Annotated in this window: 41 protein-coding genes and 1 other RNA gene (2 of these 42 cut by a window edge); 27 read left to right on the forward strand and 15 right to left on the reverse strand. The window is 61.2% G+C overall.

Translation table 11 applies throughout. The features are described from left to right. Both J3U06_RS05695 and J3U06_RS05700 read left to right on the forward strand, forming a co-directional pair. On the forward strand, nt 1-44 hold the 3' portion of the coding sequence (locus J3U06_RS05695; protein WP_267444577.1) for a regulatory protein RecX. It extends 871 nt beyond the left edge of the window; only the last 44 of its 915 coding nucleotides appear in the window; its start codon lies off the left edge, out of view; its stop codon occupies nt 42-44. Between the two features lie 117 nt (nt 45-161). Beyond that, entirely contained in the window at nt 162-1,214 is a 1,053-nt protein-coding gene (locus J3U06_RS05700) for a DNA-processing protein DprA (RefSeq protein WP_267444578.1), read from the forward strand. A 50-nt stretch (nt 1,215-1,264) separates the two neighbouring features. Here J3U06_RS05700 and rnpB read toward each other — a convergent pair. The 6 genes from rnpB to J3U06_RS05730 all read right to left on the reverse strand — a co-directional run bounded on the left by rnpB (nt 1,265) and on the right by J3U06_RS05730 (nt 7,541). Continuing rightward, an RNA gene (gene rnpB, locus J3U06_RS05705) (RNase P RNA component class A) lies at nt 1,265-1,641 on the reverse strand. Between the two features lie 135 nt (nt 1,642-1,776). After that, nucleotides 1,777-2,853, reverse strand: a complete 1,077-nt coding sequence (locus tag J3U06_RS05710; RefSeq protein ID WP_267444579.1) for a LacI family DNA-binding transcriptional regulator — start codon at nt 2,851-2,853, stop codon at nt 1,777-1,779. Continuing rightward, nucleotides 2,850-3,737, reverse strand: coding sequence for a carbohydrate ABC transporter permease (locus J3U06_RS05715; RefSeq protein WP_267444580.1), 888 nt, complete (start codon nt 3,735-3,737; stop codon nt 2,850-2,852). Before J3U06_RS05715 ends, J3U06_RS05710 begins: the two co-directional genes overlap by 4 nt. Then, a complete protein-coding gene (locus J3U06_RS05720; RefSeq protein WP_267444581.1) occupies nt 3,734-4,606 on the reverse strand; it encodes a carbohydrate ABC transporter permease in 873 nt (290 codons plus the stop codon). The genes J3U06_RS05715 and J3U06_RS05720 overlap by 4 nt, the downstream gene beginning before the upstream one ends. Nucleotides 4,607-4,669: 63 nt before the next feature. After that, nucleotides 4,670-6,019, reverse strand: a complete 1,350-nt coding sequence (locus J3U06_RS05725; protein WP_267444582.1) for an ABC transporter substrate-binding protein — start codon at nt 6,017-6,019, stop codon at nt 4,670-4,672. Nucleotides 6,020-6,104: 85 nt separating this feature from the next. Then, complete coding sequence (locus J3U06_RS05730; RefSeq protein WP_267444583.1) at nt 6,105-7,541, reverse strand: hypothetical protein; 1,437 nt, start codon at nt 7,539-7,541, stop codon at nt 6,105-6,107. Between the two features lie 413 nt (nt 7,542-7,954). On the opposite strand from J3U06_RS05730, the gene hpf reads away from it, so the two are divergent. The 3 genes from hpf to trpD all read left to right on the forward strand — a co-directional run bounded on the left by hpf (nt 7,955) and on the right by trpD (nt 13,159). Next, the gene (hpf, locus tag J3U06_RS05735) at nt 7,955-8,629 is read left to right on the forward strand and encodes a ribosome hibernation-promoting factor, HPF/YfiA family (protein ID WP_267444584.1); all 675 of its coding nucleotides are present in this window, start codon (nt 7,955-7,957) and stop codon (nt 8,627-8,629) included. A gap of 226 nt (nt 8,630-8,855) precedes the next feature. Continuing rightward, nucleotides 8,856-11,828, forward strand: coding sequence for a preprotein translocase subunit SecA (gene secA / locus J3U06_RS05740; protein WP_267444585.1), 2,973 nt, complete (start codon nt 8,856-8,858; stop codon nt 11,826-11,828). Nucleotides 11,829-12,058: 230 nt separating this feature from the next. After that, a complete protein-coding gene (gene trpD, locus J3U06_RS05745; protein WP_267444586.1) occupies nt 12,059-13,159 on the forward strand; it encodes an anthranilate phosphoribosyltransferase in 1,101 nt (366 codons plus the stop codon). 81 nt (nt 13,160-13,240) lie between these two features. On the opposite strand, the gene J3U06_RS05750 is transcribed toward trpD, so the two are convergent. Further along, nucleotides 13,241-13,786 (reverse strand): hypothetical protein, encoded by a 546-nt coding sequence (locus tag J3U06_RS05750; RefSeq protein WP_267400136.1) that lies wholly within the window; start codon nt 13,784-13,786, stop codon nt 13,241-13,243. A gap of 48 nt (nt 13,787-13,834) precedes the next feature. Between J3U06_RS05750 and J3U06_RS05755 the strand changes: the two genes are divergently transcribed. Continuing rightward, nucleotides 13,835-14,533 (forward strand): lysophospholipid acyltransferase family protein, encoded by a 699-nt coding sequence (locus J3U06_RS05755; RefSeq protein ID WP_267400135.1) that lies wholly within the window; start codon nt 13,835-13,837, stop codon nt 14,531-14,533. Between the two features lie 12 nt (nt 14,534-14,545). Here the strand turns inward: J3U06_RS05755 and J3U06_RS05760 are convergent, their stop codons facing one another. Beyond that, entirely contained in the window at nt 14,546-16,699 is a 2,154-nt protein-coding gene (locus J3U06_RS05760) for a Stk1 family PASTA domain-containing Ser/Thr kinase (RefSeq protein WP_267444587.1), read from the reverse strand. A 19-nt stretch (nt 16,700-16,718) separates the two neighbouring features. Next, nucleotides 16,719-17,918 carry a polyprenyl synthetase family protein gene (locus J3U06_RS05765; protein WP_267444588.1) on the reverse strand — a complete coding sequence of 400 codons (1,200 nt, stop codon included), beginning with the start codon at nt 17,916-17,918 and terminating at the stop codon, nt 16,719-16,721. Between the two features lie 183 nt (nt 17,919-18,101). On the opposite strand from J3U06_RS05765, the gene J3U06_RS05770 reads away from it, so the two are divergent. From J3U06_RS05770 to J3U06_RS05785, 4 genes are all read left to right on the forward strand, one after another. After that, nucleotides 18,102-18,707, forward strand: a complete 606-nt coding sequence (locus J3U06_RS05770) for a hypothetical protein (RefSeq protein WP_267444589.1) — start codon at nt 18,102-18,104, stop codon at nt 18,705-18,707. 114 nt (nt 18,708-18,821) lie between these two features. Continuing rightward, entirely contained in the window at nt 18,822-20,222 is a 1,401-nt protein-coding gene (locus tag J3U06_RS05775; protein ID WP_373312900.1) for an RNA polymerase sigma factor, read from the forward strand. A 129-nt stretch (nt 20,223-20,351) separates the two neighbouring features. Beyond that, nucleotides 20,352-22,700: a DNA gyrase/topoisomerase IV subunit B gene (locus J3U06_RS05780; protein ID WP_267444590.1), complete on the forward strand. Its 2,349-nt coding sequence runs from the start codon at nt 20,352-20,354 to the stop codon at nt 22,698-22,700. A 47-nt stretch (nt 22,701-22,747) separates the two neighbouring features. Further along, on the forward strand, nt 22,748-27,655 hold the full coding sequence (locus J3U06_RS05785; RefSeq protein WP_267444591.1) for an ATP-dependent helicase: 4,908 nt from the start codon (nt 22,748-22,750) through the stop codon (nt 27,653-27,655). Between the two features lie 19 nt (nt 27,656-27,674). Here J3U06_RS05785 and J3U06_RS05790 read toward each other — a convergent pair whose 3' ends face one another. After that, on the reverse strand, nt 27,675-30,299 hold the full coding sequence (locus J3U06_RS05790) for a DNA gyrase/topoisomerase IV subunit A (RefSeq protein ID WP_267444592.1): 2,625 nt from the start codon (nt 30,297-30,299) through the stop codon (nt 27,675-27,677). A gap of 114 nt (nt 30,300-30,413) precedes the next feature. On the opposite strand from J3U06_RS05790, the gene J3U06_RS05795 reads away from it, so the two are divergent. Next, nucleotides 30,414-31,637: an alkaline phosphatase family protein gene (locus tag J3U06_RS05795; protein WP_267444593.1), complete on the forward strand. Its 1,224-nt coding sequence runs from the start codon at nt 30,414-30,416 to the stop codon at nt 31,635-31,637. On the opposite strand, the gene sepH is transcribed toward J3U06_RS05795, so the two are convergent. Further along, complete coding sequence (gene sepH, locus J3U06_RS05800; RefSeq protein ID WP_267431152.1) at nt 31,638-32,699, reverse strand: septation protein SepH; 1,062 nt, start codon at nt 32,697-32,699, stop codon at nt 31,638-31,640. A gap of 167 nt (nt 32,700-32,866) precedes the next feature. On the opposite strand from sepH, the gene J3U06_RS05805 reads away from it, so the two are divergent. The 3 genes from J3U06_RS05805 (at nt 32,867) to J3U06_RS05815 (ending at nt 36,068) form a co-directional block, all read left to right on the forward strand. Then, nucleotides 32,867-33,160, forward strand: a complete 294-nt coding sequence (locus J3U06_RS05805; protein WP_024627827.1) for a DUF4193 domain-containing protein — start codon at nt 32,867-32,869, stop codon at nt 33,158-33,160. Continuing rightward, a complete protein-coding gene (gene dut / locus J3U06_RS05810) occupies nt 33,160-33,624 on the forward strand; it encodes a dUTP diphosphatase (protein WP_267444594.1) in 465 nt (154 codons plus the stop codon). The genes J3U06_RS05805 and dut overlap by 1 nt, the downstream gene beginning before the upstream one ends. 83 nt (nt 33,625-33,707) lie before the next feature. Further along, complete coding sequence (locus J3U06_RS05815) at nt 33,708-36,068, forward strand: RelA/SpoT family protein (RefSeq protein ID WP_267444595.1); 2,361 nt, start codon at nt 33,708-33,710, stop codon at nt 36,066-36,068. A 164-nt stretch (nt 36,069-36,232) separates the two neighbouring features. Here J3U06_RS05815 and J3U06_RS05820 read toward each other — a convergent pair whose 3' ends face one another. Further along, nucleotides 36,233-37,705 (reverse strand): DUF349 domain-containing protein, encoded by a 1,473-nt coding sequence (locus tag J3U06_RS05820; protein ID WP_267444596.1) that lies wholly within the window; start codon nt 37,703-37,705, stop codon nt 36,233-36,235. Nucleotides 37,706-37,789: 84 nt separating this feature from the next. Here J3U06_RS05820 and hisS point away from each other — a divergent pair, with 84 nt between their 5' ends. The 7 genes from hisS (at nt 37,790) to J3U06_RS05855 (ending at nt 47,418) form a co-directional block, all read left to right on the forward strand. Next, entirely contained in the window at nt 37,790-39,175 is a 1,386-nt protein-coding gene (gene hisS / locus J3U06_RS05825; protein ID WP_267444597.1) for a histidine--tRNA ligase, read from the forward strand. A 39-nt stretch (nt 39,176-39,214) separates the two neighbouring features. Further along, complete coding sequence (aspS, locus tag J3U06_RS05830) at nt 39,215-41,017, forward strand: aspartate--tRNA ligase (RefSeq protein WP_267444626.1); 1,803 nt, start codon at nt 39,215-39,217, stop codon at nt 41,015-41,017. Nucleotides 41,018-41,201: 184 nt separating this feature from the next. Further along, nucleotides 41,202-42,017, forward strand: a complete 816-nt coding sequence (locus tag J3U06_RS05835) for an amino acid ABC transporter ATP-binding protein (RefSeq protein WP_302328139.1) — start codon at nt 41,202-41,204, stop codon at nt 42,015-42,017. 43 nt (nt 42,018-42,060) lie between these two features. After that, nucleotides 42,061-42,891 (forward strand): glutamate ABC transporter substrate-binding protein, encoded by an 831-nt coding sequence (locus tag J3U06_RS05840; RefSeq protein WP_254477180.1) that lies wholly within the window; start codon nt 42,061-42,063, stop codon nt 42,889-42,891. A gap of 1 nt (nt 42,892) precedes the next feature. Further along, nucleotides 42,893-43,570 carry an amino acid ABC transporter permease gene (locus J3U06_RS05845; protein ID WP_024627819.1) on the forward strand — a complete coding sequence of 226 codons (678 nt, stop codon included), beginning with the start codon at nt 42,893-42,895 and terminating at the stop codon, nt 43,568-43,570. Nucleotides 43,571-43,576: 6 nt separating this feature from the next. Then, nucleotides 43,577-44,740: an amino acid ABC transporter permease gene (locus tag J3U06_RS05850; protein ID WP_254477078.1), complete on the forward strand. Its 1,164-nt coding sequence runs from the start codon at nt 43,577-43,579 to the stop codon at nt 44,738-44,740. 74 nt (nt 44,741-44,814) lie between these two features. Then, on the forward strand, nt 44,815-47,418 hold the full coding sequence (locus J3U06_RS05855) for a DEAD/DEAH box helicase (RefSeq protein WP_254477079.1): 2,604 nt from the start codon (nt 44,815-44,817) through the stop codon (nt 47,416-47,418). A gap of 10 nt (nt 47,419-47,428) precedes the next feature. On the opposite strand, the gene J3U06_RS05860 is transcribed toward J3U06_RS05855, so the two are convergent. Both J3U06_RS05860 and J3U06_RS05865 read right to left on the reverse strand, forming a co-directional pair. Continuing rightward, nucleotides 47,429-48,154, reverse strand: coding sequence for an amino acid ABC transporter ATP-binding protein (locus J3U06_RS05860; protein WP_220237396.1), 726 nt, complete (start codon nt 48,152-48,154; stop codon nt 47,429-47,431). 86 nt (nt 48,155-48,240) lie between these two features. Next, on the reverse strand, nt 48,241-49,755 hold the full coding sequence (locus J3U06_RS05865; RefSeq protein WP_267444598.1) for an ABC transporter substrate-binding protein/permease: 1,515 nt from the start codon (nt 49,753-49,755) through the stop codon (nt 48,241-48,243). Between the two features lie 244 nt (nt 49,756-49,999). Here J3U06_RS05865 and J3U06_RS05870 point away from each other — a divergent pair, with 244 nt between their 5' ends. Together J3U06_RS05870 and J3U06_RS05875 are read left to right on the forward strand one after the other, a co-directional pair. Beyond that, nucleotides 50,000-51,394, forward strand: coding sequence for a replication-associated recombination protein A (locus tag J3U06_RS05870; RefSeq protein WP_267444599.1), 1,395 nt, complete (start codon nt 50,000-50,002; stop codon nt 51,392-51,394). A 181-nt stretch (nt 51,395-51,575) separates the two neighbouring features. After that, complete coding sequence (locus tag J3U06_RS05875; protein ID WP_267444600.1) at nt 51,576-52,973, forward strand: MFS transporter; 1,398 nt, start codon at nt 51,576-51,578, stop codon at nt 52,971-52,973. A 130-nt stretch (nt 52,974-53,103) separates the two neighbouring features. Here J3U06_RS05875 and J3U06_RS05880 read toward each other — a convergent pair whose 3' ends face one another. Further along, complete coding sequence (locus tag J3U06_RS05880; RefSeq protein WP_267444601.1) at nt 53,104-53,544, reverse strand: MarR family winged helix-turn-helix transcriptional regulator; 441 nt, start codon at nt 53,542-53,544, stop codon at nt 53,104-53,106. A 329-nt stretch (nt 53,545-53,873) separates the two neighbouring features. Between J3U06_RS05880 and J3U06_RS05885 the strand changes: the two genes are divergently transcribed. From J3U06_RS05885 to J3U06_RS05900, 4 genes are all read left to right on the forward strand, one after another. Next, nucleotides 53,874-54,452 (forward strand): haloacid dehalogenase-like hydrolase, encoded by a 579-nt coding sequence (locus tag J3U06_RS05885; protein ID WP_267400111.1) that lies wholly within the window; start codon nt 53,874-53,876, stop codon nt 54,450-54,452. Nucleotides 54,453-54,626: 174 nt separating this feature from the next. Further along, nucleotides 54,627-55,286: a response regulator transcription factor gene (locus J3U06_RS05890; protein ID WP_254477182.1), complete on the forward strand. Its 660-nt coding sequence runs from the start codon at nt 54,627-54,629 to the stop codon at nt 55,284-55,286. Then, a complete protein-coding gene (gene mtrB, locus J3U06_RS05895; protein ID WP_267444603.1) occupies nt 55,283-56,917 on the forward strand; it encodes an MtrAB system histidine kinase MtrB in 1,635 nt (544 codons plus the stop codon). The genes J3U06_RS05890 and mtrB overlap by 4 nt, the downstream gene beginning before the upstream one ends. Continuing rightward, nucleotides 56,914-57,671, forward strand: partial view of an LpqB family beta-propeller domain-containing protein gene (locus J3U06_RS05900; RefSeq protein WP_267444604.1) — the start only. It continues 991 nt past the right edge of the window; only the first 758 of its 1,749 coding nucleotides appear in the window; the start codon lies at nt 56,914-56,916; its stop codon lies beyond the right edge, outside the window. The genes mtrB and J3U06_RS05900 overlap by 4 nt, the downstream gene beginning before the upstream one ends.

Raw genomic sequence — 57,671 nt, forward strand, 5'->3', positions numbered from 1 at the left:
AGGTGGCAGCAGACCTTTTCGTCTCTGACGACCCTCTCGATTGAGATGCGCCATGGACCTATCGGTATCCAGAATGAAAGCTTGCAAGGCAATATGCGGCTATGGCCGTTTCCCTGAACTGCTGCTCTTGTTCTAGATCTGTTAGAAGGTGAAAGTGTCGGATGCTCAAAAAGAGTGAACTTCTGCAGGAAAATACAGCACTTGTAGCCCTTCTAAGAACCATTGACAAATCTCATGATACCTGGAGCTCCATCGCTGAGAAGGTTGTACGCCAGGGTAGCGCTATTCAAGTTTTTGAACATGAGCTTGACCCGCAGCACCATCGGCTGGATGACCCCGATGAGGATGACGAATATGACGACCGTATTCAGTCGACCCTGTTGGGAGAGGATGACATACCGATTACCGCACAACGTCGTGTACAGCTCCTGCAGGATCACAAAGAGGCAGAAGCCTTGGTTCACGATTGGGATAAGCAGGGTTTGGATATGGTGTCGGTCCTCGACGAACGGTATCCGTTGAGCCTGCGTGAAGTTGTCGATATGCCTCCGTTCCTGTTTTCCAAGGGGCGTTCCCTCAGCCCCAATCAACAGGATATGGGTGTCAGCGTGGTCGGTTCGCGCAATGCAGGGCCGGAGGCCTTGCACTTCGCTTCTGATGTCGCAACAATGCTCGTGAGTAAAGGCCTGACCGTTATCGCCGGCTTGGCCCTGGGTGTGGATGCTGAGGCCCATCATCGTGCCCTGCAGGAGCATGGCCGTACGGTGGCTTTCATCGGTACGGGCATAGGGAAGTACTACCCTGCAAAAAATCGCCAATTGCAGGATCTTATCGAACGTAAAGGGCAGGTGTTTTCGCAATTTTGGCCTTGGCAGGAGCCCGCAAAGTGGACCTTTCCTGCGCGTAATGCCACCATGAGCGGCTACGGGATCGCTACGGTCATTGTTGAAGCCCATGAATATTCCGGAACCCGTGTGCAGGCTCGGCAGGCTCAGCATCATGGCCGGCCGATCATAATTCGCGACGTTGTAGTTGACCATACGGAATGGGGCAATCGTTTGGCCCATAAGCCCAATGTTTACGTCGTATCCAATGTGGATGATGTGGCCAGGGCCATCAACTCGATACAGAGGGTCAATGGTGAGTTACAAGACGCAATCAACGGTCTAATTGCCCAAGCCAGTGCCTATGCCAAACGTGTCTTATTGGTCTGACTACAGCCGACCTTTAATGATCGCAAGTGTAAAAGTAGCTGAGGGGAAGAAGATGAGACCTCTCATATACCCCGGGTTCTGTCATCGACCGGATAAAATCCGGACGACGGGTGGCCATCCATCTCGACCTGACGTTGCCGCCAGGCTCTAGCGGCCTACCCGAAGGCGGGACGAGCAGCCCCTGAATGCCTTCTGCTTGGCCTTGCTCCCGATGAGGCTTGCCATGCGGTCGGCGTTACCGTCGACCCGGTGGTCTCTTACACCGCCGTTTCACCCTTGCCCGCCTTTAGAAGGCGAGCGGTCTATTCTCTGTTGCGCTATCTCTCAGGTCGCCCTGGGCGGACGTTATCCGCCATCGTGCTCTGTGGAGCCCGGAAGTTCCTCAGCCCTTCCCAGGAGGAGGGGCCGCGGCCATCCGAGAGGTCTCGTTTAGCATGATAGAGATTCACAAGGACCTTAGCAAAATTGGAACAACCTACTCAGCTATATTCAAAAATATCTTTGAACAATATACTGTGTAAGTTAAAAGCGAACATTTAACAATTTTGTAGTGATAAATAATTCATTGCCAGTTAGTAGCCACGGATGCCCTTATGACAGGTGGACAGACCACGAGCTGTTTACCAGTCATAGGTGCATCCTCATTGAGTATAGCTTTTACTCCTTCATAACCTAGTTGGTAATGGGGAAGGGCGACTGTGGTCAGTGGTGGTGAGAGGTGGGCTGCAATGATCTCTTGATCGTCAAAGCCGACGATTGAAATGTCATCAGGTATGCGGGATCCTCCACGTTGGAGTTCGTCATACAGGCCCATAGCCACTCGATCATTGTGACAAAAAACTCCTGTTGCACCACTATCTTTTACCCGCCTTGCAACGCTCCGACCTCCCTCCTGGTTGGGTTCCACTTCAAAGGTCAAAGATGGATCAAAAGTTATGCCAGACTCTTTTAGGGCTTGCTTGTATCCATCCAAGCGCCCAGTCTTTGCCGGAGATTCAGCTCTGGTATTGACAAAGGCGATTTTCGAATGTCCTCGTTCCAGCAAAAGCTGTGTTGCTGTTCGGCCTCCCTGAATTTCATCCGGAACAATTGCCAGGGGAGAATTTTTCTTATTCCCGAAGCAGTTCACTAGAACGGTTCGAACATTCTCGAGGGGTTTAGGTACTTCGATTGAATGGTGATACCAGGTCGAAAAAGCGATCCCCCTGACCTTGTATCGCAAAAACATTCGTATAGCCTCGTCTTCAAGGCCTCGGTTGCCTTCAGTGTTGGCAATCAGAAGAACATATCCTTGTTCCCATGCCGCATTCTGTGCCCCATGAATAATTTGCCCTGCGAATGGAGCGGTTGCAATGGAATCGGTAACCAAGCCTATGAATTGTGAGTAACCACGCACTAAATTTTGAGCCATAGCATTAGGCCGATAGCCTAATGCACGTATTGATTCCAGCACTTTCTCTCGAACTTCGGGACTAATCCGAGAGACCTTCTTGTTGTTCATGACTAAGGAAACTGTAGAGACTGACGTGTGCGCTCTTTGAGCCACGTCCTTGAGCGTCACCGGTTTGCTTTCATTCTTGATCGAATGGGGTTTGCTTGCCCCCTCTTCTTTCGCGTCTGTGGATTTTCGTTGGTTCATCCTTTAGAAGCCCCGCCTTCAATGCCCTGTATCATTGCCTTATTTAGTATAAGAAAGACCAGCATTAGAGGGGTAATCGTCACGCATACGGCAGCAAAAGTTGCAGTCCAATCAGTATTACCCATGGCTCCAATGTAATTTTGCAACCCGAGTGGAATAGTCTTCAGTCCATCAGTCAGGATGAACGTGTTGCCGAATATAAATTCATTCCATATGAAAATGCTGTTAACCAGGACTACGGTTACGACCGTATTCAGAGATAGAGGTAGTGTTATTTCCATAAAAATGCGGTATGGACCGGCACCATCTAAGGAAGCTGCTTCATAGTTTTCTCGAGGAATATAATGATAAAAGGAGCTGAAAAGAAAAACCGACATAGGTATTGAGAAACCCGCTAGTGGAATGATCATGGACAAACGTGTGTCAAGAAGGTTGATTTGAGAATAGTCAATGAATAGGGGTACCAAAGCAATCTGAGTGGGGACGATCATGCCCATCAGGAAAAGCATACGAATTATTTTGCTCCACTTAAAGCCTAAAACTTCGATAGCATATGCGGCCATCATGCCCATAATCACGATCAACAGATCAGCGCCAAATGTAACGATAAGGCTGTTGAAAATATACTGACCAAGATTGCCGGCTTGAAATGCTCTTGAGTAATTCTCCAAGGTGAAGCTGTGAGGTACTCCGAAAGCGTTGCCGGATGCAAAATCATGTTCGGTTCTTAGACTGGTGATAAAGAGCCAGAGCAGGGGATAAACCTGGATTATCACCATCAGGATTATGAACACCCTATTCAAAACCATATGGAAGTTTAGCTTGTTTCGGCGAGCAGATGGTTTGTTCTGTCCTTTCAGAGCTAACGTACTTGTTGCACTCATGCTTCTTCCTTTCTGAAAATGACCTTGAAGATCAAAGCAACTGCTATCAAGCACTCAATAACGATGAAAACCGAAATGGCACTTGCATATCCGTAGTTGGTATTTGAGAAAGCTGTCCGGTACATATAAGTCGTAACAAGTTGCCCATATCGTCCATTGTTCAGAAGGTAAGGTATATCGAATCCTTGTAGTCCATACGTGACTGCCATGATTACCGTCGTGATCCATACGGGTCGTATGTAGGGGAAACGAATCTTAGTGAAAAGTTGCCATCCATTAGCACCGTCCAGTCTTGCTGCTTCTTCTATTTCAGGTGGGACTGACATGAATGCTGCGTAGATAATCAGCATGTACAGACCGCTAAATCGCCATCCTTCCGGTATAGAGACAGCCGCAAGAACAGTATGAGGGTCTGATAACCAGGCATGGGTCCAGGAATGCAGCCCTATAGCATCCAAGGCCTGATTGAGCAGTCCTTTTGGATCAACCGAGTATATTCTCTGGAAAAGAAACGAGATAGCTACTGTTGAAATGACTGCTGGCAGGAGGTACAAGGTTTTGACCAAATCCCGACCTTTAGTCATTCCCGTGAGCAACGTAGCTACGAGCAGCGCGCCTCCCAGCTGAAGGACTAGGCAAATAACTAGGTAGACCATAGAGTTGCCAAAAGACTGCCAGAAGACGGAATCTCCAGTGAGCATTTTTATGTAATTGGCAAGTCCAGTAAATTTCATGTCAGAGATGCCATCCCAATCGAAGAAGCTGATGATCAAAGATTGGATGACAGGCAAAAGTACACCAGCTCCGTACAGGAGAAGGGGAGGAAGAATAAAAATCAAAACTGATTTCTTAGATCTATATGGAAGCATAATTTGTCCTTTTAAACGGGCAGAGCTCTGTAGGTGAGAGCCCTGCCCGAAGTTTGTCAAATATCAGTTCAAATCTTTGAAAGCTTTGGGCCCGTTTTCTTGGATGACCTTATCCATAGTGTTGATAAACTTATCAACGCTTATATCGCCCTGGACCAAGAGGGGCAGTTCTTGTTGCAACCGCGTATTAGAAGTTGAGTCAAGCTGTGTGTCCCAAGGCATCAGAGTCACTTTGCCGACTTTATCTGCATCATCGAAGTTGCGTTTGTACAGCGGCGTAGCGTCGGAAGGTATTTTTGCAGTACTTGATTTCATCGGGGTGATTTGGCCAGTATCGGCATAAATCTTCGAATATTTGGTTAAGGAATACTTGATGAAATCGCGAACTAGCGGATCATAGGTCTTAGCGTTGATTGCCATTCCTATTCCCGATGGAGCGGCATACTCATTCTCCGTGGTTTTGGAGCCGGGTGTTGTTGGCAATAGGAAATAATCAATATCGTCGCGGACTTCTGGATTTAGCTTAGATGTGGCTAATGCCGGTAGTTCCCAGCTCCCATCGTTGTAAACGGCTGCTTTGCCGGATGTAAAAAGTGCCTGAGCATCGGCGTATTCAGTTGATGAGAATCCTTGTTGGAAGCATTGTGATTTCCCTAGATTAGCCATCCACTCTACCGCTTTGCGTCCCTCGGCATTCGAAAGTTTAGCATTACCCTTTTTAAGGTTTTTAATAAACTCATTTCCAGATGCTCTAAAGGGATAAAAAGCCATGTAACGTTCCAGTGGCCACATGTCCTTACCGTTCAAGGCGATCGGCGTGCTGCCGCTTTTCTGTAGGGCCGTGCACATGGCAGGAAAGTCATCAAGGGTCTTCGGTATGTTGATGCCGGCTTTTTTGAATAAAACCTTATTGTAGAAGAACACTTCGATCTGTGACTCAAAAGGAACCATATACAAACTACCATCATCAAAGCGTTGATAGTCCAGAGCCGAAGTTCGGTAGTTGTCGTAGATTTTCATATCCTTCAACATCTTTTCAACATTGACCATGCTTCCCTTCTTGGCCAGTTTCTGTGCAAAGGGTGTTGCATCGATGTCGAAAAGATCTGGGAGTTTATTCGCGGCGGCCAGCGTTTCTAATTTTTGAATGTAAGAAGGCCGATCAGGCGTGGTAATTAGTTTCAGTGAAAACCCTGGGTGTTCTTTGGAATAGTCTTTAGAAATTTGCTTCATGGCCTTGATGACTCCCCCGTCAGCCGGTCTGGACAGCAGCCATGAAATTTCGCGGGGCTTGATGTCGCCCTTAGGGTTGACGCTCTCGGCCTTACCAGATCCTCCGCCACTGCCGCAACCTGTTACTAGTAATAATGCAGCTACCGTTGCTGCAATGGCAGCATACTTATTTTTTCTCATCCTGGTAATCTCCTTTGATTATTTGTATGGGTGGGGTGTCATTTTGCTGACAGATTTATTTTTTTTTTTTAATTGTTTGCCTGTCTCATTGTTGGGTTGTGGATATTGTGACTGCTGTGATTGTTGCTTCCCCGTCTGTCACGCAAATGCCGAAATAGCTACCAAGAGGATTTTCCAAACGCGAATGGAGGGTAGTTTTCCCGTCGACGTTGCAAAGGCAGATATCCTTATCCAAAAGAATGTCGACTTCATGTTTGCCTATCGACAGATTGCATGGACGCTCTAAATCCACGAAATGAGGAATATCGCCCGATATCTGCCACTGCTCTTTTCCTGTAATTGGCCTGGGCCAGCGGTCTAAGACCAGCCTTGAGTATCCGGGCTCTAATCGGAGCGAATATGCTTGGTCACCATCGGCTGAGCTTCTGATTAGAAAAGCAAGGTTGTCGGGTTCAGGCTCGTGAAGAATGAAATCAATGTGCACTAAGCATGTGGAAGGAAGCTCATCTGAACTCATCCTGACCACCATGCCGTCGTCTCTTTTCAGATTCACGTCGAATTCGAATTGATCCATGGATTGAGGGAGCCCAAATACCTCCTTAATTTCGTGGGGGATACGGAATGATAGGGATCCGTTCTTCTGCTGTATTGCTTCAAGCACCGACATGGTTCCTGCCCACTGCCAGGCACCATCATCTTTGTTGTCTGTGCGTGTTGGAATCCATCCGAAGAAAAAGCGTCTGTTATTCCACTCCACGCTCTTTGCGGCATAGAAGGCTCGTGCATCGATGCTGTCCGAATCGGGTGGCCTCAACCATGGCCCTTGAAGAGATCTGGCCATACGATAACGCGTGCAGAAACGTTCCGAGAATTCTGAATATACGAGATACCACCATTTCCCCCAATGGAAAAGGTCTGGGCACTCGTGGGTGATGAACCTGTCGGGTGTCCAAATGGGATCAACAGCACGCCACATGTGTAGATCTTCGGAGACGCATTGAGCAATCAAACCCCGTCTTCGAGATGGGCCGGCTTCGCGGCGTGCGGCTATGAGCATATGCCACAGTTGATCAGATTCGTTGAAGAAGACGAATGGATCTCTCCAATCCGATGTGTCATACCCCTGAGTGGCACAGAAAGTATCGGCAGGAATCTTGCTCCAGTCTGTGAGGGAGCCATTGCTTACGGCATGCATCACCCACTGAATGGGGTGGTTTCGCTGATCCTTGATCTCAGGATTGACTCCTGTATAGAAGAGGTGGGTAGTGCCCTTTGCGTCCTCTACAACGCTGCCAGTGTAGGCGTTAAAGTCTTTGTCTTCTAATGAACCGTTATGCAGAACAAGGCCGTAATCGTGGTAGTTTCGTAGATCTCTTGTGCCCACTAGCCGCCAGCCCATTCCTGTTTTAGGGCCCTTGCGCTGTTCATCAAGATAGAAGAGCATGAATTCGCCATCGCGAGTGAAAGGTATAACGTCACCGACCCAACCTCGGACCGGCTGATAGAAGATTTGTCTACTCATTGAGAACCTCGTCGTTTCAGCAGCGATTAATGACAAAATGCGCTGTTCGAACGTTTGAACAAACTGTATTTACAATACTATTGATTTATATCGATATTGTCAAAATAAGCGATTTCTGAGTTCTATACTGGTTGTTCAAACGTTGTAATCTCGGTGTTGTCCTTGTGCTATTTGGCAAGATCTAAAAATGTAACAATGGTGAAGTTTTGTATTGATCAATTGTTATAAAGCGTAGATCCGATTCAATGCGATGCATACGGTGTGTTTGTTGATTTAGCAAGCTTGAAGCAAGAAGTCGTTTGAGTCAGTGTCGGATTCAGAGGCTTTCGGCTAAAATCGGAAGCACAGTCGATGGTGACCAAGTCCGCCATCGCACCAGCGGTTCGTCCGCTCACAAGTGCAAGGAGATTCCCATGGAGATCGTCATTACCGGTCGACATACCCAAATCAAGCAGCGGTTCCGCGATGTTGTGGACAGCAAGATGAACAGGGTGACGGCCATCGCCCCCGATGCACAGCGCATCCAGGTCGTTCTGACGCATGAAGGCAATCCCCGCCAGGCTGACAGCGCCAAGAGGGTGGAGCTCACGGTCCAGGCCGGCAAGACCGTGATTCGGGCCGAGGCTTCCAGCGCCGACGAGTTCAGCGCGCTGGATATGGCCCTGGACAAGCTGACCCAGCGTCTGCGCCGGGTCCGCGACCGCCGCAAGGATCACCGCCGCGGACTGGAGCATCCACCTCTGCCCGTCGAACTGCCCGTGGACGACCAGGCAGGCGACCAGGGAGATCAGGGCCAGGAGTCCAATCCCGACAACAGCGCCCAGAGCGCCGTGGCCTCGGATCTGGCTCCGGGCCAGTCGGTCGAGGTGCAGGTGGGAGACACCCCCATCGTCATCCGCCGCAAGCTGCACATCGCGGAGCCCATGAGCATCGACGAGGCCCTCTACGAGATGGAGCTGATCGGCCATGACTTCTTCCTCTTCGTCAACAAGGAGACCCAGCGGCCGTCGGTGGTCTACCATCGGCATGGTTGGAGCTATGGCGTCTTCGAGATCGATACGCCTGAGCATGTAGGCCAGAAGAAGTAACGGTAAAACGGATATTGAACTGTGGGGCGATTCCCCGGCGGCAGGATGGCCTGGCCTCCGGAGAATCGCCCTTCTTCAATGCCCGGTCCGGCTGCCAGGGCCACAGTCGGGTTTGTGGAACCATCGGTTTCGAGAAAATCGGTGCATTCGCGTAAGATAATCAAGGTCTGGGCCTACGTCAGCTGAGGGCGTGCGAAGGCCATAAAAGAACGGTAGGGAGCGCAACGTGGTAGCAGTCTTGGACAAGGTCCTCCGTATGGGCGAGGGTCGTCAGATTCGCAAGCTTCAGGGGGTGGCCAAGGCGACCAACGCCTTCGAGGATCAGATCTCGGCCATGTCCGATGAAGAGCTCAAGGCGCAGACGCCCAAGTTCAAGCAGCGACTGGAGAACGGCGAATCCCTCGATTCCCTGATGCCCGAAGCCTTCGCCACGGTTCGCGAGGTTTCCAAGCGCACCCTGGGCCAGCGGCACTTCGATGTCCAGCTGATGGGCGGCGCGGCTCTGCACTGGGGCAACATCGCCGAGATGAAGACCGGCGAGGGCAAGACTTTGGTGGCCACCCTGCCCAGCTATCTGAACGCCTTGGAGGGCAAGGGCGTGCATGTGGTCACGGTCAACGACTACCTGGCCTCCTACCAGAGCGAGCTCATGGGACGCATCTTCCGCTTCCTGGGCATGAGCGTGGGCTGCATCATCACCGACCAGCGCCCCAACGAGCGTCGCAAGCAGTACCAGGCGGACATCACCTACGGCACTAACAACGAATTCGGCTTCGACTACCTGCGTGACAACATGGCCTGGGACAAGGACGAGCTGGTTCAGCGCGGCCACCACTTCGCCATCGTGGACGAGGTGGATTCCATTCTGATTGACGAGGCACGAACTCCTCTGATCATCTCCGGACCCGCCGAGGGCGACGTGACCCGATGGTATCGGCAGTTCGCCAAGCTGGTCCCCAAGCTCACCAGGGATGAGGACTACGAGGTCGACGAGAAGAAGAAGGTCGTCGGCATCCTGGATCCGGGCATCACCAAGGTGGAGGACTACCTGGGCATCGACAACCTTTACGAGCCCGCCAACACCGCCCTGATCGGATACCTGAACAACGCCATCAAGGCCAAGGAGCTCTTCCTGCGCGATCGCGACTATGTAGTTCAGAACGGCGAGGTCCTGATCGTGGACGAACACACGGGCCGTCTGCTCAAGGGCCGCCGCTACAACGAGGGCCTCCACCAGGCTATCGAGGCCAAGGAGGGCGTGGAGGTCAAGGCCGAGAACCAGACCTTCGCCACCATCACCCTGCAGAACTACTTCCGCATGTACGACAAGCTGGCGGGCATGACCGGAACGGCCGAGACCGAGGCCGCCGAGTTCATGAACACCTACAAGCTGGGCGTGCTGCCCATCCCCACCAACAAGCCCATGATCCGCAAGGACCAGGACGATCTGATCTACCGCTCCAAGAAGGAGAAGCTGGCCGCCATCGTCCGGGATGTAGCCAAGCGACATGCCAAGGGCCAGCCCATCCTGTTGGGCACCGCATCCGTGGAGTCCTCCGAGGTGGTCTCCTCCCTGCTGGACGTAGCCGGCATCGACCACCAGGTACTCAACGCCAAGCAGCATGCGCGCGAGGCTGCGGTCGTAGCCGTGGCAGGGCGCAAGGGCGCCGTGACCGTGGCCACCAACATGGCTGGGCGCGGCACCGACATCATGCTGGGTGGGAACGTGGAGTTCCTTGCCGATCAGAAGCTCAAGGAGCAGGGCTACTCGCCCGACGACACCCCCGAGGAGTATGAGAAGCGCTGGCCCAAGATGCTGGATTCCGTCAAGGAACAGGTTAAGGACGAGCATGAGGAGGTTGTCAAGCTGGGCGGCCTCTACGTGCTGGGCACCGAACGGCACGAGTCTCGCCGCATCGACAACCAGCTGCGCGGCCGTTCCGGCCGTCAGGGCGACCCCGGTGAGTCCAGGTTCTACCTGAGCCTGGAGGATGACCTGATGCGCCTGTTCAACACCCAGCTGGTGGCTCGCATGATGTCCTCCAAGAGTCTGCCCGAAGGTCAACCCATCGGCACCAAGAGTGTCTCCAAGGGTGTGCGCAATGCGCAGAAGTCCGTCGAATCCCGCAACTACGAGATCCGCAAGAACGTGCTCAAGTATGACGACGTGATGAACAAGCAGCGTCAGGTCATCTACGGCGAGCGTCAGGCCGTGCTCAAGGGCGAGGACATCCACCAGGACATCCTCCGCTTCATCCGTGAGACCGTGACTTCATACATCCGTGGGGCGCAGAACGGCTCGGACAAGCCTCAGGATTGGGATGCTGACGGGCTCTGGAAGGCGCTGGCCTCCGTCTATCCGATCAGTCTCGACCAGGATGAGAGCATGGACTCCCTGGAGGGTCTGAAGGGTGACAAGGCCGTCAAGGCCCTGGCGGACAAGATCGTTGAGGATGCCGAGTCCATCTACCAGAAGCGCGAGGATGAACTGGGCGAGAAGGGCTCCAGGCAGCTGGAGCGCCAGGTGGTCCTCTCCGTCCTGGACAGCAAGTGGCGTGAGCACCTCTATGAGATGGACTACCTCAAGGATGGCATCGGCCTGCGCGGTATGGGTCAGCGCGACCCCTTGGTCGAGTACCAGCGCGAGGGCTACCAGATGTACAACTCCATGATCGACGCCATCAAGGAGCAGACCGTGCAGCTGCTCTTCAACGTGGACCTCAAGCAGATCGCGGCCAGTCAGGAGAACGAGCGGCGGGCCCGCGAAGAGCGTGAAGAAAACGAGGGAAGCCAGTCCGAGGAAGTCAACTACCAGGCGCCTGAAGAGCCTGATGCCGAAGACGAGACCACCGACATCGACGAGACGGCCGAGGAGCGCGATGAGGATGCCCCGGCGGGCAGCGTCCAGGAGGACTCCGACGAGGATGAGTCAGAGGATGCCGCTGACGCGCAGTCGGGTCTGAGCACGTCCGCCGAGGACTCGGAGGCTTCCGACGATTCGGCCCCGGCCCCGGTTGGGCCTGCTCCCATCAGTCATGCCGAGGGGAAGGTTCCTGCCAATAAGCGGCCCAAGGCCGTAGAGGATCACTCGCCTTGGGCCGATGGCCGCACCTTCCCGGGCACACCCCGTAACGCTCCTTGCCCCTGCGGCTCTGGACGCAAGTACAAGATGTGCCACGGTCAGAACGAGAAGAAATGACAGGTAGGCTCACTGATTAGCGGCTTCTGCAGATAGGGTTGCCGATCTGTTTGACGGTCATCGCTCGCAAGGGCGGTGGCCGTTTCCATATATTGGATTGACTTCTTTCATATATTGGTAGATAAGTGACCAGAATATGGGATTACCTTGTGTAGGGGAGGGGCAGGGCAGTAAACCTAGAGCAAACAGCGGGGCATCCGGCCCCGCTTCTTCAAACGAAAAGAGTCATCATGCGGCCAGTTAGCTGGAAATCCGTCCTGAACTCCTTGGTGTCCGGTCGACACCTGAGCGCGGATGAGGCCGAGTGGTGCATGAACGACCTGATGGACGGGAATGCCGACCCGGTACAGGTGGGCGCCGCCCTGTCCATGCAGTCCACCCTGGGGCTGACCAGCCCGGAAGTCGAAGGGGCCGCCAAGGCCATGGTGGGTCATGCGGTGCCGCTGAAGGTCAGCGGTGATGTGACTGACATCGTCGGCACCGGCGGCGATGGGGCAGCGACCGTCAACCTGTCGACCATGGGCGCCATCGTGGCTGCCGCAGCAGGGGTCAGGATCGTCAAGCATGGCAACCGGGCCGCCTCCAGCAAGAGCGGCACCGCCGACTGCTTGGAGCAGCTGGGCCTGCCCTTGGATCTGCCGCCGCAGGAGGTGGCTGCCATGGCTGATCGCTACGGCATCACCTTCGTCTTTGCCAAGACCTTCCATCCGGCCATGCGGTTTGCCGGACCTGTTCGCTCCTCGCTGGGCATCCCGACCGTCTTCAACCTGCTGGGTCCCCTGACCAACCCGGTCAACCCGCGCTATGTGGCCATTGGATGCGCCCAGCGTCAGCTGAGTCCCATGATGGCCCAGGTCTATGCCTCACGCGGCCAGGAGGGCATGGTCTACACCTCGGTCGAGGGCCTTGACGAGATGGCCCCGACCGGGCCGGTTTCCATCTGGGAGATCCACCAGGGCAAGGTGGAGGAGCGCTCCTTCGACCCGACCCGTGAACTGGGCCTCGACCCGGTGGATTTGGATGACCTGCGCGGCGGCGATCCCGCCTTCAACGCCAGCGTCGTCAGGGACTTCCTGGCTGGAAAGTCGGTTCCCTCCGGTTCCACGGCCCTGCTCAATGCGGCCTCGGCCATCGTGGCTGACGGTACGCAGATCGATGCCGGTCCCGAGGCTGATCTGAACGTGCGGTTTGCCCAGGCCTATCAACTGGCTACCGAGGTTGTGGATCAAGGCATGGCCGCCGACCTCCTGACAGCCTGGATCCACGGAGCCCAGGAGGCGCAGTCCCATTACCGGCAAGAGGATCGGGCATCCCGTCCGGTCTTAGTCTAGGTTCGTTGCTGCTAGACCTGTTTGGGCCCCGCCGGCTGATATTCCAGCCAGTGGGGCCCGATTTTTTGGCGGCACACGGCATTATCGCCTGTAGTGTCGTTCGTCGTCATCGAAGAGCCCGCTTGAATCATCGCGGAAATTCTTCCGGTCGATGATCAGTCCTGCGATGCCTATCAGCAGGAGCAGGCCCGCCAGCAGGCCGGTCAAGCCGGACCAGCGGGGAATGAAGATGGTCAGGAAGAAGCAGACCAGGCCCAGCGCCGTCATGATCATGAACGCCACCCGCCTTCTGCCCAGATCGCTCAGGTCGGGGTTGGGCGGCACAAAGTTCGACGACTGATCCATGACCTCGTCGGTGTCCAGCCAGCTCCTACCCTGGAAATCGCGCGGTCCTGAGCCGCCGACGAAGGAGTCTCGCTTCAGGTCCTCGGCCCTCAGCGCCGCCTTCTTCTCGGACTTTCGAGCCTTCTTTTCAAATTCCTTGGCCGTCTTGGACGACTCCAGGGAACCCAGCTCGTCAGCGTGCGAGTTCAGGAAGTCCGCCCACTCTTCGTCCCCCTGTGGGGAGCCGGTTCCCGCCTCGCTGTTATACTGTTTCCCGGCGTCGTTATGCTTGTGCTCGGTCATAGAACCATCGTAACCTCGGCCGCACGCATTCGCTACCAAGGAGTCTCTGTGCTGTACTGGTTCTTCGTCAAACTGCTCGGTCCGTTGGCGCGTACCTGGTTCAAACCGACCGTTGAGGGCACGGGGAACATTCCCAAGCAGGGGGCTGCCATCATCGCCTCCAACCATCTGGCCGTCATCGACGATGCCCTCCTGCCCATCACCTGTCCTCGGATGATCCACTTCATGGGCAAGGCCGAGTATTTCAACGGCAAGGGGATCAAGGGCAGGTTCAAGAAGTGGTGGTTCAGCTCGGTCGGAGTCTTCCCCGTGGACAGGTCAGGCGGCTCCAAGTCGCTGGGAGCCATGGAAACGGCGCGTTCCATCCTTGAGCACGGGCACATCTTCGGCATCCATCCGGAGGGCACGCGCAGCCCTGACGGCAGGCTCTATAGGGGGCACACCGGGGCGGCGCGACTGGCCTTCGAGACCGGGACGACGGTGGTGCCAGCAGCCATCATCGGCACCAGGCAGCTTCAGGAGCCCGGCCATGTGATTCCTCATAAGGGCAGGACTAAGGTCATCTACGGCAAGCCCATCACGGTGCCCTATGTGCCGGTCAACAGCCTCACCCATGAGGAGATCCGCAACCTGACCGACCGGATCATGCAGGAGATCCAGGAGATGAGCGGGCAACGATACGTGGACGTGTATGCCCAGGTCATCAAGGCACATGAAAACCATGAGAACACTCAGGAGCTGGACTGACTTCCCAAGGGTTCAGACGACGGTCAAGGTCACGACGGCCGGCGAGCCGTCATCGCTGAGCACCTTGACCTGACTGCCGGGATTGGGGTCCTGGATGCGCACCGTATGGGTCAGGTTGCCCAGAGGAGCGGAAATGTTGACCTTGAGCCCGTATCCCTCCAGAATCCGGGTGGCCTCGTCCTGGCTCTTGCCTTTCACGTCGGGCATGGTGATGGACTGTGGACCCTTGGAGATCACCACGTTGACCGCATCGCCCCAATGGAGCTGTTCCTGGGCCTGGTGAGAGGCGGATATCACCTGGTTGCGTGGCACCTTGTCGGACCAGTCCTCACTGTAGCTGACCTTGAGCCGGAGGGCTTCCAGGGCCGCCTTGGCCTCATCCCTGGCCTTGCCGACGATATCGGGCATGGCCACAGGCATCCTACCCTTGGACAGGACCAGGCTGACCTTGGCATCGTGACGGGTCTTGGTCCCTGGGGCCGGGTCCACTGAAATGGCCGCTCCTTCGGGGATGTCCATGGAGTATTGGTCCTTGGACGTGTCGTGGTCGATCCTGTCGAACCCGGCTGCCTTCAGAGCCTGCACCGGATCCTTGCCGTTGGATGTTTCCGGCATGAGGAGGTCCTTGGGTACCGTGGCCTGGCGCACTCCCTTGGAGACGGTCAATTTGAGCCTGCCGCCCCTCTTGCTGATATGGGCTCCGACAGTATCGGGATCGGCGGCCATGACGGCTCCCTTGGCCACCTGGTCGCTGAAGTCGTAGGCGGTGTCGACCTCGATGCCGGCGACCTTGAGTGTGCGGGCGTATTTGGCGAAGTCGGCGCCGACGACCTTGCACTCCTGGTTCTCGGAGCAGGAGACGTCATCCGGCTTGGGCAGGGCGACATAGCTGCCCGGACCCAGGAAGTACCACCAGGCGCCACCGCCGCCTCCGGCCAGGGCAAGCACCAGCAGGACTACAAGCGTGATGATCAAGCCCCGATGCCTGTGCTTGTGCTGGGGTTGAGCCGCTTCAGCGCCTTGCCGCAGGGTCTTTGCATCGGCTGAAGGTGCTGTCGGATTCTGAGGCTGCAGAACGGTCGTGGTCTCGGCTCGGGAGGGGGTGTCCACGTCGTTGAGCCGATAGCGTCTGGTCGCTGCGTCCGCATCGGTTTCAGGCGGGGCGGGCACAGACGGAACCGTGTCCGAATTCTCCGGGTCTGTTGCTGCAGCTTCGTCGTCGCTGGGTGCCGTAGTCTCCTGATCAGAGGTTCCGGCGATGGCGGACGCGGGCTGTCCGCTTGCTGCTGGCAGCACGTAGTCCAAGGCTTGCCGGTCCAGTCCCTTGACCACCTTTCTCAGGCTTTCCAGGGCCTTGCCGGCGTCATCCGGGCGATTTTCGGGGGAGCGGTCGGTCATCGCGGAGACCAGGGCGGCCACAGATGGATCGATTCTGGGACAGACCCTGGCCAGGGAGGGGACATCCTCGTGGACGTGCTTGAAGACGATGGTCACCGGATTGTCGCTGGCGAAGGGAACCGTGCCGGTCAGCATCTCGTAGGCGATAATCCCCACGGCGTAGAGGTCGCTCTGGGGTGAGGCCTCATTGTTTTCGATGGTCTCGGGTGCCAGGTAGGCGGCCGTGCCCATGAGCATGCCAGTCGAGGACAGGGTGGCCTGGGCTGCGGCGCGGGCCAGACCGAAGTCGGTGATCTCCACATGGCCGCGGTCGTTGATAAGAATGTTTTCCGGCTTGATGTCGCGGTGGATGACGCCGGCTCGGTGGGCGGAGGCCAGGCCGTCCAGGATCTCGCCCAAGATGCGCAGGGTCTCCTTCAGGGGGTAGACGCCCTGCCGGGCCATGTCCCGCCGCAGGCTGATGCCGTGGACATACTCCATGACCAGGTAATCCAGCCCCTGATCGACGCCCGTGTCGTAGACCTGGACGATGTGGGGGTTGGCGATGGCGGCCGCGGACCTGGCCTCCCGGCGGAAACGCTCCTCGAACTGGGCCCTGTGCGGTCCCTGGGCCAGCATGGTGTGCATGATCTTGACCGCCACGTGCCTGGACAGCCGCTGGTCCAAAGCCTCGTAGACCGTGGCCATGCCACCCTGTGCGATCTCACGCAGAATGCGGTAGCGCCCGTCGATGATCCGGTCGCTGGTCCTCTCGTCCGCTTCACTCATGCTCGTCTTGTCCGGCCCTCTACACCTCGGAGGCCTGACCGGCCTCGGCATCAATGGAAGATACACGTTCATGATACCCGGCGGTGGTGGCAAGCGGCAGGAAGCGTCGGCAGGCCTCGAGGAATATGGTTCGGCCACTTGCCGGCAGATGCAGATCATGGGCCAGGGCCTGGGCTCGGGCCTGGGCTCGGACGGACAGGTCGGCCATGCGTTGACGGCTGGCCTCTACGGCTCCACAGGACTGCATCAGATCACGGACCATATTCACCTGGCTATCCTTGCGGCGTTCGGCCGGGGAATCGTAGATTCGACGAACCTCTTTGGCCTGATCAGGATCGGCCATGGCCAGGGTGTCGGCCAGGAGGACGGTCCGCTTGCCCTCGCGGATATCGCCACCCACAGGTTTGCCGGTGCGTCGGTCGTCGCCTGTGACGTCCAAGAGATCGTCCGCCAGCTGGTAGGCCAGCCCCAGGTCCAGACCCAGGGCGCGCACCGACTCTTTGTGCTCCTCCATGTCTGCTCCGGCGGCCAACAGGCCCAGAGCCAGCGGGGTCAGGGTGGTGTAGGAGGCGGTCTTCCAGGCCATGGTGTGCAGGGCCTGGCGGCGCAGGCGTTCCGGATTGTCCAGACAGGCCTCCTCCATGCCCATGTCCAGGACCTGGCCGGTGACCACAGCCGTCTGCATGGCTTGGAAGGTTCTTCCGATGGCCGGTCCCTGAGGCAGGTCGGCAGCCGCCTGGAGGGCCATGTCCGTGCTCAGCGATGCCAGCAGGTCGCCAAGCAGGATGCCCAGACCGGTGCCGCGGACATCAGGTCTTGCGGGTGCCCGGCCGCTCGAGTCGTTTCCGGCAACCGACCGGCTCAGGGCCAGGTGGGCGGCAGGGCGGCCCCGGCGACGGGGGGAACCGTCGATGATGTCGTCATGGACCAGCGCGCTGGTCTGATAGACCTCCAAGGCGCAGGCAAGGTCCACCACCGCCTGTTCACGGTCGGGATTCTGCTCGGAATCCAGAGCCCGCCAGACGTCGCAGAGCAGCAGGGCGCGCAGGCGTTTGCCGCCGCGGCCAGCCTCGATTGCCTGGAGGATGACCTCATGCAAAGCCTCCTGGGAGGGGTCCTGATCCCGGGGGTGGTCCAGTCCGGGTTCTGGAGCAATCAGGTGGTCGCAACGGCGCTGGAGCAGTTCCTCCATGCGCTGTTCGACACGTGCTGCAGTCACGCTTTTCATGCCTTAGAGCCTATCCGCATATCTGCCCAGCGGCCGGCTGCCGGGACCGTGGTGGATGGATGACATCACTTGACCACATGATCGGTTGGGGCCTTCCTCACGGTGCCAACTGGATCAGGATGGTGCCAAGGCTCCCGGTTCCCATACCGGGAGCGGATGGGAGGCGCTGAAGGCATGGACGACGCACATGAAAAAGGTATGAAGGAACTGGTGGAGAACTACCGAGAGGGCCGACGACGATGGGGTGTGGAAGAGGCCGACAGACGATGGCTCCAGCAACCGTTGACAGACTGGATCGCTGGTTTGAAGGGGCCGCAGGCGCGCCAGCAGTTGGACTCCGACTCGGCGGACTGCCTGGCCGTGGCCATAAAGGAGACTCTGGCCATACGCGACGGGCTTATTTTGTCAATGCTGGCGCCTGAGCCTGGTCCGGACAGCGATCGGTTGATGGACCTGTGTGTTCGTCCCAATGATCCGTCGAATGTGACGGCGCTCTGCAGCATCCTGGATGCGGTCTTCAAGGACACTGCGACACGGCCGGACCAGCCCCGCTGTCGTGCAGGGCTTGCCATGCTTGAAGCCATGGCGGATCAGGTTCCGCCGGGGTTTCGGTCCCAGCCACTGGCGGTCGCGGCCTATGTCGACTGGTGGAGTGGGGGATCCCGAGCATCGGGGCTTGCGCAGAAAGCCCTGGCAGACGACCGTTCCTGCAGTCTGGCCGCCATCGTCCTGGCCTTGATAGGCCGTGGCATCGATCCGGCTTGGAGGCAATTGAGCTGAATCGGGAATAATCGTCCCCCTGGGGTGGTTCACTGTAATGAGTCTACGATTTGACCTTGCCATAGCTGTGCCCTAAAAGCAGTGTCGGCGGGTGGGATGATCCAGGAGGAGAATTTGGCCACGAAGGACACCAAGTCAGCCAAGACAGCCGCAGTGGATACCGCAAAGGGCCGGAGCAGTTCGACTGCCGGCAGGACCAAGACCACCACCAGGTCCAAGACCAGCAGCAAGGCGTCCCGCAAGACCACGTCCCGTAAGAGCGCCGCTACTAGCACCTCGGCGACCAAGAGGAACCGCCGTCCGGCCTCCAAGACCACCAAGAAGGTCGAAGAGAAGCCCATCCTGCAGCAGGAGGAGCAGGAGCCCGACGAGGATCTGCTGGAGGATCAGGAGGACGACGACCAGCTGGAGGACGAGCCCGACGAGGACGATCAGGAGGAGGATGAGGCCTCCCAGGTCCATGATGAGGCCGAGGAGGACCGCAAGGCCGCCCATGCCCTTGCCGCCAAGGTCAAGGGCGCTTTCGTCGTCGACGACTCCGATGACGATGAGAATGTCACCCCCTCTGGCAATCCCAAGCGTCGCGTGGTCACCGCCGGCGCCACTGCGGATCCTGTCAAGGACTACCTCAAGCAGATCGGCCGCGTCAGCCTGCTGAACGCCGAGCAGGAGGTGGACCTCTCGGAGCGCATCGAGGCCGGCCTCTATGCCCAGCATCTGCTGGATACCGAGGGCGAGGGTATGGACTTCAAGCGTCGCCGCGAGCTCAAGTGGGCCGCCAACGATGGGAAGAAGGCCAAGGATCATCTGCTGGAGGCCAACCTGCGACTGGTGGTCTCCCTGGCCAAGCGCTACACGGGCAGGGGCATGCTCTTCCTGGACCTGATCCAGGAAGGCAATCTGGGTCTGATCCGTGCCGTGGAGAAGTTCGACTACACCAAGGGCTACAAGTTCTCCACCTATGCCACCTGGTGGATTCGTCAGGCCATCACCCGCGCCATGGCCGACCAGGCCCGCACCATCCGCGTGCCCGTCCACATGGTCGAGGTCATCAACAAGCTTTCCCGCGTCCAGCGTCAGATGCTGCAGGATCTGGGCCGCGAGCCCACCCCCGACGAGCTGGCCAGGGAGCTGGACATGCCCGTCGAGAAGGTCCAGGAGGTCCAGAAGTACGGACGTGAGCCCATCTCCCTGCACACCCCTCTGGGTGAGGACGGCGACTCGGAGTTCGGCGACCTGATCGAGGACACCGACGCCATCGCCCCCTCGGACGCTGTGGCCTTCTCCCTGCTGCAGGAACAGTTCCAGCAGGTTCTTGAGACCCTGAGCCCCCGTGAGGCCGGCGTCATCAAGATGCGCTATGGCCTGGAGGATGGGCAGCCCAAGACCCTGGACGACATCGGCCGAGTCTACGGGGTCACCCGTGAACGCATCCGCCAGATCGAGTCCAAGACCATGTCCAAGCTGCGGCATCCCTCGCGCTCGCAGACCCTGCGTGACTTCCTGGATCAGTGACCTCTGCGTCCGACGGGGAGGCCCTGACACTGTCGAGGCCTCCTTGCTAGAAATGGTCATCGGTGCGTAAGCGACCGCCCATGTGGGACTCCTGTCCTCCTGGGCGCCATGAGGTGAACGGCGAGGTAAATGGTGGCGAAAAAGCCTGATAAGGAAAAGTCCTATGGTGCCGGCAGTCTGACGGTTCTGGATGGCTTGGACGCGGTGCGCAAGCGTCCGGGTATGTACATAGGGACCACGGACAGCCAGGGGCTCATGCACTGCCTTTGGGAGATCATCGACAACGCCGTGGACGAGGCCCTGGCCGGTCAATGCGACCACATCAAGGTCATCCTGCACAGGGATGGCTCCATCGAGGTGGATGACAACGGCCGAGGCATCCCCGTTGATATAGAGCCTCGGACAGGGTTGACCGGCGTGGAGGTGGTTCTGACCAAGCTTCACGCGGGAGCCAAGTTCGGCAACTCTTCATACACGGCTGTGGGCGGCCTGCACGGCGTGGGATCTTCGGTGGTCAACGCCCTGAGCTCCCGACTGGACGTGGAGGTGGACAGGGACGGCAAGACCCACCGGATGCGCTTCCATCAGGGCCATCCCGGTACCTACCAGGACCCTGATCCGGAGCATCCCTCGCCTGACTCGCCCTTTAAACGCACCAGGAAGAACCGGCCTACGCCCCTGGAGGTGGTCGGCAGCGTGCCCAAGTCCAGGACCGGCACCAGGGTGCGCTACTGGGCCGACCCGGAAATCTTCAACCCCACGGCCCGGTTCAGCTACGCCCAGCTGATCGACCGGGTACGTCAGACCAGCTTCCTGGTGCCTGGCCTCAAGATCACTGTGATCGACGATCGCATCCCCGCCACAGGAAGTGCCGAGCAGGATCTGCGCCTGGAGGTTGACGGCGAACCTGCTGCAGAGCCGAATAATCAGGACGTTCAGGAGAACCTTCGTGAATCGCCTGACAGCGACGATCACTCTGAAGAAGGCGACGGGGACGAACGTGCCGAAGACGCGCAGGCCGAGGATGCCGACCTTTCGGCCACCGAGAGGGCCGACCGGGCCATGCTGCAGCCGGATGACGAGTCCGGCCATCAGCGGGTGGAGGAGTTCCTGCACACCGGTGGGGTGACGGACTTTGTGGACTTCCTGTCCAAGGGCGAGCCGGTCAGCGACATCTGGCGGATCAGCGGCCAAGACACCTACCAGGAAGAGACCCAGCGGGTCGGTCCCGATGGCGAGCTGCACGCCGAGCAGGTGGAACGTGTCTGCGGGGTGGATATCGCCCTGCGCTGGGTCAATGACTACGATTCAGTCGTTCGTAGCTTCGTCAATGTGGTGGAGACGCCCGGCGGGGGCATGCACGTGGACGGGTTCATGAACGCCATGACCCGCCAGGTGCGCAAGGCCGTTGAGGCAAACGCTCGCCGTCTCAAGGTCAACCTCAAGGATTCTCACACCAAGGTGGAGCGCGACGACGTTCTGGCCGGGCTGGTGGCCGTGGTCACCGTGCGCATCGCCGAGCCGCAGTTCCAGGGCCAGACCAAGGACGTGCTGGGTACGGCCCAGGTCAAGCCCATCGTCACCCGGATGACCGACGACCAGTTCGGCCAGATGATCAGCGGCTCCAAGCGCGGCTTCAAGGAGCAGTCCGGCCAGGTGCTGGAGAAGATCGTGGGCGAGATGCACGCCCGCGTCCAGGCACGCAAGACCAAGGAGGTCACCAGGCGCAAGAACGCCCTGGAATCGGCCTCCATGCCCTCCAAGCTCTCGGATTCCATGCCCGGCAACGACGACATCGCCGAGCTGTTCATCGTCGAGGGCGACTCCGCCCTGGGCACGGCCAAGGCGGCCCGAAACTCCATGTTCCAGGCCCTGCTGCCCATCCGTGGCAAGATCCTCAACGTGCAGAAGGCCTCCCTGTCCCAGATGCTGACCAACAAGGAGTGCGCCTCCATCATCCAGGTGGTCGGCGCGGGCTCGGGAGCCAGCTTCGACATCGACCAGGCCCGCTACAACAAGGTCATCATGATGACCGATGCCGACGTGGACGGCGCCCATATCCGCATCCTGTTGCTGACCCTCTTCTACCGCTACATGCGGCCCCTGATCGAGAACGGGCGGGTCTACGCAGCCGTGCCGCCCCTGCATCGAATCGCCCTGGCAGGCAGGAACAAGGGGAAGTTCATCTACACCTATTCGGACGATGAGCTGGAGGGCAAGCTGGCCGATCTGCAGGCCAAGCACATCGATTACAATCCCGATGTGCAGCGCTACAAGGGTCTGGGCGAGATGGACGCCGACCAGCTGGCCGACACCACCATGGATCCCAGGACCCGCATGCTGCGCCGCATACGCATGGAGGATGCCGCTCAGGCGGCCGGTATCTTCCCCCTGCTCATGGGGGACGACGTGCCGCCCCGCAAGCAGTTCATCGTGGACAATGCCGACGACTTCGACCGGAGCAAGATCGACACCTGATCTGTCTTCAGCAAGGCCCGAAAGGTGGGGAGAGGAGCGTAACGCAGATGAGCAGCGATCCCTTGGGTAATTTTTCCCCGCAGACGGCCGGCTGGTTTCGTCAGGCCTTCCCTCAGGGTCCCACGCCGACCCAGGTGCAGGCCTGGCCGGCCATCCGTTCAGGCGGCGATGCGCTGATCATTTCGCCCACCGGCTCGGGCAAGACCCTGGCCGCCTTTCTCTGGGCCATCGACGAGCTTATGACCATGCCCCGGCGCTCCCGGAAGCCTGGGGTCGCCGTGCTCTACATCTCGCCCATGAAGGCCCTGGGGACGGATGTGGCCCGCAACCTGCAGGCTCCGCTGGAGGGCATAGCCGAGCGCTTTGTACAGCAGGGAGGTAAAGCGCCCAAGGTCCGGACGGGCATCCGTACCGGAGACGCCGACGCCCGCGGCCGCAGAGCCCTGGCCGCCCATCCTCCGGATATTCTGGTCACCACACCTGAGTCCCTCTATCTGATGCTGACCTCCAAGACGGCCAGCACGCTGAAGAACGTGCAGACCGTTATTGTGGACGAAATCCACGTTTTGGCGGGCAATAAGCGCGGGGCTCATCTGGCGCTGAGCCTGGAGCGCTTGGACGACCTGGTCGGAGGGCCTGTGCAGCGGATCGGCCTGTCGGCGACGGTCCGTCCACCCGAGCAGGTGGCCCGTTTTCTGGGCGGCAGCCGTCCGGTCAGTCTGATCCAGCCCAGGTCGTCCACAGCCATGGACCTGCGCCTGATCGAGCCCCTGGAGGACATGGGGGATCTGGCCGCGCCGCCCGGCGAGTCCAGCCAGGAAGGGCAGGAGGGGGACCAGAGAAGCGGATCCATCTGGCCTGCCGTCGAGCGGGCCATCCTGGATCAGGTCCTGTCCCACCGCACCACCCTGGTCTTCGTCAACTCCCGAGGACTCGCCGAACGCCTGACCGCCCGGCTGAACGACCTGCACCAGTCTGATCTGCAGGCATCCGGCCACGACCGGCCAGGTTCATCCGATGAAACAGCTGAGCCCAGGGAGCCGGCCCACTACGATTCGGCCACCGGGTCCACCTCCGAGAGAACCTCCGGCCTGAGCGTCGACCAGCCCATCGCCATGGCCCATCATGGTTCGGTATCCAAGGAACGCCGCCGCCAGGTGGAGGACGATCTCAAGGCCGGCAGACTGCGGTGCGTGGTCGCCACCTCAAGCCTGGAGCTGGGTATCGATATGGGTTCGGTCGATCTGGTCATCCAGGTCAATGCCCCGCTGTCGACCGCTTCGGGACTGCAGCGGGTGGGCCGGGCTGACCATCAGGTGGGTCAGGTATCGCAGGCCAGGCTTTTCCCCCTAACCCGCGAGCAGATCCTGGAGTGCACGGCCAGCATGGAGAGCATGGTCCAGGGTGACATCGAACCCACCATCATGCCCAGCAGTCCCTTGGATGTTCTGGCCCAGCAGACGGTGGCCGCGGCCGCCATGGGCCCGCTCAAGGAGGAGGACTGGCTGGCCACGGTCAGACGGGCCGCGCCCTTCGCCCACCTGGACCAGCAGGTCTACCGGGCGGTGCTGGGCATGCTCAGCGGTGCCTACACCTCCCAGGATTTCACCGCCTTCCGTCCCATACTGGTCTGGGACCACCAGACCGGTATGCTGACGGCCCGGCCCGGCGCGCAACGACTGGCGGTCACCTCCGGAGGCACCATTCCCGACCGTGGCTCCTACAGTGTGGTCATGCCCTCCGAGGCCGCCGGCGGCAAACCCCGCCGAGTGGGGGAGCTGGATGAGGAGATGGTCTACGAGTCCCGCAAGGGGGACGTGATCACCCTGGGTACCACCTCCTGGAGGATCCAGCAGATCACCCGCGACCGTGTGGTGGTCGTGCCCGCTCCGGGACGCTCCGCCAGGCTACCCTTCTGGCATGGGGAGGGCACCGGCCGCGACCCTGCCTTTGGCCGTCGCCTGGGCAGACTCGCCATGGAACTGTCCCAGGGCCTGATACCGGCGGTCCAGACTGCCTCCGGCCGGCCGGGTTTCACTCAATCAGTAAGCACTCGTCTGCTGAAGGACGGCCTGGACCGTCCTGCTATCAACAATCTGGCCGCCTTTCTGGCCGAGCAGCAGGCCTCCACCGGCCGGGTGCCCGACGACCGGCACCTGGTGGTCGAGCGCTGCCCCAACGAGGAGGGCGATCTGAGGCTGATCCTCCATTCGCCATACGGCCGCAGGGTCAACGAGCCTTGGGCCCTGGCCATCGCCGCCCGGCTCTCCCGTGAGCGCGGATACGACGGATCCGTCTGGGCGGGGGAGGACGGCATCGTCGTGCAGATTCCGGGCACTGATGCCTTCCTGGAAGATCAGCGAATATTCGGATTCACCCCTGATCAGGTGGAGCGCGAAGTCCGACGGCACCTGGTGGGCTCAGCGCTCTTCCAGGCCCGCTTCCGCCAGTGCGCAGCCCGCTCGCTCTACATGCCCAGGATGGAGCCGGGTCGTAGGGTTCCGCTCTGGCAGCAGCGTCTGCGGGCCTCCCGTCTGCTGGACGCGGCTCTGAAGGAGGATGACTTCCCCCTGGTTCTGGAGACCATGCGCGAGTGCCTGCAGGACGTCTACGACATGCCTGCCCTGCGCGAGCTCATGGCCGACCTGGAGCAGGGGAGCGTTCGTCTGGTCCCGGCCTCCACCAAGGCCCCCTCGCCCATGGCTTCAGGGCTGCTCTTCGGCTACCTGGGGACCTTCATGTACCAGTACGACATGCCCAAGGCTGAGCGCGACGCCGCCATGCTGGCCATCGACTCCGACCTGCTGGAGCAGATGGTCGGCCAGGTGGACATGGCTGACCTTCTGGACCAGGAGACCGTAGACCAGGTGACTGCTGATCTGCAGCGGCTTTCGCCCAGAACCCGGGCCAGGGGAGCCGAAGGACTGGCCGACCTGTTGCGCACCCTGGGCCCCATGGATTTGGCTGGGATTCGTCGGCGCATGCGCGGGCAGGAGGACGAATCGGTTACGGAGGCACAGGTCCGGGCCATGCTGGAGGAGCTGCAGACCCAGGCCAGGGTGGTCCAGGTCAGACTGGGTACACGCGACTGCTGGGTATGGGCCGGTCAGGCAGGGCGGCTGACGGCGGTTCTGGGCCCTGGCATCATCCGGCCATCCGCTCAGTCAACACAAAAATCGGAATCGGACAGTGAAGCCTTTGACCAGCTGGTCAGGCAATATGCCGAAGTCCATGGGCCATTCACCACCGAGGACCTGGCCGGTCACCTGGGTCTGGGCAGCGCTCTCTTGGAGGACCGACTGCGCTCCCTGGCCTCACGCGAGCTGCTCATGACCGGGGTCTTCCCCAGGCCTGACCTGAGTGCCTATGGCGAGCCGGGATTTGAGGGAGGCGAACCCCGCCGGGGGTGGCTGGATCCCGAGGTCTTCCGTCGGCTGCGCTCGCGGTCCCTGGCCAAGGCCAGCAAGGCCGCCAGTCCTGTCCCCGGTCATGTCTACAGCGACTTTCTTCTTCACAGGCAGGGTCTGGCACCCCTGGGCCAGGAGCCCTTGATGGGCACCGAAGGATTGCTGGAGGTGGTCGGGCAGCTGGAGGGGCTGGCTCTGCCGACCGAACTCTGGGAGTCGGCCATCTTCCCGGCCAGGGTGCGTGATTACGGACCGGCCTTGATGGACGATCTGCTGGCTTCGGGCCAGGTGGTCTGGGTGGGGTCCGACCAGGGGGAGGGCCCGTTGGGCGCCATGACCTTTTATCTGGCCGAGGACCTGGATGATGAGCTTCCAGCACAATCTGTTGGTCCTCCGTCGGTCACGGATGTGGCCGGCAAGTCGAGCAAGGCGGGCGACGCGTGCGATCTGGAAGAGACCATGCTGGATGTTCTGGCCGACGGGGGAGCCTACCGCTTCGATCGGCTTCTGCGCGCCTGCGCCGGCCGGGGCGGGAATGACGTTGAGTCTCTTGGTTTTGAAGCCCCCGATCAGGAGGCCGTGGCACGGTCGCTCTGGGATTTGGTCAGGTGTGGACTGGTCACCAACGCCTCCCTGGCTCCGGTTCGGCGCCTGATCCGAGGATCAGGGTCTCAGTCCTCGGGGAGGACCCGACGCCTGCCCCACGGCCTGCATGGACACGGCAGGCCCAGGGGTCGTGCAGCCATGATGCGGGCGACAAGCTCAACAGCGCTGTCAGCAGCGGCGGAGGGGTTCTGGACCCTGGTTGTGGATGAGCGCGGGTCAGCAGGAGGCTCAGCGGGGACTGGCATGGCCGGTTCACGCGATGAGCCTAGAGGCAGCCAGGACGATGATCGACAGCGGACCGTCCGCCTGGTCCACGAGGAGCAGGCCATCCTGGACCGCTATGGGCTCCTGGCTCCGGTGCTGCCTGAGGTGCGGTCTCTGCCTGGCGGATTCTCGGCCCTCTATCAGGTCTGCAGACGGATGGAGGAGGCCGGTCAGCTGACGCGTGGGGTCATCGTCGACGGTTTCGGCGGTGCCCAGTTCGCCCCCCGAGAGGTGATCAACCAGCTCAGGGACTTCCAAGAGGATGAGCGCAGGAGCGATGGTGAAGACAGATCGGGGCAGCGACCTCCCGAGCCCGTGGTCATGGATGTGACCGATCCCGCCAACCTCTATGGCACGGCTCTTGCCTGGCCGACTACATCAGGGGATGCCGGCGGTCGGCCCATTCGGCGGATGGGGAACCTCTTGGTGCAGCATCGAGGCTGCGCCCTGGTCTATGCGGCGCCCAAGGGGCATCATCTGCTAGTCTTCGGCGAGCCCGAGCGTGGATTGCTGGAGGCGGCCTTCGCCCAGCTGGCTTCATGGCTGAGGCGGGGCGGGCAGGGACGCATCCTCTTCAGTGATGCCAATGGCCGACCCCTGACCATGCGTGAACCGGTGGGCATGGCCCTGGCCGCCGCCGGATTCACGGCCGGACCAGGCGGCATGGCCCTCTACTGAGCCTTGTGTGAACGTGTCCTCAGGCTACAAAGGCGATGGGCGCTGCCAGCTCCTGGCCGGAGGCATCCCGGCGCATGTCCACGTCGGGCAGGTCGACCGGAGAACCGGCAGCGGTGCTGGCGTGCAGGGGCCAGGCGCCCACCCGGGCCAGCAGCAGGGTGTCCTGACCCTTGAGGAAGCGCTGGGAGCGCACGCCCCTCGTGCCACGGCCCTTGACCGGATACATCTCCAGCGGAGTCAGCTTGGCCGACCCATTCTCGGTGCCGGGCAGAGCCTCGGAGTCACCGGCCACGGTCAGGACCACGGCCCCGGCCTGGGTGCTCATGCCATCCTCGCCGGTCTCCTGGTAGGTCCAGCCGATCTCTCCGGCCGGCACAACCGCGAAGGTGGCGACCTGGCAGCCCTGGACCAGTCGGATGCCCACCATGCCTGCCGCATTGCGACCCTGGGGGCGAACCTTGTCGCCGGTGAAGGTCAATAGGCTGGCATCCGAGGAGATGAGCACCATGCGGTCCCCGTCCTGGCAGGGGGCTGCGAAGACCACCTGATCCTCATCCTTCAGGTCGATGACCGTCCAAGAGTCCATGGTGGTCGGGGACTCGCGGTTCCAACGTTTGACCGTGCCAAGCCGGGTGCCCAGGGCCAGGGGCCGGGTGTCGGCCATGTCGATGACGGTGACGGCGTGCTCGTCGGCCTGTGGTTCGGTGCTGGCGGTCCCGCCCAGAAGCTCGTCAGCCACGATGCCCCCGCTCAGGTTGGGGTTGGCGGTGGCGGGGATCAGCGGCAGGTCGGCCACAGGAGCGGTGATCAGCCGTCCAGCCGTGGTGACCAGGCCGTAGGTGGCCAGGGTGGTGGTGGCGAATATGGCGATGATCTGGTCGTCATGCCCCCGGTCCTGGTTGCGTGGCCGGGACCGCCAGGCGTCCAAGGCTCCTGGGGTGCTGCGTGCCAGCAGGCCGGTGGCGCTCATCATGACCGTGCAGGGCTTGTCCTCCATGTGCAGGTCGCCGCCGTCCCCGCCGCGGCTGGTTCCTCCGCTTGCCATCAGTGCGGCCTGTGGGCCGGCACCGGCCTTGCCGGGGGTTTGCTGGTCGCCGGCTGCTGCCGACTGCACGGGGGCCAGATCGCCGGAGGGCTCCTGGTCCAGGATGACCGTGCGCCTGGGCGTACCCCACTGGGCCACCGCCTGGTCCATCTCCTGGATGACCACCCGGTCAAGCTCGGCCGAGGAACCCAGAATCCGCTCCAGTTCCTCCAGCTGCTTGTTGAGGTCGTCGCGTTCGCCCTCCAGCTCGATCCTGCTCATCTTAGTAAGCCGCCGCAGCCGCAGGTCAAGAATGTACTGGGCCTGGGTCTGATCCAGGTCGAAGACCGCCATCAGCTTGGTCTTGGCCGCATCCGCATCGTCCGAGCTGCGAATGACCTGGATGACCTCGTCGATGTCGACCAGGGCCAGCAGAAGACCCTCGACCAGATGCAGACGTTCCAGGGCCTTCTTGCGGCGGAACTCGCTGCGCCGATGGATGACCGTGCGCCGGTGCTCCACCCAGACCTCCAGCAGCTCCTTGAGCCCCATGGTTCTGGGCCGTCCGTGGACCAGGGCCACGTTGTTGATGGTGAAGGAGTCCTCCAGGGGCGTGTACTTGAAGAGTTTGCCCAGGACCTTGCCCGGGTCGAATCCCGTCTTGATCTCGATGACCAGGCGGGTCCCGTTGTGCCGGTCGGTCAGGTCGATGGCGCTGGAGATGCCCTCCAGCTTGTGGTTGCGCACCCCATCCGAGATGCGTTCCAGAACCCGTTCGGGTCCCACCATGAATGGCAGCTCAGTGACCACGATGGCCTTCTTGCGGGCGGTCACGTTCTCCAGGTGGGTGACGGACCTGGTCACGAAGGCCCCCCGGCCGTGCTCGTAAGCCTTGCGGATGCCGTCCCGACCCACGATGACCCCGCCGCCGGGCAGATCCGGGCCGGGCACGTAGCGCATGAGTTCGTCCAGGCTTGCGTCCGGGTGGGCCATCAGATACTTGGCAGCGGCCACCACCTCGCTCAGGTTGTGGGTGATCATGTTGGTGGCCATGCCCACGGCGATGCCCGAGGCTCCGTTGACCAGCAGGTTGGGGATGGCCGAGGGCAGGACCTGGGGCTCCTTGAGCTTGTTGTCGTAGTTGGGGGAGAAGTCCACCGTGTCCTGGTCGATGTCGGCGTTCATGCCCAGGGCCGCCGGAGCCAGCCTGGCCTCGGTGTAGCGGGAGGCCGCCGGTCCGTCGTCCAGGGATCCGAAGTTGCCGTGGCCGTCGACCAGGGGCAGGCGCATGGCGAAGGGCTGAGCCAGCCTGACCATGGCCTCGTAGATGGAGGAGTCGCCATGGGGGTGCAGCTTGCCCATGACCTCGCCCACGGCCCTGGCGGACTTCATGTAGGGGCGGTCGGGGTTGAGGTTCATCTGGCCCATCTGATAGATGATCCGCCGCTGGACCGGCTTGAGTCCGTCACGGGCGTCGGGCAGGGCCCTGGCGTAGATGACCGAGTAGGCGTATTCCAGGAAGGACTTGCTCATCTCCTCGTTCAGAGGGGTTTCGACGATGTGCTCCTTGACCTGCCTGGGGTCGTACCCCGCCGCCTTGCTCCTGCGATGAGTTGCCATGCTCCAGCTCCTGCTCCTTCACGTTCCGCCTTATGATAACCGGACGGTCCGCCAAAGCCTTCACCGCAGGGATGCGGTGTCGGCCTGGGGTCTGACCGTGCTTGAATGGAAGGCATGGGTCTGGATACACCTGACATGAAGGAACTGCTGCAGCCGAGTCCGCCTATCCAATACGGGGACCGGGCGGGGGCTAACCATGTTGGCGGGGCCAGGCATCTGTCCGCCGTCCTGCCAGCCCTGAGTGCCTGCCTGGGAATGCCTGTGGCCACCGACGTCCATCCGTCTGCCAAGGCTCTCCAGGAGGCTCTGGGACTGCCGGAGGCCCGGTCGGTGGTCGTCGTCCTGGTGGATGGGCTGGGATTCTGGAATCTGGTCAGCCGCCAGGGCCATGTGCCCTACCTGCGCTCGCTGCTGTCCGAGCCCATCAACCAGCGTCCCCTCTACACCAGTCTGCCCTCGACGACCGTGGCGGCCATGGGGGTCTTCGGCACCGGAACCAGCCCTGGACTGACCGGCATGACCGGCTACACCCAGCTGAATCCGGACACCGGCCAGTTGGGTCAGATGATCCAATTCAGGGGCGCTCAGGATCCCGAGCACCTGCAACGCCGTCCCACGGTCTTTGAGACCCTCCAGGCGCAAGGGGTCCGTGTGACCTCCTCGGGCCTGCCGCGTTTTCGCGATTCAGCCCTGACCCGCGCGGCTCTGCGTGGCGGGGAGTATCTGGCCCACAACCACTCCCGTCAGCGTCTCCTGGCCGCCTGCGAGGCCGCCCGCCAGCCGGGTCTGACCTACCTCTACATTCGCGATGTGGACAAGGTGGGCCACCACAGCGGCTGGGAGGGTGAGGAGTGGGTGGCCGCTCTTGAAGCCACCGATGCACAGCTGGCCGAGCTTCATCGCCGCCTGCCTGCCGGGACACTGACGGTGATCATAGCCGATCACGGCATGGTTGAGTCCGATCCGAACCAGCGCATTGACATTGCCCAGGATCCCGAACTGAACCGGGATGTGCGACTGGTGGGCGGCGAGCCCAGGGCGGTCATGCTCTATCTGGACCAGGGGGCGAACCCCCAGGTCGTGGCTACACGCTGGCGTGAGCGTCTGGGGGAGCGGGCCTGGGTGTTGACCCGGGACCAGGCCATCCAAGGGGGAATCTTCGGCCCTGTGGACGCTCGGGTCCGACCCATGATCGGCGACCTTATGGTGCTGGCCGGTGACCGGATCACCCTGGTGAATTCTGCAGATCAGACGGATGCCGCAACCAGGCTGCCCGGCGTGCATGGTTCATGGACCCGTCTGGAGACGCAGATTCCCTGCATGATCGACCTGGTCTGACTACTTGCCGAAGAGGATCTCATCCCAGCTGGGCACGGCCGACCGTCCGGAGTGCTTTTTGGCCCGCTTGCTGCGGCGACCCTCCTTGGGCTGATCCTCCTGCTCGTCCTGCCCGGCATCATCGCCTGGATCCTCTTGCCGGGGCTGCTCCTGGTCCGCCTGGCTCTGTCCATGGTTCTGCACGGGCAGGACCATGGTGGATTCGTTGTCCCTAATGGGAGGATGCTCGGCTGTGTCGGGGTCCTCGGTCAGTTCTGCGCTGGGGTGGCTGGGCTCTTGCTCGGCTGTCCGCTCCTGGCTCTCCTTGGGCTTGCCATAGAGCCAGGCCGTGAGTGCCGCCTGACGTTCACCGCTCTCCTGGCCCTCCGATCCGGCGTCCTCTTCTTCGATTTGGGTAAAGGTATCCTTCTGGCTTGGAGGCCGCCTGTCGGTCTGATCGTCAATCGCTTCGGCAGGCCGATCCTGACCATGATCGTCTGCGGAATCATCCAGCAGCATCCTTGCCGCCCCGTTCAGACAGGTCACGGTGTTGTCATGCATGTTCCAGGCCCAGCGGGCGTTGAAAATCCGCTTGTCCAAGGTAAACACGCCGTTGATGTTCCAGGGTTCGTACCCTCGTCTGGTGGCCTGCCAGGACACCTGTGACAGGCTGACTCCTGCGCGGGCCAGCACCTTGCCGATCAGTTCCTGGTAGTTTCGCCCGCCCGACCCCTTGGGCGCCGGCATGGTCAGGAACTGCTCGATGGCGTACTTCTTTTCGGTCTCCACCGGGGCCGCGAAACGCCGTACCAGCGCTTCGTTGACAGCGTATTGCTGAGCCACCTGCTCAGGGCGAGCGCCGGCGCGCACAGCCGCCTGAATGGCCGAGACAGGCAGGGGCTTGGACTTGCCGGTCTGGGGGTCAACGTCCTCTTCCTCCTTGACCTGCTTGGCCTCAAGAATGGCGCGATCAAGCGCATCGTCGACCCTTACGGCGAAGTGCCGGTGGTCACAGACGAAGACCAGATCGCCCCTGTCGTCGACATGGTCAAAGCTGGCCACCCTGGTCCCATTCTCAGACATGCACGCCCCTATCCTCTTACGGTTCCTTTACACGGCCTTAGGTATTTCCATTGTGCCCTACGGTTGGTATTTTACGTGCTTTTGAAATCGTGTATCCTATGCGCAGTACATATCGTGTGAAATGACCGGCATACGAGGTGGCCGGCCGAACAAGGAAAGGGTACACGATGGCACAGGATTACGATACCCCGCGCGACAAGGACGAAGACGAGGAATCCCTGCAGGAGCTGGGCAAAAGCGGCCAGGATGCCGGGGCCGACCTGGACGACGACGAGAACGCCATCGCCGAGGACTACGAGCTGCCTGGCGCCGACCTGAGTAATGAGGACTCTTCGGTGACCGTCATCCCCATGCAGGGCGATGAATTCATCTGCTCCAACTGCTTCCTGGTCAAGCACCGGAGCCAACTGGCCTACACCACCCCCGACGGCAAGCCCGTCTGCAAGGAGTGCGCCGCCTGATGGCCTACGACGAGTCCTACAACGAGCCAGAAACGGTCGAGGTCCTGTTCAAATCCTTGGATGGGGCCAAGGTGCCGGAATACGCAATGCCCGGCGATGCAGGGGCTGATCTGCGTGCCAGGGTGGATGTAGATCTGGCCCCTTTCCAGCGGGCGTTGGTGCCCACTGGAGTGGCCTTGGCCTTGCCCAACGGCTACGTCGGCTTGGTTCATCCGCGCTCGGGACTGGCAGTCAAAATGGGGGTGACCGTGCTCAACGCGCCCGGGACCATCGATGCCGGGTACCGTGGTGAAATCAAGGTTCCGCTGATCAACCTGGATCCGCATGAGTCGGTCCACTTCGACCCAGGGGAACGTATCGCCCAGCTGGTCATTCAGCGTTACGTGCAGGCCCGTTTCGTGCCCGCCGAACGCCTGCCTGGTTCTGTGCGTTCGGATGGCGGGTTCGGCTCAACCGGCCGCTGAGGCACCCTTCGGACACGGGCAGCCTGAATGGGCTAGGCGCAAGTGTAGGATTGGTGCATCATATCGCTACATTGGAGGCTTGAATGGTCACTCAGGAGGGCAGCGTCTGCAGCAACGATGTCGGCGATCAGACCCCTTCTGGCCTGTCCTCCAGAGCCTTGGGATGTGAGGTCAGCGACGATCCGCTCAACCCCCTAATGCCCATCTGGGAGATTTGCGCCGCCCATCATCCGGGCGAGGATCTGTCCATGCTCCAGCGCGCCTACGATCGCGCTGTGGTCCAGCATGCCGACCAGAGGCGCAAGTCCGGCGAGCCCTACATCATTCATCCATTGGCTGTGGCCCAGATTCTGGCCGACCTGGGCATGGGTCCCACGGTGGTTTCGGCCGGCCTGCTGCACGACACCGTGGAGGACACCGACTACACCTTGGAGCAGTGCCGGAACGAGTTCGGCGACACGGTGGCCGGCCTGGTGGATGGGGTCACCAAAATATCCAAGATGGACTACGGTGATTCGGCCCAGGCCGAGACCATCCGTAAGATGATCGTGGCCATGAGCCGGGATGTCCGCGTCCTGGTGGTCAAGCTGGCCGATCGGGTCCACAACGCCCGCACCTGGCGCTACGTCAAGGCTTCATCGGCCCAGCGCAAGGCGCGCGAGACCCTGGATGTCTATGCGCCCCTTGCCAACCGTCTGGGCATGAACGCCATCAAGACCGAGCTGGAGGAGCTCAGCTTCAAGACCCTCTATCCCAAGATCTACAACGAGATCGTGGTCCTGGTCTCCCGCAGGGCGGGCCAGCGGGAGGTCTACCTGAAGCAGATCCTGGACGAGATCCACGAGGATCTGGATGCCCAGGGCATCAAGGCTCAGGTGACCGGACGGCCCAAGGATTATTTCAGCATCTACCAGAAGATGATTGTGCGAGGGCACGATTTCGCCAATATCTACGATCTGGTAGGGGTGCGCATCATCGTGGGCACCATCCGCGACTGCTATGCGACCCTGGGTGCCGTCCATGCCCGATGGAGTCCGGTGCCTGGGCGGTTCAAGGACTACATCGCCATGCCCAAGACCAACCGCTACCAGTCCCTGCACACCACGGTGGTGGGCCCGGGCGGTAAGCCGGTGGAGATCCAGATCCGCACCTGGCAGATGCACCGTCGTGCCGAGTTCGGCATCGCCGCCCACTGGAAGTACAAGGAGAACGGGTCCGCCGGCCGCGAGCTCTCCCAGCCGGACAAGTCCGACGTCAAGCGTGAGCGCCAGGAGGGGGAGCTGAGCCAGGAGGACAACCTGACCTGGATCCAGCAGCTGGCCGACTGGACTAGCGAGACCCCTGACTCCAACGAGTTCCTGGGCTCCCTGAAGGACGATCTGGGTTCGGCCGAGGTCTATGTGTTCACCCCCAAGGGCAAGATCATCTCCCTGCCGGCCGACTCCACACCCGTGGACTTCGCCTACGCCGTCCACACCGAGGTGGGGCACAGAACCATGGGCGCCAGGGTCAACGGTCGTCTGGTCCCCCTGGACACCAAGCTGCGCAACGGGGATACGGTGGAGATTCTGACCAGCAAGTCGGACACCGATGGACCCTCGCGTGACTGGCTCAGCTTCGCCAAGAGCCCTCGCGCCCGCAGCAAGATCCGTCAGTGGTTCAGCAAGGAGCGCCGTTCGGAGACCATCGAGGAGGGCAAGGACGAGCTGATCCGCGCCATGCGCAAGCGGAACCTGCCCGTGGCCACTCTGCTTACCCCCGAAGCCATGGTGGGTGCTGCCGACGAGCTTAACTATCCCAATGAGAATGCGGTCTACGCCGCCATAGGCGACGGACAGGTCTCCACTCAGAATGTGATTTCCCGGCTGGTCAATGATGCCGGCCGGTCAGCCCTTGAGGACGAGGTGGAGCAGGAGGCCATTCCCCTGCAGCGGGTCGCCAAGTCCAGCCGGCCGGAGACCTCCCAGGGGATCTCGGTCAAGGGTGTGGACGATGTCTGGGTCAAGCTGGCCCGTTGCTGCACCCCGGTGCCGGGAGATCCCATCACCGGGTTCATCACCCGCAACCAGGGCGTTTCGGTTCATCGGTCCGACTGTCAGAACCTTCTGGACCTTCGCAAGAAGCAACCCGAACGGATCATCGAGGTCTCCTGGACAGGCAAGCAGGGCACCTTCATGGTCCAGATCCAGGTGGAGGCCCTGGATCGGCCCCACCTGCTCTCCGACATCACTCAGGTGCTGTCCGACCACGGCGTCAACATCCTGTCTGGCAGCCAGTCCACTGGCCGTGACCGGGTGGCGGTCAGCCAGTTCGTCTTCGAAATGGGCGACCCCCAGCATCTGAACACCCTCTTGTCGGCAGTCAGGAAGATCGACGGGGTCTTCGATGCCTACCGTCTGACCGGAGCCAAGGGTTCGGCCAGCCCCCATATGCGGGCCATCTGACCTTCCATCTCAACCACCGCTATGTCCGCTTTTCCTCTACACTCTTGCGACGGCAGGGTCACTTGCTTTCGGCCTTGAACTGAAAGACGGTTATCAACGGTGGTTACGGAAGGGCCCCCGGTGGTCGATGACCAGGCCGGGGGCCCTGAAGCAGTCAGATGCGATCAGCGCACGGCGTTCATCCACTGCTCCTTGGTGGCCTTCTCGGCCTCAAGCTCCTGCTTCTTAGCCGGATCCTGCTCGGCGGCGATCCGACGGTCCAGATCCTCAAGCTGGGCGGCCAGCTGCTGCTCGAAGCTGGAGACGCGGGCATCGGCCTCGGGGTCCGACTGGTTCCAGGCTGCATCCTCCACGGCCTTGATCTGCCGGTCCACAGCATCCATCCTGCCTTCGATCCGGCGCATGTCGTCACGGGGGACAAAGCCGATGCCGTCCCATTCCTCCTGGATCTTGGCCAGCTCCTGCCGGGCCTGCTTGGCGGCCTTGGCATCCTTGACGGGCAGCAGAGCCTCAGCCTTGGCCACCAGGGCTTCTTTCTTGGTCAGGTTTTCGCGCTCGTTGACCGAGGTCTTGTCCCGGTCTGCCTGACGGGCGTTGAAGAAGACATCCGCGGCCTGACGGAACCGGGCCCAGAGGGCATCGTCATCCTGACGTCCTGCCCGTCCGGCCTGCTTCCAACGGTCCATAAGCTCGTTGAACTGGTGGGAGGTGGGTCCCCAGTTGGTGGAGTCCTTGATCTGGTCGGCCTCGGCGATGATCTCCTCTTTGATCCGCTTGGTCTCTGTCCGTTGGGCATCACGCTGCTGGGCCCACTTGCGGCGGGCCTGGTTGAAGGTGGTGCGGGCGGAGGAGAAGCGCTTCCAGAGCGCGTCCGCGTCGGCCTTGTCGATGCGGATGGTGGTGCGCTGGTGGTGCTGCCACTGCTCGAAGAGGGAACGGAACTTGTCCGCTGTGGAACGCCAGTTGGTGGAGTCGCCCAAGGAGGCAGCCAGCTCTTCGGCCTTCTCCACAATGGCGGTCCGCTCCTTGATGGCCTTGGCCATGGCATCCTTGCGTGCCTGCGCCAGCTCGGCCTTGCGTGCCTGCCCCTGTTCGGCCAGCTGGTCCAACTGCGTGCGGAGGGCTGCGAGGTCGCCGACGGCCTCGGGCTGGCTGGTCTCCTCCTTGAGTGAGGTTATGGACTCGTCAATCTCGTGGGCCTTGATCTTAGGGCTGCGCAGCCTGGAGGCGAAGAGGTTCAGCTTCTCCTTGAGGTCCAGGTAGCGGCGGGCGTAGAGGTTTAGGGCCTCCTTGGCATCAGCGTTGGGGAACTGGCCCACCTGGCGCTCCTGGTCGCCCTCGCGGACGAAGACATTGCCCTGCTCGTCCACCCGTCCGAAGGCTTCTGCCTTGTCGATCTCCTCCTGGCTGTAGGTGGGAGCGGCCGGAGCGGCCTTGACATGAGGGGCCTTGTGGGCCAAAGCCGCAGGGGAGGGGACTGCCTTGGGCTTTGCCGGCGGCTCAGCCGGTACCGGTGCGCTCTGGGTCTGTCCGGCTTCGGGTGTCGTGGCAGCGGCGACCTGGCCCGCCGCATCCGCGGTGTGCTCCTCCTGCGGTGTCGAGGTGTTCTCGGGTGTGATGGCGGTGTTGTCGGCCATGGCCAGCTCCTTAGGCTTGTGTGTTGGAGAGATCGCAAAATATGGCAGTACCATTTTCCTTGACCTCCTATAGTATAGGTTCTTATGGCAAAAGGCACATCTCTATCCGGTTTCCCTGAATGGCTTCCTTCACAACGAGTGGTGGAGCAGCGCGTTATCGACACGCTCCGCAAGGTCTTCGAATTGAACGGCTACATCGGCATTGAGACCCGGGCAGTCGAAGAGGGCTCCAGCCTGCTCAAGAAGGGGGAGACCAGCAAGGAGATCTACCTGCTCTCCCGGCTGCAGGATCTGGGCCAGGAAAAGGATGTGCCGGTGGAGCGTCGGCTGGGCTTGCATTTTGACCTGACCGTGCCGCTGAGCCGCTACGTGGTGGAACACAGCAACGACTTGACCTTCCCCTTCAAGCGCTGGCAGATTCAAAAGGTCTGGCGGGGGGAGCGCCCCCAGGAGGGACGGTTCAGGGAGTTCGTCCAGGCTGATATTGATGTGATTGGCAACGGGGAGCTGCCCGACCACTACGAGGTCGAGGTGCCCCTGGTCATGCTGAGCGCTCTGGAGGAGCTGCGGGCCTTCGGACTGCCCAAGCCTACCGTGCATGCCAACAACCGCAAGCTTTCCGAGGGATTCTACAGGGGTCTGGGTCTGGAGGATGTCGAGGGCGTGCTGCGCGAGATCGACAAGCTGGACAAGATCGGCCCTGACGAGGTGGCCAGCCTGCTGGTCAGTGAGTGCGGTGCCAACCAGGACCAGGCCAGGGCCTGCCTGGATCTGGCTGAGCTGACTGCCGACGATGGCGAGCAGCTGCGCCAGCGGTTCGACGCCCTGGTCGACAAGGTTGGCATCGACAAGCAGTCTTCTTCATACTCCTTGGCCATTGAGGGGCTGGAGACGCTGGCCATGATCATCGACGAGGCTGCACGCATCCGGCCGGGCTCTGTCATCGCCGACCTGAAGATCGCCCGCGGCTTGGACTACTACACCGGCTCTGTTTATGAGACTCTCCTTGAGGGGGCGCAGTCCCTGGGATCCATCTGCTCCGGCGGCCGTTATGACAACCTGGCCAGCCAGGGCAATCGCACCTACCCGGGTGTGGGGCTGTCCATCGGGCTTTCGCGCCTGCTCTCCTACCTGTTGGCCCAGGGGGTTCAGGCCTCTCGGGTCTCCCCAGCGGCGGTCATGGTCGCTGTTTGGGACGAGGAGGATCGCACCGTCAGCAACCATATCGCCCAGGACCTGCGTGCCAGGGGGATCGCCGCTGACGTGGCACCGACCGCAGCCAAGATCGGCAAGCAGATCCGCTATGCCGACCACCTGGGCATCCCCTATGTCTGGTTCCCCGCCAAGGAGGGCCAGCAGGAGGGTGACCAGGTCAAGAACATCATTACCGGTGAACAGATTCCGACTGACCTGGTGTCGTGGACGCCGGATAGCCTGTATGCCCGGCAGAGTGTGGAATACCAGGCCTGACGCACGGGCAGGCCGAGCATTATGGAGGTACAGGAAAGCATGGGCCAGTCGGCTTACAGAACCAGCTACGCCACGGATGTCACTGAAGATATGGTCGGTCGCCAGGTCACGGTGGCCGGTTGGGTGGATCGCCGCCGTGATCACGGAGGTGTGGCCTTCATCGACCTGCGTGACCGCTCCGGTCTGGTGCAGATCGTCATCTATGACGAGGAAGAGGCCCGGCCCCTGCGCAGCGAGTACGTGATCCAGGTCACCGGCAAGGTTCGCGAACGTCCCGAGGGCAATGACAACGAGCACCTGTCCACCGGGCACATCGAGATCGTGGCCGACAAGATCGAGGTTCTGGCCAAGTCGGCCGCCCTGCCCTTCCAGGTGTCCACAGCCCTGGAGAACGAGGCCGAGAACAAGCTGCCCGGCGAGGATGTGCGGCTGCGCTACCGTTATCTGGACCTGCGCCGCCCCTCCATGCAGCGCAACATCCGCCTGAGGGCCGCCATGAACCGTGCCGCCCGTGCCGCCCTGGACAAGATGGACTTCTGCGAGATCGAGACGCCAACCCTGATCAAGTCCACGCCCGAGGGTGCCCGCGACTTCCTGGTCCCGGCCCGCCTGGTGCCCGGATCCTGGTATGCCCTGCCGCAGTCCCCCCAGCTACTCAAGCAGATGCTGATGGTGGGTGGCTTCGAGCGTTACTACCAGATCGCCCGCTGCTACCGCGACGAAGACTTCCGCGCCGACAGGCAGCCCGAGTTCACCCAGCTGGACATCGAGATGAGCTTTGCCTCCCAGGAGGACGTAATGGCCATGGCCGAGCAGGTCATTGCCGAGGTCTGGAAGGCTGCAGGATTTGAGGTCACCTTGCCCATCCCCAGGATCAGCTGGCAGGAGGCCATGGACAAGTACGGCTCCGACAAGCCCGACCTGCGCTTCGGCAACCCCATCGTCGAACTGACCGACTACTTCAAGGACACCCCCTTCCGGGTCTTCCAGGCCCCCTACGTGGGCGCCGTGGTCTACCAGGGTGCGGCCAACCTGCCCCGCAGGCAGTTCGATGCCTGGCAGGAATGGGCCCGCCAGCGGGGTGCCAAGGGCTTGGCCTACGTCCAGTTCACCGGCGAGGGCACCCTCAAGGGACCCGTGGCCAAGAACCTGTCTGATGCCGAGCGTCAGGGCCTCAAGGAGGCTGTGGGTGCTTCGGATGGCGATGCCGTCTTCTTCGCAGCCGGTCCCCGCGAGGCCTCGCAGACCCTGCTGGGTGCGGCCCGTGTGGAGATCGCCCGTCGCCAGGGACTGCTCAAGCCCGACGAATTCGCTCTGACCTGGGTGGTGGACTTCCCGCTCTTCAAGCCCACCGACGACCCGGATGACGACGATGTGGCCGTGGGCCATTCCAAGTGGACCTCCATGCATCACCCCTTCACCATGCCCTCGGCCGACTGGATCGACCGCTTCGACAAGGATCCCGAGCGCGCCATGAGCGACTCCTACGACATCGTCTGCAACGGTGAGGAGATGGGCGGCGGCTCGGTGCGTATCCACCGCGACGACATCCAGGACCGAATCTTCAAGGTGCTGGGTATCGGCCCCGAGGAGGCCCAGGAGAAGTTCGGCTTCCTGCTGGATGCCTTCAAGTACGGCGCTCCGCCCCACGCGGGCATCGCCTTCGGCTGGGACAGGACCGCCCAGATTCTGACGGGAGCCGACTCCATCCGCGATGTCATCGCCTTCCCCAAGTCCGGTGGCGGCCAGGATCCCATGACCGGTGCCCCTGCGCCCATTTCCGACCAGCAACGCGCCGAGACCGGCGTGGACTGGGAGCCGGATCAGGAGGATGCCGACTGAGCGCACTTCGTCACTGATCGACGAGAGACTATAAGGGCTGGAATCCTGCGGGAGACCGGCCCTTATTGTTTTTGTCCTTCTATGCATTGGCGGGTCAATCGGTCGCGCTTGGCCAGGGGCTCCGCTTTTCATGAGAACCGTTTCTATGGCCGTTCTGCAACAAAGGATGAGTAAACTGCCCAATATGAGCGAAACAACCAAACAGCCGTCGGAGCGGATTCTGCCGGAGAAACCGTCTTCGGACCGCCCCGTCAAGGACAAGTCCGGGCCGCTGGTCGAGCTGGCCCACGTCGAGAAACATTTTGGCAGCCTGCACGTCCTCAAGGACATCAACCTGCAGGTCGACACCGGCGAGGTGCTGGTGGTGGTCGGGCCCTCAGGTTCCGGCAAGTCCACCATGTGCCGAACCATCAATCGCCTGGAGTCCATCGACTCCGGTGTCATCAGGATCGAGGGGGAGCCCCTACCCCAGGAGGGACGAGACCTGGCTCGGCTCAGGGCCGAGGTGGGCATGGTCTTCCAGTCCTTCAACCTCTTCGCCAACAAGACCATCCTGGAGAACATGACCCTGGCGCCCATCAAGGTGCGCCACATGCCCAAGAAGGATGCCGAGGACCTGGCCATGGACCTCCTGGCGCGGGTGGGCGTGGAATCCCAGGCCTCCAAGATGCCCTCCCAGCTCTCCGGCGGCCAGCAGCAGCGTGTGGCCATCGCCCGTGCCCTGGCCATGCAGCCCAAGATCATGCTCTTCGACGAGCCCACATCAGCGCTGGACCCGGAGATGGTCAACGAGGTGCTGGATGTCATGATCCAACTGGCCCAGGAGGGCATGACCATGATCTGCGTGACCCATGAGATGGGCTTTGCCCGTCAGGCGGCCGATCATATCGTCTTCATGGCCGACGGGCGGATCCTGGAAAAGGACGACCCTGACGATTTCTTCGACCACCCCAAGACCCAGCGGGCCGCCGACTTCCTGTCCAAGATTCTGACCCACTGAAGCAGGAGGGAAGCGTATCCGCATGAATGCAAGCATGCATGGCATGGGCCGGCCGTTGAAACGGCTGGCCAGGAATCTGACCGCAATCCTGTGCGCACTGGGTTGTCTGGTCTCACTGGCGGCTTGCGGCTCCGACAAGGAGGCAGGCAAGATCCGGGTGGGCATCAAGTTCGACCAGCCTGGTCTGGGCTTCAAGAAGGCCGGGACCTATGTGGGCTTCGACGTGGACGTGGCAACCTACATCGCCGACAAGCTGGGGTACAGCGCCGACGACATCGTCTGGAAGGAGGCCCCCTCCAAGCAGCGGGAGGCCATGCTCCAGAACGGCGACGTGGACATGATCCTGGCCTCCTACTCCATAACGGACGAGCGCAAGCGGGCGGTCTCCTTCGCCGGACCATACATCGTGGCCGGCCAGGACCTGCTGGTGCGCAAGGAGGACCATCAGATCCGCGGCCCCGAGGACCTCAACGGCAAGCGCCTGTGCTCCGTGACCGGATCCACCTCGGCCGTCACTGTCAAGAAAAAGTTTGCCAAGGAGGTCCAGCTGATGGAGCAGCCCGGCTATGCCGAATGCGCCACGGCCCTCTTCTCAGGCATCGTCGATGCGGTCACCACTGACGACATCATCCTGGCCGGGCTGGCCTCCGCCTCCCGTGGAAGGTTGCGGTTGGTGGGCAAACCCTTCACCCAGGAGTACTACGGCGTAGGCATCAAGAAGGGGAATACCAAGCTGGCCCACAAGATCAACGCGGCCCTGGCCGACATGGAGGCCAACGGCTCCTGGCAGCGGGCGCTGGAGAACAACACCCGGGGCACCCACTACAAACCCGACCCGCGATTCAACCCGCCCAAGCCAACGGAAGGAGAGTGAGATGTCAACCATCATCGAACTGTTTTCCGACTACGACATCCCGGCGGCCTTCTGGGTCAACATCCAACTGACCCTCTGGTCGGCCCTCTTCTCGCTGATTCTGGGCATCATCCTGGTGATCATGCGTATCTCGCCCATCTCCTCCCTGAGGGCCGTCGGCCGAGGGTATGTGGAGTTCTTCCAGAACATGCCTCTGACCATCATCATGGTCTTCATGGTCCTGGGGGCCTTCGCCCAGCTCAAGATCAGCTTCTCGCCGGAATTCTCCGTCAACTTCTTCTGGCTGGCGGTGACGGGCCTGTCCCTGTATACGGCGGCCTTCGTCTGCGAGTCCCTGCGCTCGGGCATCAACACGGTTCCTCTGGGCCAGGCCGAGGCGGCCCGCGCTCTGGGGTTGAGCTTCTTCCAGTCGGCCTCGCAGATCATTCTGCCCCAGGCCTTCCGCGGGTCGGTGGCGCCCCTGGGCAACACCTTCATCGCCCTGCTGAAGAACTCCACCGTGGCTGCAGCCGCTTCCGTGGCCTCCGAGAGCTCCTCCCTGATGAGCGAGATGATCGAGTTCCACGCCAACGCCATTGTGGCCATCTTCCTGATTTTCGCCCTGGGATACGTGATTCTGGTTCTGCCCATCGGAGCCTTGACCACGTACCTGTCCAACAAGCTGGCAGTGAGGAGGTGAGCGGCCATGGCACAGGACAATGAGAGCTCGCTGCTCTTCGATCAACCCGGCCCCAAGGGCCGGCGCACCATACGAATCGCCAACTGGATAGCCGCCGTCATCTTCGCCATCGTGGTCATCCTGGTGCTGATGAGGCTGCACAACCCTCCGGACGGTGAGAACCAGCTGAGCTGGGAACTCTGGCGCCCGGCCCTGGACTACGAAGCCTGGTCGGACTTCTACCTGCCCGGGCTCTGGCTGACCATCAAGGCCTCGGTTGTTGCCGTGATAGGCTCGGTCATCTTCGGATTCGTCTTCGGCATCGGCCGTCTGCTGCCCAACGGGCTGGTAAGGGCAGTCTCAGGCGTCATAGTGGAGTTCTGCCGGGCCGTCCCGGTGCTGATGATGATGATCTTTTTCTGGCGCTGGTTCGCCTTTGCTGGAATCAGCCAGGCCTCCTACTGGGCCGTCGTGCTGGGCCTGATCCTCTACAACGGCTCCGTGGTGGCTGAGCTGATCCGTTCGGGCGTGGGCAACCTGCCCAATGGCCAGCGCGAGGCCTCTCTGGCCCTGGGGTTGACCAGGACCCAGTCCCTGATGCAGATCGAGGTTCCCCAGGCCGTCTATGCCATGTTGCCGGCGGCCGTGACCCAGCTGGTCGTGGTCCTCAAGGATACGGCTCTGGGCTCCATCATCATGTACACGGATCTGCTGCAGGAGTCCCGTCGTCTGGGCTCCATGTACTTCAACATCCTGCAGACCCTGGTGGTGGCCTCGGTGGTCTACTTCTTCGTCTGCTTCCTGCTGTCCTACTTCGCCCGCTGGCTGCCCAAGAAGATGCAGGAGCGCACCGCCGCCCCCGCCGACTTCGTGGAGCCGGCCGCGCCTGTGGCCATCATGGATCCCTCCAATGTCAACCAGATAGCCGTGGCCAAGGAGGTGGATGAGGACCGGTACGGCGGCGCGCCGCTGCAGTACCACGCCCACCACCGTGGATCCAACGCCTCCATCCAGCACTGGAGGAAGACCCGCTACATCCAGGGCTATGACAGGACCCAGCCCGACACGCTGGTCGATCCACACAAGGCGAGCCTGGAGATTCCGGACTTCCTCAAGCCTAGACGCGGCGGCCGCTCCGACGGCGATCAGAAGGACGAGGGCAAGAAGCAAGAGGGCAAAGACCAGGACTGAACGGTCCTCAGCTCCCATGATCCCAAGCCAGTCTCCGGCCGGACTTGTGCGCCTGGCCGGATAGACTGGTGGACATGGTCCAAGAACATGCTGATTCCTCAACCGCTCCAACCGGCCAGCCCGCCTCCCTTGGCGACCTGGTTCCCGAGGCGGGAGGCCCTCGCAACCTGACCGAGGATCAGATCTACGACCGCTTCTTCTCCTGGGTGGCTTCCCGGGGCATCACCCCCTGGCCGCATCAGGAGGAGGCCGTCCTCTCCTTGGTTTCAGGCGACCATGTGATCCTGTCAACCCCGACCGGCTCGGGCAAGTCCATGGTGGCCCTGGCTATGCATTTCATCGCCCTATGCACCGGACGGCGCTCCTACTACACGGCCCCCATCAAGGCCCTGGTCTCAGAGAAATTCTTCGACCTGGTTTCGGTTCTGGGCCGCGACCGTGTTGGCATGATCACCGGCGACACCCACATCAACACGGATGCCCCGGTCATCTGCTGCACGGCCGAAATCCTGGCCAACCAGGCCTTGAGGGAGGGTCGCCATGCCGACATCGGGTGTGTGGCCATGGATGAGTTCCACTATTACGGGGATCCGGACCGAGGCTGGGCCTGGCAGGTGCCCCTGCTGACCCTTCCCGATGTGCAGTTCCTGCTCATGTCGGCCACCCTTGGCGACGTGGATCAGATCGCCCAGGACCTCGAACGCAAAACCGGGGTGGGTGTGGACATCGTTGCCGATGCCCCCCGACCGGTGCCACTGGATTACCGTTACGTGGACACCCCCCTGCCTAGCACCGTGGAGTCCCTGCTGGCCGATGGGGATTCGCCGGTCTATATCGTTCATTTCTCCCAGGATGCCGCCCTGGAGACGGCTCAGGCCCTGTCCAGCACGGGGGTCTCCGACCGGGGGCAGCGCGACCGGATCAAGGAGGCCATGGCCGGCACCCACTTCACCACGGCCTTCGGCAAGATTCTGCAGCGGCTGTTGCGCACCGGGGTCGGGGTTCACCATGCGGGCATGCTGCCAAGATACCGGCGCCTGGTGGAGCAGTTGGCCCAGGATGGCCTTCTGCCGGTCATCTGCGGCACAGACACCCTGGGGGTCGGCATCAACGTGCCCATTCACACCGTCCTGCTGACCGGACTGACCAAGTTCGACGGCTACAAGATGCGCCGTCTGCGCGCCCGGGAGTTCCACCAGATCGCCGGTAGGGCCGGACGCATGGGCTTCGATACCAGCGGACTGGTCGTGGCCGAGGCACCCGAATACGAGATAGAGAACGCCAGGGCCGTGGCCAAGGCGGGCAACGACCCCAAGAAGCTCAAGCGGATCAAACGCAAGAAGCCCCAGGAGGGGTTTGTCACCTGGGGCAAGGGAACTTTCGACAAGCTGATTGAGGCCCGTCCCGAGACCCTGACGCCGCACCTGAAGATCACCCACGCCATGGTCCTCAACGAGGTTGATCAGGGCGGGGATGCCAGGAGGCGGGTGGAGGATCTGATCGAGGACTCCCGTCAGACCCCGCAGCAGAAGGAGTATCTGCAGGACCGGGCCGACGAGATCTTCCAGACCCTGACCGATACCGGAGTCATCGAAACCGAACGGAACCCGGACGGCGGCCTGGACTACTTCACGACCGTGGATCTGCCCGAGGACTTCGCCCTGGACCAGCCCCTTTCGCCCTTCCTGCTGGCTGCCCTGGAACTACTGGATCCCGAGGATCCTGACTATGACATGAATCTGCTCTCCATGGTCGAGGCCACCCTGGAGGATCCCCGGCAGATACTCAAGGCCCAGCAGCGGCAGGCCCGAGATGCGGCCATCCAGCAGATGAAGGAGGATGGCCTGGAATATGAGGAACGGATGGAGCGCCTGCAGGAGGTGACCTGGCCCAAGCCCCTGGAGGAGCTGCTGGGGGAGGCCTTCGACCGCTACCGCCGGGACGTCCCATGGGCCAACGACTATGAGATCCACCCCAAGTCCGTTCTGCGGGACATGATCGAGACGGCCTCGGACTTCAACGGCTACATCGCCCGCTACGGAATATCCCGGTCGGAGGGGACTCTGCTGCGGTACCTGTCCGATGCCTATCGGGCTTTGAGCAGGACGGTTCCCGAAGAGTTCATGGATGAGCGGCTGGAGGACATCCTGGCCTGGCTGGGACTGATCGTGCGTTCGGTGGACTCCAGCCTGGTGGATGAGTGGGAGGCCGCAGGCAGGGCTGAAAATGGCGAAGTCCCGAGTGGGCTAGATGCCGCCCCGCCCAAGGTGGAAAACCAGGTGGTGGCGGACCGGCGGGGGCTGACCCTGCTGGTGCGCAACGCCATGTTCCAACGGGTGGAGCTGGTGGCCGCCGACCGCCCGGAGGCCCTGGCCGACCTGGATGCAGACTGGGGATACGGTCTGCGGGCCTGGAGCGACGCGCTGGACGACCTCTACGAGGACCATGAGCAGATCCTGACCGATGCCCAGGCCCGGTCCTCGGACTTCTTCAGCCTGGATGACCGGGACGAGCGTCAGGGGCACACCTGGCGGGTCCAGCAGATCTTCGACGATGTCGAGGGCGAACGCGACTGGGGCATCGCCGGCATCGTGGACCTGGATGCCACTCAGGAGAACGGTCAGGTGGTCTTCAGGGAATACCGGGTGGGTCCCATCGAGGAGCTGATGGACATCTAGACCCGGATCCTTAGAGGACCTTGGAAAGGAAGGACTGCAGTCGGGGGCTCTGCGGATGGCCGAAGATCTGCTCGGGCGTGCCCTCTTCCTCGATGATCCCGGCATCGGTGAAGATCACCCTGGAGGAGACCTCCCGGGCGAAAGCCATCTCGTGGGTGACCAGAATCATGGTCATGCCGCCCTCGGCCAGGGAGCGGATGACTTCAAGAACATCGCCCACCATCTCCGGATCCAGGGCCGAGGTGGCCTCGTCAAAGAGCATGATGTCCGGGTGCATGGCCAGTGCGCGGGCGATGGCCACACGCTGCTGCTGCCCGCCTGACAGGTCCGTGGGCCGAGCGTCCGCCCTCTCTTCCAAGCCGACGATTTCCAGCAGGTCCAGGGCCTGCTGCCGGGCATCCTCCTTGGGGGTCTTGTGCAGCATACGGGGGGCCAGCATGATGTTGTCGGCCACGCTCATGTTGGGGAAGAGGTTGAAGTGCTGGAAGACCATGCCCACGTGCTCGCGTAGCTTGTCAATGTTGGTCTTTGGATCGGAAATGTCAATTCCATAGACGCTGATCGTGCCCGAGGTCGGCATCTCAAGGGCGTTGATGCAGCGCAGCAGGGTGGACTTGCCCGCGCCCGAGGGGCCGATGATGGAAATGACCTCGCCCGGCTTGACCTCCATGTCGATCCCCTTGAGGACCTCAGTGTCGCCGTAGCGCTTGTGCAGGTCGCGGATGGATACGGCCATCTGGGACTTTCCCTGGCTGAGGCGACTTTGGTTCTGACGGATGCGACGTGTCAGTCGTCCGGTGTCCATGTCCGGGTCTTCGAAGTTCATCGGTGCAGCCTCCTATCGAGCATATTGGCCATCCAGGTCAGGGCGCTGATGGCGACGAAGTAGATGACTCCTACCATGAACAGGGTTTCGGTCACGCGGAAGTTGGCCGCGTAGATCTGCTGGGCCTGATAGAGCAGTTCGCCGAAGCCGATGGCCAGCAGCAGGGAGGAGTCCTTGAGCATGATGACCAGCTGGTTGATGATGGAGGGCGTGGCGATTCTGACGGCCTGCGGCAGAATGACCCGGCGCAGGGCCATGCGACGGGTCAGGCCCAGGCTGCGGGCCCCCTCCATCTGCCCGACGTCCACCGAGTCGATGGCCCCGCGCACGATCTCGACCAGGTAGGCTCCGGAGTTCAAAGACAGGGTCAGCACGCCGGCCAGCCAGATGCTGATGCGGTGGCCGATCAGCTGGGGAACGCCCAGGTAGAAGAAGAAGGCCCAGACCAGGACGGGTGTGCCCCTGAAGACCGCCACGTAGATCCGGGCAATCCAGGACAGGATACGGTTGGGGCTGATCCGCCACAGTCCCAGGATGATGCCGATGGCCAGGGCGATGACGAATGATATGGCCGTGATGGCCAGGGTGTTGCGCAGGCCCAGCATCAGGGAGGGGAAGGCCTGACGGACCAGCTCGAAGAATCCTGGCCGGGAGGCGGAGTCATTCTTGCTGGAATGGCTGCTGCCCACATAGGATTCGACCAGTTTCTTATAGCTGCCGTCGGCCTTCATCTTGGCCAGACCCTCGTTGAAGGCGGCCACAAATACCTTGTTCTCACCCTTGCGGACGGCCGCCCCGTAGGAGGCGCCAGGCTCCTTCTTGGTCACGGTCTTCAGCCCGTTGCCCTGGGCGATGCCGTAGGCCAGGACCGGGTAGTCGTCAATGACCGCTTGTGCGTTGCCGGACTTGACCATCTCGTACATGGTGGAGGACTGGTCCACCGCCTTGACGCTAAATCCGTACTGGGCCGCCCGCTGCTTGGCGAAAGCCTCGCCCTCGCTGCCGGTCTTGACGGCCACCACGCTGCCTCGCAGATCCTTGTAGCTGTGGATCTGCTCGTTATCCTTGGCAATAGCCATTTGCACGCCGGAGTCGAAATAGGGGTCGGTGAAGTCGTAGACCTGCTTGCGCTGGTCGGTGATGGTCATGCCGGCTATGACCACATCGGCCTGCTGGGAGTTCAAGGCCTGTAGGGCGGCGTTGAAGCCCAGGGACTGGATCTGCACCGAGAAGCCCTCGATGTCGGCGATCTTGCGGATCAGATCCATGTCGATGCCGACCAGCTTGCCGGAGGAGTCACGGAACTCGAAGGGGGCAAAGGTGGTGTCGGTGGCGACGCGGAAGGTGCGTCCGTGGACCGCCTGCGCGGCGGGGGAGTCCTGGGCCGCCTGCGCCGGCGTGGCCAGGGGGGCGACGATCAGGGCTGAGAGCCCCAGGACCAGGGCTAGCAGGCCCATGGCCCACCTGCCCGGACCGGATGTCCATCCCTGGCGAACATGCTTGGCGATCACTGGCGATTCTCCTTATTGTTCCGACCTGTGCCGGTCCCGGTTTTCATGGGCCTTCCTGAAGATATTCAGGCGGATGACCAGTAAACTGTACACACACCGGGTTTCCGGAGCCCAACTACGCGCTGGGCGATACGGCTATATGGGTTCCCAGTCTAGCGCGTTCGTCCTGCTGTTTGCGGCAGACGCAGGCCTATGCTGGTGAGGGCGGGGAGCCATAGGGGCTCCGAGGAATGAGGTATTGCATATGGTTGATGATCTCTTCCAGGCGGCGGATCCCCCTGAGGAGCACACCCTGCCTCTGGCGGTCAGGATGCGACCCAGGAGCCTGGACGAGGTGGTCGGCCAGGACAAGGTCACGGCTCCGGGAACCCCCTTGGAACGGCTGGCACGGTCGGATCCGAACAACCGTCTGACGGCTCCCAGCTCGGTCATTCTTTTCGGCCCTCCTGGGGTGGGCAAGACCACCCTGGCCTACATTGTGGCTCGACAGTCCGGTCGGCATTTCGAGGAGCTTTCGGCCGTCACCTCGGGCGTCAAGGAGGTGCGGCAGGTCCTCGCCCAGGCCCGGGAGCGGCTGGTCAGCCAGGGTCAGGAGACGGTCCTTTTCATCGATGAGGTCCACCGCTTTTCCAAGTCCCAGCAGGATGCCCTGCTGCCCAGCGTAGAGAACCGGGATGTGACCTTTATCGCAGCCACCACGGAGAATCCCAGCTTTTCGGTCATCGCGCCCCTGCTTTCGCGTTCGGTGGTGGTCAAGCTGGAGGCCCTGGACGACAAGGACCTGGCCAAGCTGATCCGCCGGGCCGTCAAGGACCAGCGGGGGCTCAAGGATCAGGTGCGGCTGGATTCCGAGGCTCTGAACCAGATTGTGCGTTTTTCCGGGGGTGATGCCCGTCGGGCCTTGACCATTCTTGAAGCTGCGGCCGGGGCGGTCACTGAGGATGGGCCTCGTGCCAAGGGGGCGCGTCGGCCCCTGATCAATGCCAAGGTGGTCTCCTCGGTCATGGACGTGGCCGCCGTCCGCTATGACAAGAAGGGCGATGACCACTATGACGTGGCCTCGGCCTTTATCAAGTCCATGCGGGGGTCAGACGTGGATGCGGCCCTGCACTACCTGGCTCGGATGATCCGGGCAGGCGAGGACCCCCGCTTCATCGCCCGACGGATCATGATCGCCTCCGCCGAGGAAGTGGGCATGGCCTCTCCGGAAGTGCTGGAGATCACGGTCGCGGCAGCCCAGGCCGTGGCCATGGTGGGCATGCCAGAGGCCCGGCTGATCCTGGCCGAGGCAGTCATCGCCGTGGCCACTGCACCCAAGTCCAACGCCTCCTACCTGGCCATCAACCAAGCCCTGGAGGATGTGGACGCCGGGCATATCGGCCAGGTGCCTCTCCATTTGCGCAACGCTCCCACCAAACTGATGAAGGCCTGGGGCAACCATGAAGGCTACCAGTATGCGCACGATGCGCCGGATGCAGTAGCACCGCAGCAGTACATGCCGGACGAACTGGTCGGACGACGCTACTACCACCCCAATGATAGGGGATACGAGCATCAGCTGGGCCCACGTCTGGAGGCCATCAGGGCTATCCTGGACAGGGCCGCCGGGCCGGAGGGAAACGCCGGGTCTGGGCAATGACCGTCCAGACTCCTATACTGGTCACCCAATAGACGTTGAGCAGCCACACAATGACCGAAACGCCGCAGGGTTCAGGCCTTCCATATTGACGGTCGCCATGCTCCCACAAGGAGCCTGTCGCTGTCGGCAGGTCTGGCATGGACGCATGGGGCATGCCTCATGCACGGGCGCGAGGGTGACGATGTCGACGGCGGTCATTGACAATGCAGACATATCCGAACAATCCAAAGGTCTCGGCGTGGCCGAGGACGACCTGGCGGTCCGCGAGATTACCCGGCGAGTAGACAATGCTCGTGAATCGGCTACTTTTTACAAGATCGTGGCCCTGGTGGCCGCGGGAATGCTCATGGACAGCATCGATGTCTATGTGGGCAGCGCTGTAGCCAGTTCAGCCTTGAGCACCGGATGGTCCACGGTCGCCCAGAACTCCCTCTTCCTGTCGGCTGGCTTCCTGGGGCTCCTGGTGGGCTCGTTGCTGGCCGGAGTCATCGGAGACCTGCGGGGGCGCAAGACCGCCTATCAGATCAACCTGCTGCTCTTCGGCGGCTTTACCCTGCTGGGCGCTCTGGCCCCGAACATGGCCATCCTCTCGGTCTGCCGGCTGGGGGCTGGCCTGGGGCTGGGCGCCGAAATCGTCACCGGATTCTCCATGGTCAACGAATTCGCTCCCATCAAACACCGCGGCCGTTGGAGCGCCATCGTCTCACTGGTGGCCAACACCGGAGTGCCTCTGGCCATGCTTCTGTGCGCCTGGATCATTCCGCGCTGGTCCTGGCGGCCGCTCTTCGTGGGCATTGGTCTGGCAGCTGCGCTGATCTGGTACCTGCGGCGTGACATCCCTGAGTCCCCTCGCTGGCTGGCCCTGCATGGGCGGATGGACGAGGCTGTCCAGGTGGTCGAGCTTCTGGAGGCCGATAATGGCCGGGTAGGGTCAAACTCCGGTTCTGCCAGCGGTTCCGCACTTGACGGAAGGAACGAGGGTGGCGAGCCATCCGCCAAGGCTTCGGGCAGCGTTGTTCGCGGCCTGATTGTGGCCACCGTGGCGGTTTCGGCCACCAACGTCTGCTCCTATGCCTTCACCTCCTGGGTGCCCACCATCCTGCTCAAGCGGGGCATAAATCTGAGTGGATCCCTGTGGATCAGCACCCTGATGATGCTGGGCGCCCCCTTGGGCTGCCTGATCGGATCCCTGCTTCTGGACCGGATCGGCCGCAAGCGGATCATCGTCACGGCCTTCCTGCTGACGGCGGTCTTTGGACTGCTCTACGCTGCGCAGACCAGCCAGGTCACGGCCATTCTGGTGGGCATCATGCTCATGGCCAGCCTCTACGTTCTCATGTCTTCGGTGGTGGCTGTCTATGCGCCCGAGCTCTTCCCGACCACGGTCCGCTTCCGTTGTGTGGGCATCGCCAATGCCGTTGCCAAGCTCTGCAATGTGCTCATGCCCGTGCTCATTGGTGCCATGCTCAGCCAGTGGGGGAGCACCTCAATCTTCGTTACCATCAGCCTGGTGGCCCTGGCTTCCATGCTGGTTGTGGGCCTGATGGGCTGGGAGACTTCCGGCCGTTCGGTGGGCTGACAGAGGCCGGTGCCAAGGGCGTAAAGACTCTGAAAAGCAAGGGACTTGGCATGAGCCTGGTGCCGTCGAGGGGCGGCCAAGGCATCGGCCAGGTCCTTTTCTCAGCAAAAATTTTGGGCAGTAAGAGCAATCAGAGATGGTTGGCCAGCAGCCGGTTGTAGACGCAGCGCAGCTCGGTCTGGAAGGTTTCAGGGTCGATATCGGGATTCTGCTTGAACAGGTCGATCCACCAGTTGTTGACCGATCTGATCCGCTTGCGAGCTATATCTGCGCCTGACTCGGTCAGGGCTATGATGTTGACCCGGTGATCGGCGGGGTTCTGTTCACGGCTGACCAGGCCTAGGGATTTTAAGGCTTTCAGGTCCCGGGCCAGCAGACTGGGGTCTACGCACAGGTCCCGGGCTATTTGGCGCTGGCTGAGGCCTGGATGATCGTAGAGATACACCATCAGATCACCTTGGGTGCCCCGTAAGGTGAAGTCGCCTGCGTACCGGCTGGCATCGTTGCGCGCATGCCGGTAGATTCCGGCTATGCAGCTGCTCAGGTTGTGGTAGTGGCTCTTCTTCAACATCGCTGCTGCCCCCTAGCTGATAAGGAAGATCACAGAGTTCGGCGGACATGATTGTCCGCATGGACCCCTTCGGCGCCGTTCCCCTTCCAGGCCTATTTTCGACAAGTCCCTAGCCTTGGCCCTATATGAACGACGCATTTTTCATCATATCAATACCGTCGACACCATGGGGATGATCTACGATCAGGACAGGGACTGCCTATTCGCGAGGCTGTTCGGGTCAACATCTGGCGGAACAGGATCCATGGAAGTCGGGGACTATCACCGTCATTGCTCCACGGTATGCTAAAATGTTCGCTTTTTAGTGCTGAGATCTGGAAAGGACTGGCATGCGGGTACTGGACTTCGACGGCACCATCTACGATGGCGAGAGCCTGCTTGACTTCTACCTGTTCACTGCCCGCAAGGATCCGCGGGTGCTGCACTACCTGCCGATTGCCCTCTTCTACGCCGTTCGCTACCGTTTGGGCCGGGTCACCCTGGAGCAGCTGGACTCCGCCATGCGTCGGGTGGGATCGCGCTACCTGCGTCGGCTGACCTCCCGTCCCGGCTTTGACATGGACCGGTTGGTCAACCAATTCTGGGATGCCAACATGCACAAGATCATGGATTGGTACACGCCCCAGGCTGACGACGTGGTGGTGACCGCCTCCTTCGATCTGGTGGCCGGGGAGGCTTGCCGCCGACTGGGCATCACCCGCTGCATCGGCTCCACCCTGGATTTGGAATCCCTGACCGTTGGCTACCTCAACTTTGGGCCTGACAAGCCTCTGCACTTTCAGCAGATTCTGGGTCATAAGACGGCCATCGACGCCTTTTACACCGATTCGGCCTTCGATCTGCCCATGATCGATCTGGCACGGCGAGCCTACATGGTGGAGCATGGCCGGGTTCGTCGGATCAAGTAGGTCAACCCTGCCAATTTCCGCCTAGATCCGTCGGCGGGTTCAGCCCCGACCAACCCTGCTATCGTTCTGCTTAGAAGCAAGTGAGCATAATGGCATGCTGAGAACGAGGGAGGGCTTCTTGTGAAAGAGCCGGCCACGATACTGATTGTCGACGATGACAAGGATCTGGGCGAGATGTTGTCGATAGTGTTACAGACAAAGTCCTACAGGCCAGTGACCTGCACGGATGGGTCCAGGGCAGTGGAGATATTCCCTACGGTGGAACCTGATCTGGTGCTGCTGGACATCATGTTGCCCGGCATGGATGGGATCGGCATCGCCCGTTGGATCAGATCCAGATCCAATGTCCCCATCATCATGCTGACGGCCAAGTCCGATACCAAGAACATCGTCGAGGGTCTGGAGGCCGGAGCCGATGATTATGTGGTCAAGCCCTTCAGCACTGATGAGCTTTTGGCCAGGATCCATGCCCGCCTCCGCCCGGTCTCGGTCCGCGCTGCACAAAACGGGCAGGGATTGCCGGCCATCATTCACGGCCTGATAGAGATCAATCGGCAGAAACACACTGCGGTCAAGCAGGGCATTCAGCTTTCCCTGACCCCAACCGAGTTCGAGCTGCTCTATGTGCTGGCATCACACCCAGGTGAGGTGCTTAGTCGGGCAGAGCTGTTGCGAAAGGTCTGGGACTATCAGGACATGGGCGATACCCGCCTGGTCAACGTCCACGTGCAGCGTCTCAGGCAGAAAATCGAAGACGATCCCGAAAATCCAAGAATCATCGAGACGGTTCGGGGAATCGGTTACAAGTATGCGGCTGAGCAGCCAGGATCATGAGCACCCGCACCAGGCCCAAGGGCGCGTCCACAGTCGGGAAGACCCTGCGCAGACTCCGCAAAGCGGTCGGGAGCTCTTTGCAGGTACGTATGGTCCTTCTGGCGACGGTTTCGGCGCTTTTGATCGGCATCGTCTTCATGACAGCATCCCTGTATTCGGTCAGGACCTCCCTCTTGAACCAGGTTCTGCGACAGGCACAGGCCGACTTTGCTGCCGAGCTGAACAGGGCTCAGGGTGGACTTGACTCAGCAGACATCTCCGACGACGAGGGGAGCTATCAAAAGCTGGTGGTCAATATGGCAGCCAATGTTCAGAATGAGGGGGCCCCTAACATGGTTGGGGTCTTCATCTGGCCAGATGACTCCACAGCCCGCAGGTTCGTCCCCGTATCGACTGCCCCGGGGGACAGCGACCTGATCACTCCGGAAATCAGGAATGCCGTCGTCTCCAATGGCAGCCACTCATACTCGCAGATGATCAATACGGCCGACAAGGGCCAGTACCCGGTCCCGGGCATCGTCATGGGGTCCATGTTGAGGCCGGCCACCACCGGAGGGATCGAGTTCTACGCCATCTACTCCTTTGCGGACCAGCAGCGCTCCGTTCTCTCCGTGCAGATGGCCCTTCTCGCGGTCAGCGTGGTGACCAGCGTGGTGATGGGGATCATCGTGTTCCTGGCCCTTCACTCAGTCATCCGTCCGGTGACCAAGGTGGCAGGTGCCGCCAAGGGATTGGCCCAAGGGGAGTCGGACGTCCGGGTCACCGAGGACCGAACCGATGAGCTGGGTACCCTGCAGCGTTCCTTCAACGTGATGGCTGATTCCATCAATGAAAAGATCGGTCAGCTGGAGGAAGCCGAAGCCTACCAACGCAGGTTCGTTTCGGACGTCAGCCATGAGCTGCGAACCCCGGTCACCACCATCCGCATGGCCACGGACCTGCTTTTCCAGAGTCGGGACGACCTGGATCCAAACAAGCGCAGGACCGTGGAATTGCTGGACAAACAGGTGTCACGCTTCGCCAGCATGCTTGAGGATCTTCTCGAAATATCCAGGTACGAGGCCGGTCAGGCATCGCTGAATCCGGACCTGTGCGATGCCTGCGATCTGGTTCGCAAGGTGGTGCAGCAGGTCGCCCAGATAGCCGGGACCAAGGGGGTTGCAGTGAATGCGCTCCTTCCCGACCACAAGGTGATGATCACCGTCGATGCCAACCGTTGTACTTCGATTCTGCGCAATCTGGTCAACAATGCCATCGATTTCGCTGAGGACGGGCCGGTGCAGCTGCGGCTGGCCGTCTCGGAGCAGGCCGTGGTATTCAGTGTGCGCGACTGGGGAACCGGCATTGCGCCCGAAGACCTGACTCATATATTCGAACGGTTCTGGCGGGCCGATCCGTCACGGTCTCGGTTGACAGGCGGTACAGGTCTGGGGCTGTCGATAGCTCTGGACAATACCAATCTCATGCATGGGCTGCTCCAGGTGCGCTCGCAGATCGGGCAGGGAACCTGGTTCCTGCTGACCCTGCCCAGGGATGTCTCCGAGCAACTGGATCAGGGCAGTGCGCCGGTTCGATTCCAGCCTGGTCAGGGTCTGGATGTGGAAGGCTCCTTTGAAGAGGCTGCATCATGAGTGTTTTCAGACCCTCCCGTTGGCCAAGAGTCCTTCGCTCTGTGCGGATGCTGGGCCTGTGTGCTGCCATGGTGGTTGCCCTGGTCGCCGGAGGTTGCTCCATTCCATTCGGACTGCCTACTTCCGGGTCGGTCCGTCAGCTCAGTCCCGTTGAGAATCAGCCCCATCGGGTCTTCTCCTCCCCGGAGGGTCCTGTGGACGGAGCCGGACCAGAGAGCATCGTCAAGGGCTTCCTGGCGGCTTTGCCTACCGGCATTCAAAGCGATGGCTTTGCTGTCGCCAAGTCCTACATGACCAAGCGGGCCTTTGCGGGATGGGACTTCAATGCATCCGTCTCGATCTATAAGGGTTCCCCTGTCTATGACCGCGTGGATGACGAGGGCAGCGGGAAAAGGACCGCCCTGGACCTGACTACCGAGTGCATTGGTTCCTTGGACGCCCATGGCATATTCTCCGTCACCGAGCAGGACTGCGGCTCAGGGTACAGGACCGAACGGTTTGAGCTTGCTAAGGTTCGCGGTCAATGGCGGATCAGCAAGGCCCCGGCGGGGATAGTGATCTCTTCGGATGATTTCATGCAGGTCTACCGTCAGGTCGTCATCTATCAGTTCCCCTTGGCCAAGGGTGTGCCTGTTCCTGACAACCGGTGGTTCGGCTGGCGCAACTGGAGGACCCTGGCCTTGAAGGAACTGCTGAAGGGCCCTCCGGCTTGGCTGCGGGATTCCGTGACGAACTTCAATACCGCCAAGGTCTC

This window comes from Bifidobacterium sp. B4142 (assembly GCF_026537325.1).
Classification (GTDB): domain Bacteria; phylum Actinomycetota; class Actinomycetes; order Actinomycetales; family Bifidobacteriaceae; genus Bombiscardovia.

What these genes read in the sequence shown, in the direction of transcription:
- J3U06_RS05780 (WP_267444590.1), top strand. Translation starts at nt 20,352, where the DNA reads ATGGTGGCGAAAAAGCCTGATAAGGAAAAGTCCTATGGTGCCGGCAGT.
- J3U06_RS05785 (WP_267444591.1), top strand. Translation starts at nt 22,748, where the DNA reads ATGAGCAGCGATCCCTTGGGTAATTTTTCCCCGCAGACGGCCGGCTGG.
- J3U06_RS05850 (WP_254477078.1), top strand. Translation starts at nt 43,577, where the DNA reads ATGGCACAGGACAATGAGAGCTCGCTGCTCTTCGATCAACCCGGCCCC.
- dut (WP_267444594.1), top strand. Translation starts at nt 33,160, where the DNA reads ATGGCCTACGACGAGTCCTACAACGAGCCAGAAACGGTCGAGGTCCTG.
- J3U06_RS05730 (WP_267444583.1), bottom strand. Translation starts at nt 7,541, where the DNA reads ATGAGTAGACAAATCTTCTATCAGCCGGTCCGAGGTTGGGTCGGTGAC.
- mtrB (WP_267444603.1), top strand. Translation starts at nt 55,283, where the DNA reads ATGAGCACCCGCACCAGGCCCAAGGGCGCGTCCACAGTCGGGAAGACC.
- J3U06_RS05870 (WP_267444599.1), top strand. Translation starts at nt 50,000, where the DNA reads ATGGTTGATGATCTCTTCCAGGCGGCGGATCCCCCTGAGGAGCACACC.
- sepH (WP_267431152.1), bottom strand. Translation starts at nt 32,699, where the DNA reads ATGTCTGAGAATGGGACCAGGGTGGCCAGCTTTGACCATGTCGACGAC.
- J3U06_RS05880 (WP_267444601.1), bottom strand. Translation starts at nt 53,544, where the DNA reads ATGTTGAAGAAGAGCCACTACCACAACCTGAGCAGCTGCATAGCCGGA.
- J3U06_RS05720 (WP_267444581.1), bottom strand. Translation starts at nt 4,606, where the DNA reads ATGCTTCCATATAGATCTAAGAAATCAGTTTTGATTTTTATTCTTCCT.
- trpD (WP_267444586.1), top strand. Translation starts at nt 12,059, where the DNA reads ATGCGGCCAGTTAGCTGGAAATCCGTCCTGAACTCCTTGGTGTCCGGT.
- aspS (WP_267444626.1), top strand. Translation starts at nt 39,215, where the DNA reads ATGGGCCAGTCGGCTTACAGAACCAGCTACGCCACGGATGTCACTGAA.
- J3U06_RS05875 (WP_267444600.1), top strand. Translation starts at nt 51,576, where the DNA reads ATGTCGACGGCGGTCATTGACAATGCAGACATATCCGAACAATCCAAA.
- J3U06_RS05700 (WP_267444578.1), top strand. Translation starts at nt 162, where the DNA reads ATGCTCAAAAAGAGTGAACTTCTGCAGGAAAATACAGCACTTGTAGCC.
- J3U06_RS05715 (WP_267444580.1), bottom strand. Translation starts at nt 3,737, where the DNA reads ATGAGTGCAACAAGTACGTTAGCTCTGAAAGGACAGAACAAACCATCT.
- J3U06_RS05845 (WP_024627819.1), top strand. Translation starts at nt 42,893, where the DNA reads ATGTCAACCATCATCGAACTGTTTTCCGACTACGACATCCCGGCGGCC.
- J3U06_RS05840 (WP_254477180.1), top strand. Translation starts at nt 42,061, where the DNA reads ATGGGCCGGCCGTTGAAACGGCTGGCCAGGAATCTGACCGCAATCCTG.
- J3U06_RS05855 (WP_254477079.1), top strand. Translation starts at nt 44,815, where the DNA reads ATGGTCCAAGAACATGCTGATTCCTCAACCGCTCCAACCGGCCAGCCC.
- J3U06_RS05815 (WP_267444595.1), top strand. Translation starts at nt 33,708, where the DNA reads ATGGTCACTCAGGAGGGCAGCGTCTGCAGCAACGATGTCGGCGATCAG.
- J3U06_RS05790 (WP_267444592.1), bottom strand. Translation starts at nt 30,299, where the DNA reads ATGGCAACTCATCGCAGGAGCAAGGCGGCGGGGTACGACCCCAGGCAG.
- J3U06_RS05750 (WP_267400136.1), bottom strand. Translation starts at nt 13,786, where the DNA reads ATGACCGAGCACAAGCATAACGACGCCGGGAAACAGTATAACAGCGAG.
- J3U06_RS05860 (WP_220237396.1), bottom strand. Translation starts at nt 48,154, where the DNA reads ATGGCCGTATCCATCCGCGACCTGCACAAGCGCTACGGCGACACTGAG.
- J3U06_RS05890 (WP_254477182.1), top strand. Translation starts at nt 54,627, where the DNA reads ATGTTGTCGATAGTGTTACAGACAAAGTCCTACAGGCCAGTGACCTGC.
- J3U06_RS05885 (WP_267400111.1), top strand. Translation starts at nt 53,874, where the DNA reads ATGCGGGTACTGGACTTCGACGGCACCATCTACGATGGCGAGAGCCTG.
- J3U06_RS05725 (WP_267444582.1), bottom strand. Translation starts at nt 6,019, where the DNA reads ATGAGAAAAAATAAGTATGCTGCCATTGCAGCAACGGTAGCTGCATTA.
- J3U06_RS05760 (WP_267444587.1), bottom strand. Translation starts at nt 16,699, where the DNA reads ATGAGTGAAGCGGACGAGAGGACCAGCGACCGGATCATCGACGGGCGC.
- J3U06_RS05795 (WP_267444593.1), top strand. Translation starts at nt 30,414, where the DNA reads ATGGGTCTGGATACACCTGACATGAAGGAACTGCTGCAGCCGAGTCCG.
- J3U06_RS05770 (WP_267444589.1), top strand. Translation starts at nt 18,102, where the DNA reads ATGGACGACGCACATGAAAAAGGTATGAAGGAACTGGTGGAGAACTAC.
- J3U06_RS05820 (WP_267444596.1), bottom strand. Translation starts at nt 37,705, where the DNA reads ATGGCCGACAACACCGCCATCACACCCGAGAACACCTCGACACCGCAG.
- J3U06_RS05835 (WP_302328139.1), top strand. Translation starts at nt 41,202, where the DNA reads ATGAGCGAAACAACCAAACAGCCGTCGGAGCGGATTCTGCCGGAGAAA.
- J3U06_RS05805 (WP_024627827.1), top strand. Translation starts at nt 32,867, where the DNA reads ATGGCACAGGATTACGATACCCCGCGCGACAAGGACGAAGACGAGGAA.
- hisS (WP_267444597.1), top strand. Translation starts at nt 37,790, where the DNA reads ATGGCAAAAGGCACATCTCTATCCGGTTTCCCTGAATGGCTTCCTTCA.
- hpf (WP_267444584.1), top strand. Translation starts at nt 7,955, where the DNA reads ATGGAGATCGTCATTACCGGTCGACATACCCAAATCAAGCAGCGGTTC.
- J3U06_RS05710 (WP_267444579.1), bottom strand. Translation starts at nt 2,853, where the DNA reads ATGAACCAACGAAAATCCACAGACGCGAAAGAAGAGGGGGCAAGCAAA.